Genomic DNA, 53,607 nt, shown 5'->3' on the forward strand with positions numbered 1-53,607 from the left:
CCCTGGGCGCACCCGGTGCTGAGTACGGTGAGCGGGTGCTCAGGAGCAGGAACACGTTCTCGTCATGGCGCCGCGGCTTGGCGCAGCGTGCCGTCCACGCGGGCTGGGCCTGGGTGCAGCGCGCGGGTTCCGTGACCGCGGAGCATCCCGGGCGCCTCCGCTTCGGCGCGATGGGAACGGGTACCAGGCTGGCCTTCCCGCTGGGCACGGTCTTCGGCGAGCCGTGGATCCACCTCGGCGCCCACTGCATCGTCGGCGAACAGGTCACCCTGACGGCGGGGCTGATGCCCGACCTCGATCTCGGGCCCCATCCGATCCTGCGGATCGGCGACGGTGTCGTCCTCGGCCGGGGCAGCCATGTCATCGCCGACACCTCGGTCACGATCGGCAGCGACTGCTACTTCGGGCCGTACGTCTATGTGACCTCCACCAATCATTCGTATGACGATCCGCATGAACCCATCGGCAGGCAGTGGCCGCGGATGGAACCGGTGGAGATCGGCCCCGGGTGCTGGATCGGGACCGGAGCGGTGATCCTGCCGGGCGCGCGGATCGGGCGGAATGTGGTGGTGGCGGCAGGCGCGGTGGTGCGTGGAGTCGTGCCGGACCACGCCGTGGTGGCCGGGGCGCCGGCCCGGGTCGTACGGCGCTGGACGCCCGAGGAAGGCTGGCAGCCGCCGCTCAGGACACCGGCCCCGGTGCCGATACCGGACGGGGTGACACCGGAGCAGTTGCTGGCGCTGTCCGAGCTGGACGAGGAGGACGTCGTCCGGCTCGCGGAGCTGGATGCGGAGTCCTGACGTCAGCCGGTGGCCAGCAGTACCGTGCCGAGCAGGGCGAGGCCCGCGCCCGCCGCCTGCACCGCGCGCAGCCGCTCGCTGAGCAATCCGCGTGCGGCGAGCGCGGTGACCACCGGGTAGAGCGAGGCGAGGACTGCGGCCACCGTGACCGGACCGTGCTGCGCGGCGATGGCGTAGGTGCCGTTGGCGGCGACGTCGGCGAGACCGACGAAGGCGAGCGCGGGCAGGGAACGCCAGGGAAAACCGTCCCGTGGAAGGGCCGGGGCGCCGCGTCGCACCGCTGCGTACAGAGCTGCGCCGCCCGCGGCCACGTTGGTCACGCGCTGCACGAGGAGCGCCAGGAACAGCCCGGTCACCGTGGTCGACGCCTCCGCGACCAGTGCGAACACCGTGCCGAACCCCAGCGCCGCGACAAGGGTCAGCAGGATCGCCCGCTGTTGCACCGGCGCGCCCCTCAGCTGAGGGCCGCCCGCCAGCACCACCCCGGCGACGGCGACCGCGATCCCGGCGGCCTGGAGCAGCCCGGGGCGCTCGCCGAGCGCGAGCGCCACGCCGACGGGCACCGCCACGCTCAGGGTGGCGAGCGGGGAGACGACGCCCATGGGGCCAAGGGCCAGCGCCTTGTAGAAGGAGAGCAGGGCGATCGGGCCGATCAGGCCCGCGGCGAAGGCGAACCACAGCCGGGGCCCCGCCTCGCTCCAGGCGCCGGTGGCCACCACGACGGCGCCCAGCACGGATGCCGCGGCGCTCTGCGAGACGACCACTACGGTCAGTGCGGGCAGTCGCCGGGTCAGCAGCCCACCGCCGAAGTCGGCCAGCCCCCACAGCACACTGGTGACCAGGGCGAAAAGTGCTGTCATGGGCCGCCTCGCAGTACAGTTCGGTGAACAATCAGGTGCACCACACCATAGTTCAGTGAACTGAACTCTGTCATGCAGAATATTGGACTCAACGTGTCGGACCTCGACCTGCTGACCCAGTCCCTGGCGCGCAATGTGAAGCGCTGGCGCGCGGAGCGCGGCTTCACCCTGGACGCTCTCGCCGCCCGCGCGGGAGTCAGCCGCGGCATGCTCATCCAGATCGAGCAGGCGCGCACGAACCCCAGCATCGGCACGATCGTCAAGATCGGCGACGCGCTCGGCGTCAGCGTCACCACGCTGCTCGACTACGAGCAGGGCCCCACGGTCCGCATCGTCCCGGCCGAGCAGGCCGTACGCCTCTGGCACACCGACGCCGGCAGTTACAACCGCCTGCTCGCGGGCACCGAGGCCCCCGGCCCGCTGGAGATGTGGGACTGGCGGCTGATGCCGGGGGACCGCAGCCCCTCCGACCCGCACCCTGCCGGCACGGTCGAACTCGTCCATGTCACCGCCGGCCGGCTGACACTCACCGTGGACGGCGTCGAGTACGACGTTCCGACCGGCGCCAGCGCGTCCTTCGAGGCCAACACCCCGCACGCGTACGCCAACGACGGGGACGTGCCGATGGAGATGGTGATGACGGTCTCGGTGCCGCCCGTCCGCTGAGACACCGCCCCGGCGGCCCTGGCGCGGCTGTTAGCGTGCCGTCATGCGCGCACCCATCGGAGACTTCGACCAGACCTCTCCCGCCCCCGACTGCCTCGATGAGCTGGTCCCCCCGGTGGCCGACGCCGTGCGCCACTGGAGCGGCAGCGTGCCCGCCGACCAGATCTTCTACGTCGACACGGAGCCCCAGTGGGCCGACACCGCCGTCTTCCTGGAGCACTACGGCAAGGAACTGCTCGACCGGTCCGCCAACTGCGTCGTGGTCGCGGGCAAGCGGAGCGGCGAGACGACGCTGGCCGCCTGTGTGGTCCTGTCCGCCGCCCGGGTCGACGTCAACGGCGTGGTTCGTCGCCAACTCGGCGCCCGCAAGGCATCGTTCGCGCCGATGGAGGTGGCGACGGGGGAGACCGGGATGGAGTACGGCGGCATCACGCCGATCGGACTGCCCGCCGGCTGGCCGGTGCTGGTCGACTCGATGGTCGTCGACCTGCCGTACGTCCTGGTCGGCAGCGGCAGGCGCCGGGGGAAGCTGCTGGTGCCGGGGAAGGCGTTCGCCGGGCTGGCGAACGCCGTGGTCCTGGAGGGACTGGGCGTCTGAGGTGCCGGCCCCGGTCCCGCACCTCGGGGTCAGGGTCCGGTACGGGCGTGGTGGGCCAGCGCCCGATGCGGGTCCGCCCGGCCGGGTGCCGGGGCCGGATCGGCGTGGACCAGTGCCGCGGTCAGCCGCGGAACGGCGTGCAGCAGGGCGTGTTCGGCCTCGACCGCGATGTCGTGCGCCCGGCGCACGCTCACCTCGCCGTCCACCACGACGGCGACCTCCGCACGCAACCGGTGCCCGATCCAGCGCAGCCGCAGCTCGCCGACCTCGTACACGCCCGGCACCTGGCGCAGCGCCCGCTCGGCCCGGTCCACCAGCGCCGGGTCGACGGCGTCCAGCAGCCGCCGGAACACCTCCCGGGCCGCGTCCCGCAGCACCAGCGCGATCGCCGCGGTGATCGCCAGGCCCACGATCGGGTCTGCCAGGTGCCATCCGAGCGCCGCACCGCCCGCCCCGGCCAGGACGGCGAGTGAGGTGAACCCGTCCGTGCGCGCGTGCAGCCCGTCGGCGACCAGTGCGGCCGAGCCGATCGCGCGGCCCACCCGGATACGGTGGCGGGCCACCCACTCGTTGCCCGCGAATCCGATGACGGCCGCGACGGCGACGGCGGGGACGTGCTGCACGGGGCGAGGGTCCATCAGCCGTTCGACAGCGCTCCAGGCGGCGAAGGAGGCCGACGCGGCGATCGTCAGCACGATGGCGATCCCGGCGAGATCCTCGGCGCGGCCGTACCCGTAGGTGAAACGGCGTGTGGCCGCCCGCCGGCCCAGGACGAAGGCGATGCCGAGCGGCACGGCGGTCAGGGCGTCGGCGGCGTTGTGCACGGCGTCGCCGAGCAGCGCGACCGACCCGGACATCACTACCACGACGGCCTGGGCCAGCGCGGTGCCTCCGAGCACGGCCAGCGAGACCCACAGGGCACGCATGCCCCGGACGGAGGACTCCAGGGCGGAGTCGAGCTTGTCGGCGGGCTCGTGGGAGTGAGGGGTGAGGAGGTGACGGACGCGGGAGAGCGGGCCGTGCGGGTGCGGGTGCGGGTGCGGGTGGCGGTGACCGTGCCCCCGTGCCCCGTCGTCCCCGTGCGCCTGGTGTCCGCCGTGTCCCGTGTGTCCCTCGTGCTGCTGTCCCATAGGCAGATCCCTTTCCCGCGCGACAGTGGACGCGACCGCACCCGCGAAGCCATTATGTGCGTATGAGCGCACGCATGCACCTATCACCTGCGCACCGTACGCAGCAACGCACGGACCGCGCGGCCGACGGGCACCCCCGCTCTCCCGGTGAGGAGCAGTTCGCGCTCGCCGCCGAGCTGCTCGCCCTGCTCGGGGATCGCACCCGCCTCGCCCTGCTGCACGCCCTGGCCGAAGGCGAGGCCGATGTCTCCACCCTCACTCAGGCGTGCGGCGCGGCCCGGCCCGCGGTCAGCCAGCATCTGGCGCGGCTCAGGCTCGCGGGACTGGTGGACACCCGCAAGGAGGGCCGCAGGGTGATCTACGCGCTGCGCGACGGCCATCTGCGCCGGGTCGTGGACGAGGCGCTCAGCCTCGCCGACCACCGGCTGACCAACCGCCCGGGCCACGGCTGAGGGCCGCGACGCGCCGCTGAGCCCAGCGCCCGTGGTCCGCGCGGGCCCGCCTCAGGGGGTGCCGTCGTCCTCGCCCGCCTCGAGCAGGTTCGCCGCAGCGCCCACGATGCTGGGATCGGGACTGCCGACGACGTCCGGGTCCTTGTCGGTGTAGCCGAAGCGGGCCAGGACACTGCGCATCGCCTCGACGCGCGCCCGCTTCTTGTCGTTGCTCTTCACCACGGTCCATGGCGCGTAGTCGGTGTCCGTGGCGCGGAACATGGCGACCTTGGCGGCGGTGTACTCGTCCCAGCGGTCCAGGGAGGCCAGGTCCATCGGGCTGAGCTTCCACTGCCGTACGGGGTCGACCTGACGGATGGTGAAACGGGTGCGCTGCTCGCTCTGCGAGACCGAGAACCAGAACTTCACCAGGTCCACGCCGTCGTCCACGAGCATCCGCTCGAACAGCGGCGCCTGGCGCATGAAGCGGCGGTAGTCGTCGTCCGTGCAGAAGCCCATCACTCGCTCGACCCCGGCCCGGTTGTACCAGGAACGGTCGAACATCACGATCTCGCCCTCGGTCGGCAGGTGTTCGACGTACCGCTGGAAGTACCACTGCCCACGCTCGCGCTCGGTCGGCTTCTCCAGGGCCACCACCCGGGCGCCGCGCGGATTGAGGTGCTCGGTGAAACGCTTGATGGTGCCGCCCTTGCCGGCCGCGTCACGCCCCTCGAAGACGATGACGAGCCTGCGGCCGGTCTCCTTGATCCAGCTCTGGAGCTTCAGCAGCTCTATCTGCTGGAGCCGCTTGTGCCACTCGTATTCCTTGCGCTCCATCCGGTGGTCGTACGGGTAGTTCTCCCGCCAGGTGTCCACCGGGGTGCCGTCCGGCCGGAGCAGCACGGGGTCGTCGTGGTCGGTGTAGTCGACCCGCATTCCGTCCGTCACCAGTGTCATCGGTTCTCCCTCCCCGCGTGTCTCAGCGGAACTGCGGCACGATCAGATAGATCCCGTACACCACCACGGCCACGCAGGCCAGGAAACACAGCCCGGCCTGGGCGACGGCCAGCCGATGGCTGCCGCCGTCCCTCTCGCGGGCGGCCTCGGCCTGGGCCAGGCCGAGCACACCGAGCGCGAAGACGACGACCACGGCGACGGTGACGCCGATGCTGACCACGGTGACCCGACCGAGGGCGGTCCAGTCAAGGTGCATGGCTCGCACACTCCCTGGCTCAGGCGGCGCTGTCGACGCGGGTGGGCGCGGTGCCGCGGATGGTGACCGCGTGGGTCTCGTTGACGTTGTTCGCGTGGATCGGGTTGCGGCGCGAGGCGATCACGATGAACGTGGCCACGGCGGCGGCGATCAGGGCGATCACCACGGTTCCGGCGTTGCCGCCGTGCTTCACGACGCCCGCGGAGACCCCGCCGACCAGCGCGGCCGCCGGCAGCGTGACCAGCCAGGCGATCACCATGCGGCCCGCGGTGCCCCAGCGCACCTCGGCGAGCCGCCGGCCGAGGCCGGCGCCGAGGATGCCGCCCGAGCAGACCTGTGTGGTGGAGAGCGCGAAGCCGAGATGGGCGGAGGTGAGGATGACGGTGGTGGACGCGGCCTCGGCGGCGAAACCCTGCGGTGACTGAATGTCCGTCAGGCCCTTGCCCATTGTGCGGATGATGCGCCAGCCGCCCAGATAGGTGCCGAGGCCGATGGCAAGACCGGCCGACGTGGTCACCCAGACAGGCGGGCCCGCGTTGTGGCCCAGCGCGCCGGCCGTGATCAGGGTGAGCGTGATCACGCCCATCGTCTTCTGCGCGTCGTTGGTGCCGTGGGCGAGGGAGACGAGTGAGGCGGAGGCGATCTGGCCGAGCCGGAACCCCCTGGTCTCCGACTCCTTGCGGGCCCGGGCGGTGATCCGGTACGCGAGGTAGGTGGCCAGCAGCGCCGCGAGACCGGCCACGACCGGGGAGGCGAACGCCGGGATCAGAACCTTCTCGACAACCTTGTCGAAGTGCACGCCATGGCTGCCCGCACCGACCCACACGGCGCCGACGAGACCGCCGAACAGCGCGTGCGAGGAACTCGACGGCAGCCCGAGAAGCCAGGTCAGCAGGTTCCACAGGATCGCACCCACCAGTCCGGCGAAGATCATCCCTGGGGTCACCAGGGTGTCGTTCACGATGCCCCCCGAGATGGTCCTGGCGACCTCGGTGGACAGGAAGGCGCCGACGATGTTGAGCACGCCGCTTATGAGGACTGCGGTCTTCGGCCTGAGGGCGCCCGTGGCGATGGAGGTGGCCATCGCGTTGGCGGTGTCATGGAATCCGTTCGTGAAGTCGAAGGCCAGCGCCGTGAGGATGACGACGGCCACGAGGAACGTGATGTGGTCCATCCCCCGATCCAAGCAACCGAAGGCGTATATCCGGGGAAGCGCGGACAACGGCGAGGCGTGCGTCGCGTGGGCGAACAGGCTTCGAATGTGCGTGCGCTGAGCGAATTCGCGACACCGGCGCGAGCTGTGTCGGGCGCGCCGTGTCGTGCGTGTCCCGTCCCGGCCTGGCGCGCCCGTCGTGCCTTCGCGCCCGCCGTGCCCTCGCGCCTTCGCGCCCGTCGTGCCGTCGTGCCCGTCGTGCCGTCGTGCCCGTCGTGCCGTCGTGCCTTCGCGCCCGCCGTGCCCGCGTGCCCTCGCGCCTGTCGTGCCCTCGCGCCTGTCGTGCCCTCGCGCCCGTCGTGCCGTCGTGCCGTCGCGCCCGTCGTGCCCGCGTGCCCGTCGTGCCCGCGTGCCCTAGCGCCCGGATGTGACAACGACCGTGGGCCAGGACATCTCGGTCCTGGCCCACGGCCTTGTCACGCTTCGGCCCGGCGGGGAAGCCGGGGCCCCGGAGGTCAGACGCCGGCGGGGGCGGCCTGGGAGAGCTGCTCGATGACCTTGGTCAGACCCTCGACGACCTCGGAGTCGTCCGCCGGGTGGGTCTCGGCGAAGCGGGTCACGGAGCCGGGGATGGAGAGCTTGGCGTCCTCGACGACCGCGCCGCCGGCGATGCCCACGGCCTTGCGGGTCTCGTCCTGCGCCCACACGCCGCCGTACTGGCCGAAGGCGGTGCCGACGACGGCGACCGGCTTGCCGGTCAGGGCGCCGGCGCCGTACGGACGGGACAGCCAGTCGATCGCGTTCTTCAGAACGGCCGGGATGGTGCCGTTGTACTCGGGGGAGAAGAGCAGCAGGGCGTCGGCCTGGGCGGCGGCGGTGCGCAGCGCGGTCGCGGCCTCGGGGACGCTGCCCTCGACGTCGATGTCCTCGTTGTAGAAGGGCACCTGGCCCAGACCCTCGTGCAGCACGACCTCGACGCCCGCGGGGGCGTGCTTCACGGCCGCCTCGGCCAGCTGACGGTTGTGGGAACCGGCGCGAAGGCTGCCGACCAGAGCGAGGATGCGTACGGACATGGCAAAACTCCCAAGGTGAATGCGATCGGTAACAAGCGGACCTTTCGAGTCCGTTGAATGTTGTACCACTCTAACCGGACCCTGGTCCACTTCCCGCTGTCACCGTAAACGGACCAGGGTCCGATTGTCTTCCCCGACCGCTAATCTGGAGCCATGACCGAGCCGCTCTCGCCTTTCTCCGTGCCCCAGGGCGACGTGGGAGGCCCCACGGACCTCGCCCTGCTGCCGGCGAGTGAGACGCCCCAGCTACGCGCGGACGCCGCCCGCAACCGCACCCGGCTGCTGGAGGTCGCCGCCCGTCTGGCCGCCGAGCGCGGCATCGCCAATGTGACCATGGAGGACATCGCATGCGGGGCGGGCGTCGGCAAGGGCACCGTCTTCCGCCGCTTCGGCGACCGCACAGGCCTGCTCGTGGAGCTGCTCAGCCATCACGAGCAGCAGCTCCAGGCCGCCTTCCTCTCGGGTCCGCCACCGCTCGGCCCTGGGGCGGCCCCGACGGAGCGGCTGCACGCCTTCGGCTCGGCCGTCATCCGCCACGAGCATGCCCACCGGGACTTCTACCTGGAGGCCCATATCGAGCCGGGCCGCCGCCGCACGAGCCCCGCCTACCGCTTCCGGCTGGCCCACGTCTGCATGCTGCTGCGCGAAGCGCGGCTGGACGGCGACAACGAGCTCGTGAGCCATCTGCTGCTCGGCTATCTCGAGACCGTGCTCGTCGACCACCTGCTCACCGAGCGCGGGATGTCCCTGGAGCGTGTGGACGCGGGATGGCGCGATCTGGTCGATCGCTATACAGGCCGATGGAGCCGATGCACGGGCTGACTCCCGACACGGGCGTCACCTCGCCGTTTGTGCAGGTCAGCGGCGTATTATCGGACATGGCAACGGTCACCGGTGCAGCCTTTGCCCCAAGGCACCGCAATGCGTTTGACTGCGGTGAGGCACCCGATGCGAGGGGGGAAGGCGGATCAGATGAGCGAGCACGGTCATGACCACGGCCCGGGGAGTCACGCTGGGCACTCCCACGGTGTCTCGGCGGACGCCGACCGCCGCTGGCTGGGCGTCGCACTCGCCCTGATCACCGTGTTCATGGCGGCCGAGGTGGTCGTCGGTGTCCTCGCAGGCTCGCTGGCCCTGCTGTCCGACGCGGCCCACATGCTCACCGACGCCGCCTCCATCGTGCTCGCGCTCATCGCGATGCGACTCGCCGCCCGCCCGGCCCGCGGCGGTTTCACCTATGGCCTCAAGCGCGCGGAGATTCTCTCCGCCCAGGTCAACGGCCTCACGCTGCTGCTGCTCGGCACCTGGCTGGCGTATGAGGCCGTACGACGGCTCATCGATCCGCCGCGGGTCGCGGGCGGCCCGATGCTGGCCACCGCGCTGGCCGGAATCGCCGTGAACGTGGCCGCCGCCTGGTGCATCTCCAAGGCCAACCGCACCTCCCTCAATGTGGAGGGCGCCTACCAGCACATCCTGAACGACCTGTTCGCCTTCATCGGCACCGCCGTCGCCGCGCTCGTGGTCCTCCTGACGGGCTTCGAACGCGCCGACCCCATCGCCACCCTCGTGGTCGTCGCGCTGATGGTGAAGGCCGCCTACGGACTTCTGCGCGACTCGGGCCGGATCTTTCTGGAGGCCGCGCCGGCCGATGTCGACCCGGACGCGCTCGGCGACCGGCTCGTCGCCCGGCCGGACGTCGTCGAGGTGCACGATCTGCACGTCTGGCAGATCACCTCCGGCCAGGCCGCGCTGTCCGCGCACGTCCTGGTGGAGCCGGGCGGCGACTGCCACGCGGTCCGCCGCGACCTCGAAGACGTGCTGCGCCACGACTACGGCATCACCCACACCACCCTCCAGGTCGACCACACGCCCGAACGGGTTCTCCAGGTGGCGCTGCCCGGAGACCGCAGCACCGGGAACGACCCCGCGCACTGCGACGCCCCGCACGGCCCGGTGCACCGGGACGAGCCGCACCATCACTGACGGAACGCCCGGGCGGAACCACCGTTCGAAACGACCATTCGGAACGCCCTGACGGTAGGCCCGGACGGAAGAAACGGGTGGAAGAACCGGACGTAAGACCCTGGTGGAAGGCCTTGGTGGAATGTCCGATTCCACTGTTTTTGACCCTCTCTTTCCCTACATACCTCTGAAACAGAGCTAATCTCGAAGGTGTGGCTTCCGAGAACTTCGCCGACGACCTGGCCACCGCTCTCGTGGTGGTGCAGCGGCTGATCCGGCGGCGGCTGCGCAGGGCGGCCGGGGCACCGCGCCTGCGCGGAGCGGAGGTCGAACTGCTGCGCCTGGTGGCGTCCCGGCCGGGCATCGGAGTGTCGGACGCCGCCAAGGAGCTGTACCTGGCGGGGAACTCGGTGTCCACGCTGGTCAACCAGCTGGCACGGGACGGCTATCTGATCCGCGAGACCGACCCCGCCGACCGGCGGGCCGCGCGGCTGCTGCCCACCGAGGCGGCCGAGGCACGGCTGCGCGACTGGCGCGAGCGGCGCACCGCGCTGGTACGCCGTCATGTGGCCCTTCTCGGCGACGAGGACCGCAACGCGCTCCAGGCGGCCCTTCCGGCGCTGCGCAAGCTGGCGGAGAACCTGCACGAGGAGGCCGAGGAGATATGAAGGGCAGCGCGACGGACGGCGAGGCGCCCGCGGTGGACGCCGTCAGCTGTTCCGGACTCCACTACTCCTTCGGGGAGACGACGGCGGTCGACGGGCTCGACCTCTCCGTCCGTGACGGCGAGGTGTTCGGACTACTCGGTCCCAACGGGGCGGGCAAGACCACCGCGATCCGCTGTATGACCACCCTTCTGCCGGTCCCGGCGGGCCTGGTCCACGTCTTCGGCCACGACACGGCCCGCGAGCGCATGGCCGTGCGACGGCTGCTGGGCTACGTGCCGCAGCAGCTCTCCGCCGATGCCGGGCTCACCGGCCGGGAGAACGTCGCCCTGTTCGCCCGGGTCTTCGACGTCCCCCGTCGCGAGCGGGCCCGGCGCGTCGAGCAGGCCCTCGCGGCCGTCGGCCTGACCGCCGCGGCCGACCGCCTGGCGAAGACGTACTCCGGCGGTATGGTCCGCCGGCTGGAACTCGCCCAGGCGCTGGTCAGCGCGCCCCGGCTGCTGATCCTCGACGAGCCGACCATCGGGCTCGACCCGATCGCCCGGACCAACGTGTGGGAGCACATCAACACCGTCCGCGCCGCCACCGGCATGACCGTCCTCGTCACCACCCACTACATGGACGAGGCCGACCAGTACTGCGACCGGGTCGCCCTGATGCACCGCGGACGCGTCCGTGCCCTCGGCACCCCCGCCGAGCTGAGGAGGGGCCTTCAGGGCCGGCTCGGCACCGACGGCCCGCTGCCGACGCTGGAGGACGTCTTCCGTGACGTCGCCGGCAGCGGCCTCGACGACCAGTCAGGAGACTTCCGCAATGTCCGAAGCACCCGCCGCACCGCCTCCCGCGTCGGCTGACGCCACCCCGCAGCCGGACCTCGGACTGCTGCTGGCCGCGCCCCGGGCCCGCACCGGATGGAGGGTACTGTCGGCGCGGGTCGCCGCGATGTGCGCGGTCGAGCTGCAGAAACTGCGCCACGACCGCACCGAGCTGTACACCCGCGCGGTCCAGCCCGCACTGTGGCTGCTGATCTTCGGCGAGACGTTCACCCGGATCAAGGCCATTCCCACCGGAGGCATCCCGTACCTCGACTATCTGGCGCCCGGGATCATCGCCCAGTCCGCGATGTTCATCGCCATCTTCTACGGCATCATGATCATCTGGGAGCGGGATGCCGGCATCCTCACCAAGCTGCTGGTCACGCCCACTCCGCGGGCGGCACTCATCACCGGCAAGGCGTTCGCCTCCGGCCTGAAGGCACTGATCCAGGCACTGGTGGTCGTCGTGATCGCCGCGCTGCTCGGCGTCGCCATGACCTGGAACCCCCTGCGCCTGCTGGGGGTGGCGGTGGCCGTCGTCCTGGGCTCGGCCTTCTTCTCCTGTCTCTCCATGACCATCGCGGGCATCGTCCTGACCCGCGACCGGCTGCTGGGCATCGGCCAGGCGATCACGATGCCGCTCTTCTTCGGCTCCAACGCCCTGTACCCGGTGGCCGTCATGCCGGGCTGGCTCCAGGCCGTCAGCCAGGCCAACCCCCTGAGCTACCAGGTCGACGCCCTGCGCGGCCTTCTGCTCGGCACACCGTCCCATCTGCTGCTCGACTTCGGCGTGCTGACGGCGGCCGCGGCCGTGGGCGTCACATCGGCCTCGTCGCTGCTGGGGCGGCTGGCCCGCTGAACCACGGCCGGGTGCCCGTCGCCCGCCGCAGACGGGGCCGCCGGCGGCGGCCACCTCATCTCCTCTTCCAGAACGCCATCAGATCCGCCAGGGCCCTGATGATCTCGGGACGTTCCGACGCGTCCGCCTGGCGCAGAGTGATGACGAGCGCGAGGAGGATCATGACGACGAAGAGGGCGACGGCGTAGAGGAAGAGCTGCGGAGCAGCTCCGGCCACTTGCTCGAGTACGGCCCACATACTGCCTCCCGGACGGTCCCGCCCGCCGCCTACGGGAGACTCCGCCTGGGCGCGTGGCCTCCACGAAGGCAGACGAACGCCTGCCATCACGCAGCGCCCGCCGGCTGCGAACCTCGGCCGCGGTTCCAGAAGGGAAGGCGGATCCAAACCGGGGAGCCTTCCGCTGCCTGGTCGGCATGGTGTGGCGCTCGTACGTCGCGCGGCGACGCCACTACCGTGTTGTGCTGCTCCGCGAGTTCGGCGGGGACGGCGTCATCGAGTCCGGCGAGTTCGGTGCCTGGGTACGGCACCGTCTCGTCGACGCGGGCGGTGGCGGGGCAGATTCCTCGTCGCCGCCTGACCGGTTACTTGTCGGTATCAACCGTATCCGTGAGGTCCGCTCGAACACGTATGACCCGCGCGTCCGTTCACCCGTTGGGTCTCGGCGGACTACCTCAAGGAAGGAATCTCGATGGCCGGGCAGCGGTCCATCACCATCTCCACACCCGCCGCGCGGGTGCGTGCGTACGCCCCTGCGTCGATCACGCCCAGCTGGAACCAGACGGCCTTGGCGCCGATCGCGGTGGCCCCGTCGGCCACCGGACCCGCCAGGCCGCTGTTGACGAAGACATCGACGACGTCGACCGGGAACGGGATCGCGTCCAGCGACGGGTAGCCCTGCTCGCCGTGGACCGTCTCCGCCTTGGGGTGGACCGGCACGATCCGCTTGCCGAAGCGCTGGAGGACGGCCGCGACCCCGTAGGCGGCACGGCCCTGGTTCGCGGACAGGCCCACGATCGCCCAGGTGTCGCCCAGCTCGGTGAGGATCTTGCGGATCGTTGCTGAGTCGCCGTACACGACCGGTCTCCTTCGACGTCCCGCGACGCGGCAGGCCCGCGCCGTCTGCTGTGGGGCAACAGCGGGCGGGACAAAGGGATTCCCCGCACCGGGCAGCCCGGACCCGGAAAACCGGAACGGGCCCCACCTCCCTGCGCCACGGCCCTCGTCCGCCTACGCTCGCCCCGTGCTCCGTATCATCGACGCCCGCAACGGCGAGCCCACCGACGTCCGCCCGGGCCTGGTCCGCGTCCACGCCCATGTCACCGGAGCCGACACATCGGCCCTGCGAGTGCTGCTGGTGGCCGACGTGCTGGCCCGGGCCCTGGAACTCGGCGGCACCCCCGTGGTCACGGTCGCCGCCCCCTCCGCCGCTCTCCGGGAACGCGCCGACGCCCTCGGTATCCGCCCCGCGGAGCCGGACTCACCGGGCCTCGGCCGGGCCCTGCACGTCGTCGGAGCGGAAGACACCGCACCCGACGGGGTGCGCATCGAGGTCGCACCGGCCGGCGGACCCGCCGGCATCGTCGCGCCGCCGTCGGCCGTGCGCCTCGCCCTGCTCGCCCGCCCCCGCCGCCGGCCCGCCGTCCTCGACCCGGCCGCCCTGACCGCGGCGCACGACACGCTCGGACGCTGGCGCCGGGCCGTCGCCGGCTGGGCGACCCACCGCTCGCGGCCCATCCCGGAACAGGTGCGGCACGAACTGCGCACCGCCTGGGAGGACGACCTCGACGTACCGGCCGTCCTTCAGGTGCTGGAGCGTGTGGAGGGCGACGAAAACCTGCCGGAGGGTGCGCGCTTCGAGACGTACGCCTACGCCGACCGTCTGCTCGGTCTGGACCTCGCCCGCGAGATCGGGGCCCGGGCATGACGGCCCCTGCCGGGGCGGGCCCGCTGCGCAGACTCGTCGTCCTGCGGCACGCCAAGTCCGCCTGGCCCGAGGGCGTCGCCGACCACGAACGGCCGCTCGCTCCGCGCGGCCGCAGGGACGCCCCGGCCGCCGGGCGCGCGCTCGCCGAGGCCGACTGCCTGCCCGACCTCGCGCTGTGCTCCACCGCCGTGCGCGCCCGCCAGACGTGGGAGCTGGCCTCGGCCCAGTGGGGCACCCCGCCGCCCGTACGGTTCGACCCGGGGCTGTACGCCGCCGACGTGCCCGATCTGCTGGAGGCCGTGCACGACGCGCCCGCCGAGGTGGAGACGCTGCTGTTGATCGGGCACAACCCGGGGCTCGAGGACCTGGTGCTCGCCCTCGCCCGGCACGGGCTCGGCGACACACTGGAGCGAGTCGCCACGAAGTTCCCCACCGCGGCGATCGCCGTTCTCGCCGCCCACGGCGCCACCTGGGACGCCCTCGCCCCCGGCACGGCACTCCTGACGGAGGTCACCGTGCCGAGGGGGAAGAAGAGGTAGCGCCCGCCCCGTCCGCCGTGGACCGGCGTCCCATGTGGATGCCGGGGCGGCGCTGCCCCAGGTCCATGCCGGGGTGGTGCTATCCGACGTGGACCCGGGGACGGCGCTCCGGATCGGGCTCGGCACGGCGCAGCACCTCACGGGTGACCGGGGCGACCTCGCCGTCCCCGAACACGAGGAAACGCAGCAGGTGGCTGAACGGGGCACCCTCCGTCCAGTTGAAGTAGGCGTGCGGCACCCGGCCGGTACGGTCGCGCAGCTCCATCAGGAGGGCCGCGATGGTGTTGGGCACGGTCGCACCCGCCACCCGCAGCCTGCGCACCCCGTGCTTCTCGTCGCCGTGAACCGCCAGATCGGCGGTGAAGTCGGAGGAGTCGGTGACGAAGACCTCGAGGAACAGCACCGGCCGCCCGTCCGGGATGTGGGTCTGCTCGCGCTGACTGTATTCCTTGGCGCGATACTCCCGCCTGCTGTGCTCCTGGGGCTCGTTGGCGATCAGCCGCAATGGCCCGTGTGCCGCGGCCTCCTCGATGAACCGGGTCGCCGCCTCGTCGAAGGTGACGGTGGCGGCACGCAGTTCGAAGGCACGGTGCACCCTCGAGGCGAACGACGTGACCAGGATGGCGAGGATGAAGATCAGTGCGATCTTGAGGCCGTCGGGGCGCTCGATCACATTCGTGACCAGGGTGTAGGCCAGGACGGCGGTGATCGTTCCGAAGCCGAGCGCGGCGGCCCGGTGGCCCCGCCGGTGCACGGCGACCGTCGAGGCGAACGCCGCGGAGAGCATCAGCACGAGCACACCTGTGGCGTACGCGCCGCTCTGGGCGTCGACGTCGGCGTCGAACCACACAGTGATGAGGACGGCGGCCGCCATGAAGACCAGGACCAGCGGGCGGACCGCACGGGTCCACTCCGGGGCCATGCCGTAGCGCGGCAGATAGCGCGGCACCAGATTGAGCAGCCCGGCCATCGCGGAGGCTCCCGCGAACCACAGGATCGCGATGGTCGCGACGTCGTACACCGTGCCGAAGGCCCCGCCCAGGTGCTCGTGCGCGAGATAGGCGAGCGCGCGTCCGTTGGCGGGGCCGCCGCTCTTGAAAGCGTCCTGCGGAATCAGGATCGTCGTCGCCAGGCTGGACAGCAGCAGGAGGCAACTCATGATCACGGCCGCCGTGGTGAGCAGTTTGCGGGTGTCCCGCACCCGCCCGGCCGGACGGGTATGGGTGTCCGACGGGTCTCCCTTGACCTGCGGCATCACCGCCACACCGGTCTCGAAGCCGGACATGCCGAGCGCCAGCTTCGGGAAGACGAGAAGCGCCACGCCGATCATGGCGAGCGGCGAGGAGTGCTCCGCGGTCATCGCGTCCGTCCAGTCGCCGATCTTCACCGGGTGGCTCAGCACCTCCCAGACGGCGACCGCGAGCACGATCACGTTGAGCGTGAGATACGTGGTGACCAGAGCCACCGCGATGCCGATGGCCTCCTTGAAGCCCTTCAGGAAGACTGCGCCGAGCGCGGCGAGCAGGAACAGGGTGATCCAGGTGCCGGCGCCGCCCGCCCAGTGCGGGGCGTACGGGTTCTCCACGACGTGTGCCGCGGCGTCCGCGGCCGACAGAGTCATCGTGATCATGAAGTCGGTGGCCGCGAAGCCGAGCAGCACCAGAACGAGGATCTTCCCCGCCCACCACGGCAGCAGCCGCTCCAGCATGGCGATCGAGCCCTCGCCGTGCGGGCTCTCGTGGGCCACCCGGCGGTAGACGGGCAGCGCGCCCAGGAGGGTGAGCGCGATCAGCACGAGCGTCGCGAGCGGCGACAGCAGCCCGGCCGCGAGGGCGGCGATACCGGGCTGGTAGCCGAGGGTGGAGAAGTAGTCCACACCCGTCAGGCACATGACGCGCCACCAGGAGTGCCCCTCGTGCTCGGAGTCCGGGGTGGCGTGCGGGCCAGGGTGCCGGGCCGTCCGCTCGCTCAGGCCCTCCAGGAGCCAGGCCCGCCAGTGGGCCGTGGCGGCGGAGGGCCGCGCTTGGTCGGGTTCGGCGGCGTCCGGGCTCTCCACCTGGGTGCCGGTCATGCTGCGCTCTCCTGCGGTCACTCGGGCGGCCCCGCGGGGCCGCTGCTTAGGCCCGGGCGCCGGACGCACCGGAACACGGGGACAACAACGACGAGCGAGTATCCACTACGGGGCCGTTCGCCCCGGCGCCGGGGCGAACGCGTCGGGGTGAGAAGGCACCGCATGAGACGTGCGGCACAGCCGGGCGGAAGGAGCATGCCGGAGCGCCTGTGCGACAGGGCTGCCCGGCCGGGCTCGCGGATCCCCCGGGAGGCCCTCCACCACGGATTAGGCTGGCGTGATGCAGGACGAGTACCGCACAGTCGCCCGCGCGGGCGTGCACGAGACCGAGGTCAACCGCTCCCGCTTCCTGTGCGCCCTCGCCCCGGCTGCCACCGAGCAGGAAGCGCGGGACTTCATCGCCCGCGTCCGCAAGGAACACGCCGACGCCACCCACAACTGCTACGCGTACGTCATCGGCGCCGACGCCGCGATCCAGAAGGCGAGCGATGACGGCGAGCCGGGCGGGACCGCGGGCGTACCCATGCTCCAGATGCTGCTGCGCCGCGACATGCGGTACGTCGTCGCCGTCGTCACCCGCTACTACGGCGGAGTGAAGCTGGGAGCGGGCGGGCTCATCAGGGCGTACGGCGGTGCCGTCGGAGAGGCCCTGGACGCGCTCGGCACCCTCACCCGCCGCCGGTTCCGGCTGGCCACGGTGACCGTGGACCACCAGCGCGCGGGCAAGGTGCACAACGACCTGAGGGCGACCGGCCGCGAGGTACGCGATGTCCGCTACGGCGAGGCCGTCACCATCGAGGTCGGACTGCCCGACGCCGACGTCCCGGCCTTCCGGGCATGGCTCGCGGACGTCACCGCGGGCACGGCCGGATTCGAACCGGGCGGTGAGGCGTACGGGGACGCGGACCCCGGACGGTGAGGCGGGGAGGCGAGGCCGCGCGAGGTGAAGGCCAGGACGGCCAGGACTCCAGGGTGAGGTCCTCCTCTTCCGGCCGTCTGCCGGAACCAACCGGTTTGGCCGGAGGGGGAGGGGCGGCCGAAACGGGAGTATCCGCCCGTGATGTCAGACCCGGCCGATAGTCTCGAGGATCATGAGGCTGCTGCACACTTCCGACTGGCATCTGGGCCGGGCGTTCCACCGCGTGAACATGCTCGACGCCCAGGCCGCCTTCATCGACCATCTCGTCACGACCGTGCGCGAGCGCGGCGTGGACGCCGTGGTCGTGTCGGGAGACGTGTACGACCGGGCGGTTCCCCCGCTGAACGCGGTCGAGCTGTTCGACGACGCCCTGCACCGCCTCGCCGGCCTGGGCGTGCCCACGGTGATGATCTCCGGGAACCACGACTCGGCGCGCCGCCTGGGCGTCGGGGCGGGGCTCATCGGCCGCGCGGGCATCCATCTGCGCACCGATCCCGCCGCCTGCGGCACTCCCGTCGTGCTGCCGGACGCCCACGGGGACGTCGCCTTCTACGGCCTGCCGTATCTCGAACCGGCCCTGGTCAAGGATGAGTTCGGCGTCCACCAGGCGGGCCACGAGGCCGTGCTCGCGGCCGCCATGGACCGGGTCCGCGCCGACCTCGCCACACGCCCGCCTGGCACCCGGTCCGTCGTCCTCGCCCACGCCTTCGTCACCGGGGGCGAACCCAGCGACAGCGAGCGGGACATCACGGCCGGCGGGGTCGCCGCGGTGCCCGCGGGCGTCTTCTCCGGGGTGGACTACGCGGCCCTCGGGCATCTGCACGGCAGCCAGACCATCACCGAGCGCGTGCGCTACTCCGGCTCCCCGCTGCCGTACTCCTTCTCCGAGGCCGATCACCGCAAGAGCATGTGGCTGGTCGACCTCGGGGCCGACGGCTCCGTGGCGGCGGACCGCGTCGACTGCCCGGTGCCGCGCGCCCTCGCCCGGATCCGGGGGAGACTCGAGGACCTGCTCGCGGATCCGGAGCTGGAGCGCCACGAGCAGGCGTGGGTGGAGGCCACGCTCACCGACCCGGTGCGTCCCGCGGAACCGATGGCCCGGCTGTCCGGCCGTTACCCCCACACGCTCAGCCTCGTCTTCGACCCCGAGCGCGCCCCCGAGGACCCGGCCGCGTCGTATGCGCGGCGGCTGGCGGGCCGCTCCGACCGGCAGATCGCGGAGGACTTCGTGGCCCATGTGCGCGGAGCGGGACCCGACGAGCGTGAACGGCTCGTGCTCCAAGACGCCTTCGACGCGGTGCGCGCCGACGAGGCCGTGCGGGAGGTCGCCCGGTGACCTCGCAGGTTGCGGACACCAAGGGGGCCCTGTGAGGCTGCACCGGCTGGACATCACCGCCTTCGGCCCCTTCGGCACCACACAGAGCGTCGACTTCGACGCGCTGTCCGCCGCCGGGCTGTTCCTGCTGCACGGGCCCACGGGCGCGGGCAAGACCTCGGTCCTGGACGCCGTGTGCTACGCGTTGTACGGGGCCGTTCCCGGTGCCCGGCAGAGCGGCCAGGGCCTCACACTGCGCAGCGACCACGCGGCGCCGGGGACCCGCACCGAGATCCGGCTCGACCTCACCGTCGCCGGACGCCGGCTGGAGATCACCCGGCAGCCGCCGTGGGAGCGCCCGAAGAAGCGCGGAACCGGTACGACGACCGACAAGGCACAGACCTGGCTGCGTGAGTACGACGCCACCGCCGGCGTCTGGAAGGACCTCAGCCGCTCCCATCAGGAGAGCGGCGAGGAGATCACCCAGCTGCTCGGCATGAGCCGCGAGCAGTTCTGCCAGGTGGTGCTGTTGCCCCAGGGCGACTTCGCCCGCTTCCTGCGTGCCGACGCCGAGGCCCGCGGCAAGCTGCTGGGCCGCCTCTTCGACACCCGCCGCTTCGCCGAGGTCGAAAGGCGCCTCGCCGAACGGCGCCGCGCCACCGAGGCCGAAGTGCGCGACGGTGACGCCGCGTTGCTCGCCGATGCGCACCGGATGCAGCAGGCCGCGGGCGACCTGCTGCCGCCCCTGCCGGACCTGGCGCCGGGTGACCCGGGCCTCGCCGACGCCGTCCTCGGCTGGGCCGCCGTCGCCCGCAGCACGGCCCGCGAGCGGCTCACGATCGCGCACTGCGCACGGACGGCCGCCGAGTCGGCGCGGGCCGCCGCCGAGCGCGCTCTCGACGACATACGCGAACGGGCCCGGCTCCAGCGCCGTTTCGCCGAGGCCCGGGAGCGCGCGGCACAGCTGGAAGAGCGGGCGGACGCCCACCGGGAGGACCAGGCGCGCATGGAGCGCTCCCGGAAGGCCGAGGCCGTGGCGCCCGCCCTCGACCTGCGGGAGTCCGCCGAGACCGAGCACCGGCGGGCCGCCGCCGAAGAGGCACGCACCCGTGCCCTGCTCCCGGAGACCTTCGCGGACGCCGGCGCGGCCGGGCTCGCCGCCGCCGCGCGCCGGGCCGCCGAGGAACTCGGCGGCCTGGAGTCGGCCCGCCGCGCCGAGCGGCGGCTGGACGGCATCACCGCGGAACGGGCGGACCTGGACCGCGAGGAGCGCGCCGACGAGGCGGTCCTGCGGGATGCCGAGGACTGGCTCGCCGAGTGGGAGGAGACCCGCGCGGGCCTTCAGGCCCGTATCGACGCCGCCCAGGAGGACGCCACCCGGGCCGAGCAACTGGCGGTGCAGCGCGAGCCCGCGGCCAAACGGCTCGAGGCGGCCCGCGAGCGGGACCGGCTGGCCCGGGACGCCGACGCCGCCCAGGGCCGGGCCCTCGCCTCACGGGAACGCGCGCTCGAGGCCCATGAGCACTGGCTCGACCTCAAGGAACAGCGTCTCACGGGCATCGCCGCCGAACTCGCCGCCGCACTCGTCGACGGCGAACCCTGCGCCGTCTGCGGAGCCACCGATCACCCCGCACCCGCGCGGAAGGTCGCCGGACACGTCGACAGGGAAGCGGAGGAGCGCGCCCTCGCCGCCCATCGGCACGCCGAGGAGGAGCACGCCGAGGACGAGCGGCGGCTCGGCGTCGTACGCGAGGCGCTGGCCGCCGCCACCGCGGAGGCCGGTGACGTGCCGACCGGCCTGCTCGCCGCGCAGGCGGAGGAGTTGGAGCGGCGCTATGCCGCCGCCCGGGACGGCGCCTCCCGGCTGCACGCCGCGCAGGAGGAGCTGAGACGGGCCGGACACGAGCGGGAGCAACGCGCCGCGGCAGGGCAGGAGGCAGCCCTGCGCGGGGCGGCCCGGACCTCCCGCAGGGACACACTGGAGAGGGAACGGGCCGCGCTGGAAGAGGAGTTGGCCCGGGCCCGGGGCGACGCCGTCAGTGTGGCCGCGCGCTCGGCGCAGCTGGAGCGCCGGGCCGCCCTGCTCACCGAGGCCGCCGACGCCGTCCGCGCAGCCGAGGACGCCGCGCAGCGGCTGAAGGAAGCCGACGCGCGCCTCGCCGACGCGGCCTACCGCGCCCGGTTCGACACCCCGCAGGCCGCGGCCGCCGCGCTTCTGGACGACGTGGCCCACCGCGAGCTTCAGCGACGGCTGGACGCCTGGCAGCAGGAACAGGCCGCCGTACGCGCGATGCTCGCCGAGGCCGACACGGCGGCCGCCGCACAGCAGCCGCCCGCCGACCCGGCGGCCGCCGAACGGACCGCCGAGGCCACGGCCCGGCGGCTCCAGGAGGCGGTCTCCTCACTGGACGCGGCGGACCGCCGCCGTGCCGAACTCGACCGGCTGTCCGCGCGCGCCACCGCGTCCGTACGGCGTCTCGCGCCGCTGCGAGAGGAGTACGACCGCGTGGCCCGACTGGCGTCCCTGACGGCCGGCACCTCCGCCGACAACGAACGCAGGATGCGCCTGGAGTCGTATGTGCTGGCCGCCCGCCTCGAACAGGTGGCGGCCGCCGCGAGCGTGCGGCTTCAGCGCATGTCCTCCGGCCGCTACACCCTCGTCCACTCCGACGACCGCTCCGGACGCGGCCGCAGCGGCCTCGGCCTGCACGTCGTGGACGCGTGGACGGGGCGCGAGCGGGACACCGCGACGCTCTCCGGAGGGGAGACGTTCTTCGCCTCGCTCGCGCTCGCCCTGGGCCTCGCGGACGTCGTCACCGACGAGGCCGGCGGGGTCCGTCTCGACACCCTCTTCATCGACGAGGGATTCGGCAGCCTCGACGACGAGACTCTCGACGAGGTCCTGGACGTACTGGACTCCCTGCGGGAGCGGGACCGCAGCGTGGGCATCGTCAGCCATGTCGCGGACCTGCGGCGGCGCATCCACGCCCAGCTGGAGATAGTCAAGGGCAGAACGGGATCGGCGGTACGGCAGCGGGGAGCCGGCTGAGGCGGCCCGGGCGGGGGCTCGCGTGGCGGGGGAGGGTTTTCCGTGGCGGTCAGTGGCCGAGGGGGCGGTGGGGGAGGGGCGACGAGTAGACGACGCTCGTGGTCACCGAGCCCAGTGCGCCGATCCTGCCCGACACCTCCTCCAGGTGGCGCATCGAGCGCGCCGCGACCTTGATGACGAAACAGTCGTCGCCGGTGACGTGGTGCGCCTCCAGGATCTCCGGTGTCACGGCCACGAGGTCGTGGAACGGCCGGTAGTTGCCGTTCGGGTAGCGCAACCGGACGAAGGCGAGGATCGGCAGGCCGAGGCGCTCGGGGTCGACGACCGCCGCATAGCCCTTGATGACGCCCGCCTCCTCGAGCCGGCGCACCCGTTCGGTGACCGCGCTCGCGGACATGGAGACGGCACGGGCCAGCTCGGCGTAGCTGGCGCGGCCCTCGCGCTGGAGGACGTCGAGGATGCGCCAGTCGGTGGCGTCCGGGGAATACGCGGCCATCACCGAGAAATAGCAGGACGATCCCCGGCCGATCAAGAGGTGTGCCGTGGATCGCACCTTCAGACATCCGGTCAACGGCCATACCTTCGAGGGTGTCCGGATCAGCGAGAAAGAGGCCCGACCATGACCACCGGCCAGACCGCCGTCAACCCCGTCCTGCACGTCGCCCCGGCCGAACCGGCCACCGCCGCCGCCCACTTCCGGGCGAACCTCGCCTTCCACGCCGACGTGTCCGATGTCGCCGCCGCGCTCGCGGCGGGCGGCGACCCCGGTTTCGTCGTCGTCGACTCGCGCTCGGCGCAGGCGTGGGGCCAGGGGCATGTCCCCGGCGCCGTCCATCTGCCCACCGCGCTCGTCCCCGAGCAGGCCGAGCACCTCCTGGACAGATCCGTGCCGGTGGTCACGTACTGCTGGGGACCCGGCTGCAACGGCGCGACCCGGGCGGCCCTCGCCCTCGCCGAACGGGGGTTCCGGGTCAAGGAGATGCTCGGCGGCTTCGAGTACTGGGTGCGCGAGGGCTTCCCCTACGAGACCTGGCAGGGCCCCGAGCGCCGCGCCGCCGATCCGCTGACGGCACCCGAGGGCGCCGCGGACTGCGGCTGCTGACCGGGTGCGGTTCCTCCCGCCGCGGTTCCCGGGCCGTTCTGCGGTGCATGATGGCGCCCATGACGCGACTCCCGCACCCCGCTTCCGAAGACCTGCGCCGTGACCCCCTGCCGCTGCGCGGCCGGACCGCCCTCGTCACCGGGGCGAGCCGGCGGGCGGGCATCGGATACGCGGTGGCCCGGCGACTGGCCGCGTACGGCGCGGGCGTCTATCTGCACCACCATGTGCCGCACGACGCGGAGATGCCCTGGGGCGCCGACCGCCCGGAGGACGTCGTCGCCGGAGTGCGTGCGGCACTCGGGGATCCCGGTGCGCCCGTGGCGGACGGACCCGGGGACCTCTCGGACCCGGCGGCGCCCGCCGCACTGGTCGCGACGGCCGCGGCGGCGCTCGGCGGCCGGATCGACATCCTCGTCGCCAACCACGCGCTCGGGGGCAGCGACGGCACGCTCGACACCGTGGACGCCGCCATGCTCGACGCCCACTGGGCGGTGGACACGCGGTCGGTACTGCTGCTGGTGCAGGCGTACACCCGGCTGCGGGCGGCGTTGCCGCCGGGCGGTCCCGACGGGCGGGTCGTGATGATGACCTCCGGGCAGGACCTCGCGGGCGGGATGCCGGGCGAGATCGCGTACGCGCTCCAGAAGGGCGCCCTCGCCTCCGTCACGCGCTCGCTGGCCACGACGCTCGCGGAGCACGCCGTCACCGTCAACACGGTCAACCCCGGTCCCGTGGACACCGGCTACCTGAGCGGCGCCGGGTACGACGAGGTCGCCGCCGGGTTCCCGGCCGGACGCTGGGGCGTGCCCGACGACCCCGCCCGCCTCATCGCCTGGCTCGCCACGGACGAGGCGGGCTGGATCACCGGCCAGGTCATCGACTCCGAGGGAGGCTTCCGGCGTTGACGGCCGGGCCCACGCCGACGGGGCGGGCCCGGCCGCGCGGGCGCGATCAGAGCCGGGACAGCTCGTCCACCAGATCGTCCAGGCCCAGGGAGCCCTGCGAGAGCGCCGCCATGTGCCAGGCCTTCGCGTCGAACGCCGCACCGTGGCGGCGCCGGGCGTTCTCGCGGCCCAGCAGCCAGGCGCGCTCGCCGAGCTTGTAGCCGATCGCCTGCCCGGGCATCGACAGATACCGGACCAGCTCGCTCTCCACGTAGTCCGCGGGACGGCTGCTGTGCGCGCCGAAGAACTCCTGCGCCAGCTCCGGCGTCCAGCGCTCGCCCGGATGGAACGGCGAGTCGGCCGGGATCTCCAGCTCCAGGTGCATGCCGATGTCGATGATCACACGCACCGCCCGCATCATCTGCGCGTCCAGGTAGCCGAGCCGCTGCTCCGGATCGGTGAGGAAGCCCAGCTCGTCCATGAGACGTTCGGCGTACAGCGCCCAGCCTTCGACATTGGCGCTGACACCGCCCACCGTCGCCTGGTAGCGCGAGAGGTCCTCCGCCACGTGCGCCCACTGGGCGAGCTGGAGGTGGTGGCCGGGGACGCCCTCGTGGTACCAGGTCGAGACCAGGTCGTACACCGGGAACCGGGTCTGCCCCATCGTCGGCAGCCAGGTCCGGCCCGGGCGGGAGAAGTCGGCGGACGGCGAGGTGTAGTACGGTGCCGCGGCACTCCCGGGCGGCGCGATGCGCGACTCCACCTTCCGTACCCGCTCGGCGAGTTCGAAGTGGGTGCCGTCGAGCGCCTCGATCGCCTCGTCCATCAGGCCCTGGAGCCAGGCGCGGGTCTCCTCCACCCCCTCGATGTGGGCACCGTGCTCGTCGAGGTGTGCGAGCGCGGTCCACGGGGTCTCGGCGCCCGGCAGAACCTTCTCGGCCTCATTCTTCATCTCGGCGAGGATGCGGTGGTACTCGGACCAGCCGTACGCGTACGCCTCGTCGAGGTCCAGGTCCGTGCCGTTGAAGTAACGTGCCCAGCGGCCGTAGCGCTCGCGGCCGACCGTGTTCGGTGCGCCCTCGATCGTCGGCGCGTACACATCACGCACCCAGTCCCGCAGTTCGACGACGGCCGCGGTCGCCGTACGGGCGGCCCCGTCCAGCTCCGTACGCAGCGACTCGGGCCCCTGGGAGGCGAAGTCCTCGAACCAGCCGCGGCCCTCGCCGTCCAGGTCCGACCACTCGGTGAGCTGCTCGATGAAGGTCGCGGTCGGGCGCGGGCCCGCGTACAGCTTGCGCTCCAGGCCCAGGGTGAGGGACTCGCGGTAGCCGCGCAGGGCGGCCGGCACGGCCCGCAGCCGCTCGGCCACCGCGGTCCAGTCCTCGTCGGTCGCGGTGGGGGTGATCGTGAAGACGTCACGCACGGAGTGCACCAGGGTGTGCATGTTGCCCACCGCCCTGAGGCGCTCGTCCGCCTCGTGCACGGCGAGTTCGGCGGTCAGCCGCTCACGCAGCAGGCGTGCACACCGTCGCTCGATGTCACTGTCCGCGCCCGGCCGGCGCTCCGCCTCGTCCAGCCGTGCGAGGGTCGCCCGCGCCAGCTCGGCGAGTGCCTCCTGGCCCGCGGGCGAGGTGTCGGGCAGCTTGCCCGCGCTCTCCTTCACTCCGAGGTACGTGCCGGTGACCGGGTCGAGGGCGACGAGGTCGTCGACATAGGCGTCGGCGACCTCGCGGGGCAGGGGTCTCCTGGTGGTGTCTGACATGCGGACCATCCTCATACGGTGACGTGGTCCGCGTCACGGTGATTCCGCGCTCGGCTTAGGCCTGCTCAGCGGGTTTGGACGCGGCATGTCCGGGTGGCAGCAGCGGGCCGCAGTCCCACTGCTGGAAGATCAACCGGGTCTCCACCCGCGCCACTTCGCGCCGGGCCGTGAACTCGTCGAGCACCAGCCGTTGCAGGTCCGCCATGTCCGCCACCGCGACGTGCACGAGATAGTCGTCGGGGCCGGTGAGATGGAAGACCGTACGGGACTCCGGCAACGCCCGGATCCGCTCCACGAAGGGCCCCACCAGTTCCCGGCGGTGCGGCCTGACCTGCACCGACAGCAGCGCCTCGAGGCCGCGTCCCAGCTTTGCCGGGTCCAGGCGCAGCTGGTGGCCGAGAATCACCCCCGAGCGGCGGAGCCGGGTCACCCGGTCCAGGCACGTCGAGGGCGCCACCCCGACCAGGGCCGCCAGGTCGCGGTACGTCGTCCGGGCGTCGTTCTGCAACAGGCGCAGAAGGTGGAGATCCACCGGGTCCAGTACGACAGATTCGGCCATGCGCCGAACGTAACACGGGTTCCGCCGCCGGGGCCCCGCCCGCTGTTCAGGCTGCGGCCCATGAATCTCCCCACTCAGGACACGCAGGACGGATTCCCCGTCGACGGCCTGCCCGCCCGCCGGGGGCTGGCTACGGAGGCCGTGCACGCCGGACGTGAGGATCTGGTCGCCCTGGGGCTGCACGCCCCGCCCCTCGACCTCTCCACCACCTACCCCTCCCACGACAGCCGTGGCGAGGCCGCCCGGCTCGACGCCTTCGCGGCCGACGGCGCGGAACTGGCCGGCCCGCCCGTCTACGCACGGCTCGGCAACCCGACCGTCGCCCGCTTCGAGACGGCGCTCGCCCGGCTGGAGGGCACCGAGAGCGCGGTCGCGTTCGCCAGCGGGATGGCCGCGCTGAGTGCCGTCCTGCTGGCGCGGAATGCGCTCGGGCTGCGGCACGTCGTCGCCGTACGACCGCTGTACGGATGCAGCGACCATCTGCTCAACGCCGGACTGCTGGGCTCGGAGGTGACCTGGACCGACCCGGCGGGCATCGCGGACGCGCTGCGCCCCGACACCGGTCTCGTCATGGTCGAGTCCCCGGCCAACCCGACGCTCGCGGAGGTCGACCTGCGCGCGGTCGCCCACGCCTGCGGTTCGGTTCCGCTGCTCGTGGACAACACCTTCGCGACGCCCGTGCTCCAGCGCCCCGCCGGGCACGGCGCCCGGTTGGTGCTGCACAGCGCCACCAAGTACCTGGGCGGGCACGGCGATGTGATGGGCGGGGTGGTGGCGTGCGACGAGGAGCTGGCACGCCGGCTGCGCCAGGTGCGCTTCGCCACGGGTGCGGTGCTGCATCCGCTCGCCGGCTATCTGCTGCTGCGCGGTCTGTCGACGCTGCCGATACGGGTCCGGGCCGGGTCCGCAACCGCCGCCGAACTCGCCGCCAGACTCGCCGCCGACCCGCGTGTCGCCCGTGTGCACTACCCGCGTACAGGCGGCGCGATGATCGCCTTCGAGGTGCACGGCGATCCGCACGCGGTGATCGCCGGGGTCCGGCTGATCACCCCCGCGGTGAGTCTGGGCAGCGTGGACACGCTCATCCAGCACCCGGCGTCCATCAGCCACCGCATCGTCGACGAGACCGACCGCCACGGTGCCGGGGTGAGCGACCGGCTGCTGCGGATGTCGGTGGGCCTGGAGGACGTCGAGGACCTGTGGACCGACCTCGACGGGGCGCTCGGGAGCGAGCGGACCGAGGGCGCACGGCGGAAGGAAACGGTCGGGGGGCGGTAGCGGCACGGGCTGCGCCTGGGCCCCGAGTACCGCACGTCCGTGGGACCGGGAGGTCCGCCCCCGTACGCCGAACGGCCCGGCGCAGTGCGCCGGGCCGTTCCGTAGATCCCGTACGACGTGCGCGTCCGCCGTGTGCGAGGCGCGCGTGCTCAGTCCCGGTCGCCCTGGACCCCCTGCTGCTCATAGGCGCGGTCGTAGGGCGGCCGTGAGGCCACCGCAGTGGCGTCCAGGCGGGCGGTGATGACGAGCGTGCCCTCCTCGATCTGGTAGTCGAGAGGCAGCCCGAGGCCGCGCATCGCGGCGACCATGCCGGTGTTGGACGCCTGCGTGACCGCGTAGACGCTCTCGCAGCCCGCCTCGACCGCCATCGCCACCAGGCGGCCGAGGAGTTCGCTGCCGATGCCGCGCCGCTGCCACTCGTCCTCGACGAGCAGCGCGACCTCCGTCTCGTCGCCGTCCCACAGCAGATGGCCGAGGGCGACGATGCGCCCCGACGCCGTCCCCACCGCGAGGGTCCGGCCGAAGCGCGGGCTGAGCAGATGGTTGAGGTAGCGGTCCGCGTCGCCGACCGGTCCGTGGTAGCGCATGCTCAGGGTGCGCCGCGAGCACCGGGCTTGCATCTCCTTCGCCGCCTCGACGTCCGAGGCGTCGGCCCGCCGCACGGTGATCGCATTCCCCTTCGGCAGGGTCAGTACGTCCTGGCCGCGCGGGATGCGCGGGCCGAGCCGCGCGTCCAGCTCGACCAGCGCGCGTGCGCGCGCGAACTCCGTCGGCGTGAACGGCAGGTACGGGCGCTCCACCGTGATCACTCCGCCCTCCGGCGCCCGCAGCCGCATCACCGTGTCCTCCAGGGCCCCCTCGACGGGAGTGTCCTGATGCCGGTGGCCGGAGCGGGGGGAGACGGCGGGCAGGGAGCGGATGGTGCACCGGCCGAGCAACTGCCTCAGTGCGAGCGGCAGTTCCGCCGCGTCCAGCGCGGTGCGCGTGGCCAGGCCCAGCATCCGGGTCGGGGCGTCCACCAGGTCGTGCGCGTCGGCCCGTTCGACCCAGGTCTCGGTTCCGCCGGCCAGCCTGACGGCTCGCGTGATCGCGTTCGCGTCCAGCCCGTCCGGGGCCCGCACCAGGAACTCGTCGACCGTGCCCTGGGCCAGCGGATGCGTCTGCAGGCTCAGGATGTCGATCCGCAGCCCGGCCAGCGCCGTGCACAGCGCGGCCAGCGTGCCCGGCTCGTCCTGCACCGTGGTCCGCAACCGCCACAGCGCGGTCCCCCCGGCGGCCGCGTCGCGCTCGGACGGCCCGGCTCGCCGCCCCTCGGCGGGTGGCCGGGCGCCGGTATCACTCGCGGGCGGTGCGTGACCATGGCGGCGTGTCCACCAGGTGTGGAAGCCGGCCGTCATGACGAGCGCCGCGGCCGACAGTCCCAGCAGGGCGGGACCGTCGGGGCCGTGCCCGACCAGATTGGCGGTCACGTCCGCCACCGCGACCGCCGTGAACAGGGCGGCGAGCTCTATCAGGTCCCGTCGCCAGTGGTGAACCGGACGGCCGTGCTTGGCACGCCTCACATCAGACATGTCTGGAGTCATGCAACCACTGTGGAGGAAGGGTGTTGCGTGATCACAAACGCTTTGTGTCTGATGAGTAAAGTATGCTTCTGTCCTTTTTATTGTTCTTTTGACGAAGCGCTTCCGTGCGGGTAGGCGGCGCGCCGCGCACCGGGGGACGACTCCGGTGCGCGGCGTGAAAAAACCTACTGCCCGACCCGCCCCGGCTGCAGCACCTGGGTGAACAGAGCGGTCCCGTCCCGCTCCCGCAGCCGGACCGTCAGCTCCCCGCTGTCGCCGTCGATGTCGACCTCGCCGAAGAACTGGTAGCCCCCCGCGGGGGAGACGTTCGAGGCGGTCGGCGCCTTCACGAACACCCGGTCCGGGCCGAAGGTGCCGTCCAGCGCGCTCGCCGGGAAGGCACCCGCGTTGAGCGGGCCCGAGACGAACTCCCAGAACGGCTCGAAGTCGGTGAACGCGGCGCGCGAGGGGTGGTAGTGCTGCGCCGAGGTGTGGTGCACGTCGGCCGTCAGCCACAGCGTGCCCGTGATCCTGCGGTGCTTGATGAACCGGAGCAGTTCCGCGATCTGCAGTTCCCGGCCCAGCGGCGCGCCCGGGTCGCCCTGCGCGACAGCCTCGAAGTTCGGCCGGTTCTCCATGGGATCCGGCACGACCAGGCCGAGCGGCATGTCCGCGGCGATCACCTTCCAGACCGCTCGGGACCGCTGCAACTCCCGCTTGAGCCAGTCCAGTTGCTCGGCGCCGAGGATGCCCTGCGGATCCGTGGTCTGGTCGTCGGGCGAGTTGGCGTTGCGGTAGGTGCGCATGTCCAGGACGAAGACGTCCAGCAGCGGGCCGTGCCGCATCACCCGGTACACCCGGCCGTCGCGGTCACCCGGCCGCAGCATGGAGAGGGGGAAGTACTCGCTGAACGCCCGCCTGGCCCGCGCGGCCAGCACATCGATGCTCTTCTCGGTGTAGCGGGTGTCGGAGGAGGCGATCACCTCGCCCGGGTACCAGTTGTTGCGGACCTCGTGGTCGTCCCACTGGATGATCGACGGCACCTGGGCGTTGAACCGCCTGAGGTTCTCGTCCAACAGGTTGTAGCGGAAGTTGCCGCGGTACTCGGCCAGGGTCTCGGCCACCTTGGACTTCTCCTCGGTGGTGATGTTGCGCCAGGTGCCGCCGCCGGGCAGGGCCTGGGTCGCCGGGATCGGCCCGTCGGCGTAGACGTTGTCACCGCTGCACAGGAAGAAGTCCGGGTCCAGCTTCGCCATCGCGTCGTAGATCCGGTAGCCACCGAGATCCGGGTTGATGCCCCAGCCCTGGCCCGCCAGATCACCCGACCACAGGAAGCGCACTCCGCGGTGCCGGCCGAGCGGCGTCGTGCGGAAGGTGCCCGTCACGGGCTCGCCGGAGCGCCGCGGGTCGTCCGGGTCGGCCAGCAGCACCCGGTAGTGGATCTGCTCGCCCGCCGGCAGCCCGTGCAGCCGAGTGGTACCCGTGAAGTCCGTACCGGCGTCCAGCAGCGGGCCGTGCCATCTGCGGGGGTTGCGGAACGACTCCGTCGCGGCGGTCTCGACGATCATCCGGGCGGGGCGGTCGGACCGTACCCAGACGAGACCGGAGTGGACGCTCACGTCTCCGGCCTGGACGCCCCATGCCGCCTTCGGACGTCCCGACAGGGCGAACGCCGGTGCCGCGCCGAGCGCGGGGGGCAGGGTCAGAGCGGCCGACGCGGCGAGGGAGCCGCGCAGCACACTGCGGCGGCCCGGCAAGGGACGGTGTGACATGAAGGTGCCTCCTGGGACGGTTCCGGCCGATGGGCACTGTCACAACTACTGGGACGCCGCAGCGCATACGCAAACCGCAAGTGAACAACTGCCCGCGGCGCTACGGGAACCGTGGACAGCGCAGCGGCGGCGGTCCGCGGGTGCTCAGCGGCTGCCGTCCAGGATCACCCGGGCGACCAGTGCCGGATCGTCGTTCATCGGGACGTGGCCGCAGCCGGGCAGCCGTACCAGACGGGCGCCGGGGATGATCTGCTTGGCGCGGACCCCCTGGCGGCGCACCAGGATTCTGTCCCTGGTGCCCCACGCCACGGTGACCGGCAGCCCGGGCACGTCCTGTGCGAACCGTACGGTCGTGCCCTGACGGAGGGTCGCGGTGAATCCCTCGGCCCCGGCCAGCGCGAGCGTCTCGGCGACGACGGCCTCGGGGGATCGGTGGCCGGGCCGCGCGTAGATGGTGCTCGTCAGCACCGTGCGCCCGGCCGCCGTGCGCGACAGCCGTTCCACCAGCGGCAGCGGCATCGCGCGCGCCGCCTGACGCATCGCGAGGAGCACAGTGAATGCGTAGCGCCGCTCGGCCGGGGTCCAGAAACCGGCCGGCGCAAGGGCGGTGACGGACCGTACGAGCTTCTCGCGGCCCAGTTCGAGAGCCAGCAGACCGCCCAGCGAGTTGCCCGCCACATGCGGACGGTCGACGTCCAGCGCCTCGCACAGCGCACCCAGAGCGGGCACCACGCTCGTCAGGTCGTAGCCGAGTCCGTCCGGCAGGGCGGGGGAGGCGCCGAAGCCGGGGAGGTCGACCGCGATCACGTCGCGCTCGGTCGCCAGGATGTCCACGACCGGGTCCCAGGCCTGCCGGTGATGGCCGATGCCGTGCAGCAGGAGGAGCGGCTCGCCGCTGCCCACGCGCGCGTACGAGACGGTCACGGTCCGCGGGCCGTGCGGAGAGGGAACGCCGAAGGAGACCGTGGCGGCCATGCTGCTGCTCCTCGTCTGGGACAGGGTGACGACTGTGCGTTAGACACTTTGTCAGCAACTGCTACCGGCGGGTAGCCCCCGGTCGGAAAGCGTTCGCCCGTGTGTCATCGGTGCCGCGCCCCGCGAACGCCGTGTGAACGCCCTGCGGACCGCGCCCGTGCGCTCCGTGAGGGACCGAGGATTGGTCTTGACCAAGGGTGGGGGCCGCCCTATGGTCGCAGAGAAGTGCAACAACCTTTAATAAACAAGGGCGCTTAAAACGCCGCCGCACCACGGCGATCGCGGAGGACAGGGTGGGGACCACGCAGGCGGAACCGGTGCCGGAGCCCAAGTACTGGCATCTCAAGACCGTGCTCACCGAAGCACTCGACTCGGAGTTCTCGGTGGGCGAGATCCTGCCCAACGAACGCGACCTCGCGGCTCGCTTCGGAGTCGCCCGCGCCACCCTCCGCCAGGCGCTGGAACAGCTCGAACTGGAGGGCCGTCTACAGCGCCGGCGCGGAGTCGGGACGACCGTCGCCCCGCCGCGCGTGGGGGTCGCCGTAGGTTCCGAGCGGCATCTGTGGCCGGGCGCCGCCGGGGACGCCTGGCAGCCCGTCGACTGCACGGTCGCGGTCCCGCCCGCCGCCGTGGCCGATCTCCTCGGGGCCGCCCGGGACGAGCGGGTGCACACGGTGCGCCGCTCCCGGGTGACGCACGGCCAGCCCGTCGCCGCCGAACTGCTCTACATCCCGGCCTCCTCGGTGCCCGATCTCTCCGCGATCGACGCGCCCTCCGGTACGGCACGCGCGCGTGCCGTCCTGCGGGAACTCCAGCGAGCCGACCTGGAGGACCAGGACCAGGCCGTCGAGCTGGGCTCGGCCAGTGCCGAGGACGCCAGGGAGCTCGACCGGCTGCCCGGCGCGCCCGTCCTCGTCGTCACCACCCGCTATCACGCCGGGGGCCGGGCGGCGGCCGTCTCCGTCGCCACGTACCGCGCCGACACCTGCCGCCTCACCTTCGGCGCCTCGGGCCGGGTGGAGATCCACCACGATCCGGAGCGCCGCGCCTCCTGACCGCCCGCGGGACACCGGGGCGACCGTGCCCCGGGTCACGCGCCCGTGTGCGCCCCCGCCCGCGTGCACGCCCGGTCACGGCCCCGCACCCTTGCGGATCAGCGCCGCGCAGTGACCGTGCCCTCCACCGCGAACAGCTGCTCCTCCACATGGTCCAGCGCCAGCCGCAGCGCCCCCGTCGCCACCGCGGCCTCGCCGAGCCGTGACAGGGTCACCTTCGGCGGGCGCAGGCAGTAGCGGGCCAGTTCGCGCCGCAGCGGATCCAGTACGCCGTCCAGGCCCGCCGCCCAGCCGCCGATGACGACCAGTTCGGGATCCAGGGCGAGGACGAGGGCGGCCACGTCGTGCACCAGCCGCTGGATGAAGCGGTCCACGGCCGCACCGGCCCGCTGGTCGCCCTCGCGGGCGAGCGCGAAGACGTCGGCGACCTGCTGCTCGTCCAGCGGTTGCAGCGGTTCGTCCGTGGTCGACAGCAGCTTCTCGGGAGCCGCCTCGCGGCCCAGCAGATGCAGGGCGCCGATCTCCCCGGCCGCCCCGCCGTAGCCGCGGTGCAGCCGCCCGCCGATCAGGGAGCCGGCGCCGGGACTCAGCCCCGCCAGCACGAAGACGACGTCGTCGGACTCGGTGGCGGCGCCCTTCCAGTGCTCGGCCACGGCCGCCGCGTTGGCGTCGTTCTCGACGAGGACCGGGCACTTGAAGGAGCGGCCGAGCCGTTCGCCGAGGTTCAGTCCGGTCCACTCCGGCAGGGCGGTGCCCAGGCGCACGGTGCCGTCCGCCTCCACGATCCCGGGGCTGCCCACGCCCACCGCGCGCAGCGAACCGCGTGCCACGCCCACACGGCGCAGCAGCTCGGCGACCGTGCCCCGCAGCCGCTCCAGACGCTCGTCCGCCGATGCCGCCTCGGAGATCTCCTTGGACAGTGAGCCCAGCTCCCGGCCGTCGAGGTCGGCGAGGAGGGCGGTGACCCGGTGGGCGCCCACGTCCAGGCCGAGCAGATGGCCCGCCTCCGCCCGGAACCGGAACCTCCGCGCCGGCCGCCCCTGCCGGCGGGCCGCACCCTCCTCGGCGGCCTGCTCCACCACGAGTCCGGCCTCGATCAGTCCCTCGACCACGCCCTCGACGGTCGGCCGGGACAGCCCGGTCAGCCGGGTGACCTCGGTGAGGGTCGCGCAGTCCGTGCCACGCAGCGCGTGCAGCACCACCGCGGAGTTGATCCTTCGGAGCAGAGAGGGATCCCCGCCGGTCAGCCGCCCCAACGTCCGTCCTCCCAGCTCGTGCGCGTGTTGGCCGGATCGTACTCGGCGCCGCGCCCACCCGCGAGGGCCGGCCGGCATCCGAGCGGATCGGCCCGTCGTGACGAACGCCGACTCCTACGCCGCGCTCACCCCGCCTGACGCCGTGCCAGTTGTCAGTGGTGCCCGCTTTACTGGATCGCATGGACATCGCGAGGTACCTCTCCGTCATAGAGCTGCTGTGCGCCCGGGAGTTCCCCGCGGCGCACGGCAGGACGGAGCACGGTGAGAGCGGGCCCGGGTATCACGTGGCCGCCTTACAGACGAGCGATGAGTTCTGGGAGGACGACGGGACCGGGCGGGAGGAGGCGCGGACGCAGTACGAGGTCGACCGGGACGGGCTCGGCGAGCGGCTGACCGAACGGTGGGGGCCGTCTGTGGACTTCAGTCTCTACAGCGTTCTCGACCGGACCATGGGCGGCGAGGACGTCGAGGAGCCCTGGGCCGGTCTCAGCGGGCATGTGCCGGACGTCCGGCTGTGGAAGTCGGCCGAGACGGGCCGGTGGGTCGCCCTCGGGGTGTCCCAGTGGGACACGGAGCTGCCGTTCCGGCTCCTCGCGGTCGTCACGGAGACGGATCCCCCGTGACCGTCCCCGTCCACCGGCCCGCGGCCTTCCGCAGCCGCGCGAACTCCTCCGCCATCGTCGCCGCCGTCCAATGGGCGTTCAGACCGCTCGGGTTGGGCAGCACCCACACCCGGGTCGAGCCGATCGTCCGCTCCTGCGGGCCCACGGCGGCCCCGCGGTCGCCGAAGGCCGTCCGGTACGCGGTCACCCCGACCACCGCCAGCCACGCCGGCCGCAGCCGCTCCACCTTGGCGCCGAGGATCCGCCCGCCCTCCCGGTACTCCTGGGCGCTCAGTTCGTCGGCCCGCGCGGTCGCCCGCGCCACCACATTGGTGATGCCGAGCCCGTATGCGAGCAACTCCCGCTGCTCCGACGGTTTCATCAGCCTCGGCGTGAAGCCGGACAGATGCAGCACCGGCCAGAAGCGGTTGCCGGGGCGGGCGAAGTGGTGGCCCGTCGCCGCCGTCATGAGACCCGGGTTGATGCCGCAGAAAAGGACCTTGAGGCCGTCCGCGACCACGTCCGGAACCAGACGGTCGCGGGCGGCCTGAAGCTCCGCCGGGGTGAACCGGGTCAGAGGATCGCCCCCGGCGTGTAGCCGGCGGCCTCGGGGTGCTGCTTCACGATCTCCTCGATGCGGCCGACCACGGCGGCGACCTGGTCGGCCGCGGCGCCGGTGAAGGACAGCTTGTCCGCCATCAGCGCATCGAGCTGCGCGCGGTCCAGCGGGATGCGCTCGTCGGCGGCCAGCCGGTCCAGCAGTTCATTGCGCTCGGCGCCCTGCTCGCGCATCGCGAGCGCGCAGGCCACGGCGTTCTCCTTGATGGCCTCGTGGGCCACCTCCCGGCCGACCCCCGCGCGCACCGACGCCATCAGTACCTTGGTCGTGGCGAGGAACGGCAGATAGCGGTCCAGCTCGCGCGCCATGACGGCGGGGAAGGCGCCGAACTCGTCGAGCACCGTCAGGAACGTCTCCAGCAGGCCGTCCAGCGCGAAGAACGCGTCCGGCAGCGCGACCCGGCGCACCACCGAGCAGGACACGTCGCCCTCGTTCCACTGGTCGCCCGCCAGCTCACCGGTCATCGAGGCGTAGCCGCGCAGGATGACCATCAGGCCGTTGACGCGCTCGCAGGAGCGGGTGTTCATCTTGTGCGGCATCGCGGACGAGCCGACCTGGCCGGGCTTGAAACCCTCGGTCACCAGCTCGTGCCCGGCCATCAGCCGGATCGTCTTGGCCAGCGACGACGGCGCCGCGGCCAGCTGCACCAGCGCGGTGACGACCTCGTAGTCGAGAGAGCGCGGGTAGACCTGGCCGACCGAGGTGAGGGCCTGCGAGAAGCCCAGGTGACCGGCGATCCGCTGCTCCAGATCCGCGAGCTTGGCCGCATCCCCGCCGAGCAGGTCGAGCATGTCCTGTGCCGTGCCGACGGGGCCCTTGATACCGCGCAGCGGGTAGCGGCCGAGCAGCTCCTCGGTCCGGTTGTAGGCGACGAGCAGTTCGTCGGCGGCGGTCGCGAAGCGCTTGCCGAGGGTGGTTGCCTGCGCGGCCACGTTGTGGGAGCGGCCGGCCATCACCAGCTCGCCGTACTCGGCCGCGAGCTTGCCGAGACGCGCCAGAACGGCCACCGCGCGGCCGCGCATCAGCTCGAGGGAGAGCCGGATCTGAAGCTGCTCGACGTTCTCCGTCAGATCGCGGGAGGTCATCCCCTTGTGCACGTGCTCATGCCCGGCGAGGGCGTTGAACTCCTCGATCCGCGCCTTCACATCGTGCCGGGTGACCTTCTCGCGCTCGGCGATCGAGGCGAGGTCGACCTGGTCGAGCACGCGCTCGTAGTCGGCGATCGCCGCGTCCGGCACCTCGACTCCCAGGTCCTTCTGGGCCCGCAGCACGGCGAGCCAGAGCTGACGCTCCAGCCTCACCTTCTGCTCGGGGGACCAGAGCACGGCGAGCTCGGCGGAGGCGTAGCGTCCGGCGAGGACGTTCGGGATACGGGGCTTTGCGGGCGCAGCAGTCACGTGTACGGATTCTACTGGCGATTCGTGCAGGCCAGCGCCACCGGGCGAATCGGCGGAACCTACGAGACCGGCGTCACGCGAGCCCGGACCCGGGCTTGTGACGGCTGCGTGACCGCCCTGCGCCGTACCCGCCGCTACGACCGGCGGCCCGGGTGCTCCGTCCGTTCCGCGACCTCGGCCAGGATGTCCCCGTGACACAGCTCGGGCGCGCACCAGCAGGCGAGCGTCCTGCCGCGCAGCTCGGGCACCAGGGCCAGCAGGTCCGGGCGCGCCATCAGATACTCCCGGTATTTGGCCATCACCTCGGACCGGGTCCCGTCGTGCTTCTTCTTCGGGGTGTCGATCTGGAACGGGTTGTACAGCGGGTGCTGGGGCAGGTCCCAGCCGCCCCTGGTCAGCCGGCGGCCGATGTAGACGACATCACGGGGGGCGTCCTCCAGCCGGGGACCGAAGTCCTGAAGGTGGCCCTTGAGATTGATCACCCTGGTGCTCACGCGACTCCCTCCGGAACATTCGGCACGTGCGGCGGCCCTAGACGGCCGACTCCTCGTACGGCAACAGTTCCGGACGCTTGGCCGGGCGGCCGTCGCCCGACGAGCGGCCCGTCAGCCGCCGCCCTATCCATGGCAGCAGATGCTGCCGGGTGAAGCGGACGTCCGCGGTCCGACGGGCGAGCCAGCCGGGCCGGCCGTTCGGCGCCGGCGGCGTACGCCACTCCGTATCCTCCGCCTCGTACCCCAGCGTCTGCCACACGGCTTCCGCCACCCGGCGGTGTCCCTCGGCCGTCAGGTGCAGCCGGTCCACGTCCCACAGCCGCGGATCGGCGAGCGAGGGTGCGCCGTAGAGGTCGACCACGAGTGCGCCGTGCCGCTCGGCGAGTTCGTCGACGCAGGCGAACAGCTCCTCCATGCGGGGCCGGAACCGTTCGAGGACCGGCCCCTGACGACCGGGGCTGCGCATCAGGACGAGCTGGTTGCACGCGGGGGCCAGCCGCTCCACGGCCTGGGTGAGCAGATCCCGTACGCGGCCCATGTCGCACTTGGGCCGCAGCGTGTCGTTCAGGCCGCCGACCAGCGTGATCACGTCCGGCCGCATCGCGGCGGCGAGATCGACCTGCTCCTCGACGATCTGCTGGATGAGCTTGCCGCGCACGGCCAGATTGGCATACCGGAAACCGGGTGTCCGGGCGGCCATCCGGCCCGCGAGGACATCGGCCCAGCCGCGGTACGAGCCGTCGGGAAGCAGGTCCGACATGCCCTCGGTGAAGGAGTCGCCGACCGCGACCAGGCTGGTGTGGGTGGGGTTCGTCTGCATGGCGCGGACGATGTTATCCCGCGGCCATACCTGCCGGTCGGTCGGCCCGTTCCGGCCGGTGCCCGGGGGGAGCGGGCGGGGGGTGTCAGGTCCGGTGGCCGAACAGTTCCCGCAGGACGTCCTCCATCGTGACCAGGCCCGCCAGGCGGCCGTCCGTGCCCACGACCGCCGCCAGGTGCGTACGGCTGCCGCGCATCGCGGTGAGCACGTCGTCCAGCGGTGTGTTTCCCCGTACCCGCGCGACCGGCCGCATGTCCGCCAGCCGGAACGGCGCGTTCCGCGGTGACGCGTCCAGCGCGTCCTTCACATGCAGATAGCCGGCGATCCGCCGCCCCTCGTCCACCACCGGGAATCGCGAGAACCCGGACTCGGCCGACAGCCGCTCCAGCTCCTCCGGAGTGACACCGACCCGCGCGTACACCACGCGTTCCAACGGCACCACCACGTCGCGCACGGGCCGGCGGCCCAGTTCCAGGGCGTCGTGCAGCCGCTCCTGGGCGCGGTCGTCGATGAGCCCGGCCTCGCCGGAGTCCGTGACGAGCCGCGCCAGTTCGTCGTCCGAGAAGGTGGCGGTGACCTCGCTCTTCGTCTCCACGTGCAGCAGCGTGAGCAGCGCGTTCGCGAACGTGTTCACCGCGAGGATCGCCGGGCGTAGCGCCCGGGACAGACCGACCAGCGGCGGGCCGAGCAGCAGGGCCAGCCGCACCGGCTCGGCGAGCGCCACGTTCTTCGGCACCATCTCGCCGAACAGCATGTGCAGATACGTCGCCAAGGCCAGCGCGATCACGAACGACACCACCCGGCCCGCGCCCGGCGGGATGCCGACCGCGTGGAACACCGGCTCCAGCAGATGCTCGATCGCGGGCTCGGCGACGACACCGAGGACCAGGGTGCACAGGGTGATGCCGAACTGTGCGGCCGCGAGCAGCGCCGACACGTGCTCCAGGCCCCACAGCACACTGCGGGCCCGCCGGTCGCCCGCCTCGGCGTGCGGCTCGATCTGGCTGCGGCGGACGGAGATCAGCGCGAACTCGGCGCCCACGAAGAAGGCGTTCGCGACGAGCGACAGAAGGCCGATCAGCAGCTGGACGAAGGTCATCGCTCCGCCTCCCGCTCGGCGGGCGGCGCGTGCAGGAGCACCCGGGCGGCCCGGTGCCCCGTCGCGTCCACCACGTCGAGGCGCCATCCGGCCACCTCCACGCAGTCGCCCTTCACCGGTATGCGCCCGAGTTCCGTGGCGACGAGTCCGGCGAGTGTCTCGTACGGGCCTTCGGGCACCCGCAGCCCGACGCGTGCGAGCCGGTCGATGCGGGCCGAGCCGTCGGCCGAGTACAGCGCGCGGCCGTCGGCGTCCCGGCCGGCCGGGGCCAGGTCGGGTGCCTCGTGCGGGTCGTGCTCGTCCCGCACCTCGCCGACGACCTCCTCGACGATGTCCTCCACGGTGGCGATCCCGGCGGTGCCGCCGTACTCGTCGATGACGATGGCCATGGTGTTCTTTCCGGAGAGCCGGTCCAGCAGCCGGTCGACGGTGAGGGTCTCGGGGACGAAGAGCGGCTCGTGCATGGCCTGCGTGACGGGACGGTAGGGCCGTGCCTCGGCCGGTACGGCCACGACGTCCCTGATGTGCGCGATGCCGACGACCTCGTCCAGGTTGCCGCGGTAGACGGGGAACCGGGACAGGCCCGTCGCCCGCGTCGCGTTCGCCACGTCCTCGCAGGTCGCCTGGGTGTCCAGGGCGATCACCTGGACGCGCGGGGTCATCACGTTCTCCGCGGTCAGGTCGGCGAGGTTGAGCGTGCGCACGAACAACTCGGCGGTGTCCGCCTCCAGGGCGCCCTCCTTGGCGGAGTGCCGGGCGAGCGCCACCAGTTCCTGGGGGCCGCGCGCGGAGGCCAGCTCCTCGGCCGGTTCGAGGCCGAGGCGGCGGACCACGTGGTTGGCCGTGTTGTTCAGATGCGTGATGAACGGGCCGAACGTGGCGCTGAACCAGCGCAGCGGCGTGCCCACGCGCTTGGCCACCGCGAGCGGCGAGGAGATCGCCCAGTTCTTGGGCACCAGTTCGCCGACCACCATCAGGAACACGGTCGACAGGGCCGTGCCGATGACCAGGCCCACGGACGTGGACGTGGAGCGCGACAGGCCCAGCGACCCGAGCGGGCCCGCGATCAGCTTGGCGATCGACGGTTCGGCGAGCATGCCGACCACCAGGTTGGTGACCGTGATGCCGAGCTGGGCGCCCGAGAGCTGGAACGTCAGACTCCGTACGGCCTTCAAGGCGCCGGACGCACCGCGCTCACCGCGCCGGACGGCGTGCTCCAGCTCGCTGCGCTCGACGGTGGTGAGGGAGAACTCCGCCGCGACGAATCCCCCGCAGGCGAGCGAGAGCAGGATCGCCACCAGCAGGAGGAGCACTTCGGTCATCGGGTCACCTCCGTCCCAGGATCGGCCAGGGACGCGGCTACCGCGCGAGGTCGGGTACGGGCGGGCTCGCCCATCGGCGGACGCTCACACCTCTCCATGGTGGGACGGGTTGACCCCTTGAGGGGACCGTGTGTCCTCTCAAGGGTAAAGTATCGGCAAAACACTCAGCTCGTGAGAGGTTTCACCCAGCGGCGCCAGTGCTCCTCGGGCGCGTACCCGGCGGCCCGCCACGCATGCTGGGCCGTCTCGTTGCGCAGCAGCACCATCGCGTCCCCGCGGCGCCCCCCGAGCCGTACGAACCGCTCCTCCGCGGCGGCCAGCAGGGCCGAGCCGACACCGTGCCGTCGCCGGTCCGGGTGGACCGCGAGCCGGTACAGATGGCAGCGCCAGCCGTCGAAGCCGGCGATCACCGTCCCGGCGAGTTCGCCGGACTCCTCGGCCAGCAGCAGCGCGTCCGGGTCGCGGGCGAGGAGCCGCTCCACACCGTCCCGGTCGTCGCTGATGCTCGTGCCTTCGGCGGCCACCTTCCAGAAGGCCAGCACGGCGTCGAGGTCCCCGGGTCCGGCGGCCCGTATCCGTAGATCACTCATGCCGGTATCACACCATGCCGGACTCGGCGCCTTCGAACATTCCGGCATCCGGACGGCGGTGCGCGGCGCGGCGGGCGGCGCAAGGGCGCTCCTGGGCGCGTCCGTCGAAAGGCGGCTTCGGCGCACCGCATGATCACTCGTGCGCGATCGCGGCCAGCACGTTCATGCGCGACGCGCGCAACGCGGGCAGCAGCGCGGCCACCACGCCCACGACCGCCGAGCCCACCACGACGGCCACGATGGTGCCCCAGGGGATCGCCAGTGCCTTCATGCCCTCCAGCGCCAGCACCCGCTGGATGCACAGGCCCCACACCAGTCCCAGTGCCAGCCCGAGGACGGCCCCGAACACGGCGATCACCACGGACTCCAGCCGGATCATCCGGCGCAACTGCCGCCGGGCGAGCCCGATCGCACGCAGCAGGCCGATCTCCCGGGTGCGCTCGACGACCGACAGGGCCAGGGTGTTGACCACCCCGAGTACGGCGATGACGATCGCCAGGGCGAGCAGTGCGTAGACGAGGTAGAGCAGCACCCCGATCTGGTCGTGCACCAGCTTCTTGTAGTCGGCCTGGTCGCGGACCTGTACCTGGGGGTACGGGTCGAGCGTCTTCTCCAGACGGGACCGGAGCCGCTCCTTGGACGTGCCGGGCGCGGCGTTCACATACAGCGCGGAGTCCTGACCGCCCGGTACGTACTTTTGGTACGTGGCCATCCCGAAGAACAGTCCGCCCTCTGTGCTGACGCCGTCCGAAGCGCCCTGGTCGGTGAGCGCGCCGACGCTGAGGCCGGCGCTGCGCCCGGCCGGGAACCGGACGGTCAGCGTGCTGCCGACGTGGATGCCGTGCTCCTTGGCGAACGTCGCGTCCATGGCGATGGCGCCGGCCGCGAGCGCGGCGGCCGTGTCCCCTCGCACGTAGTTGATGTGGGCCACCTCGTCGAGCCGCGGGTCGTAGCCCCCGGCGGTGGTCTCGACGCTCCCGCCGTCCGGCAGCCGCACCGCGACGGGTGTGAACCGCTGGCGTACGACGAGCCCCGCGCCCTCCGTCGCCCGGACCCGGTCGGTGATCTCCTTCGGGAACGGCTGGAAGTTGGTGTTCTGCACCACGAAGTCGGCGCCCAGCGTCTTGTCGATCTGCCGGTCGAACGACTTGGACATGGACGTGCTCGCCACCGACATCCCGGTGACCAGCGCGATCCCCACCATGAGCGCGGAGGCGGTGGCACCCGTGCGGCGGGGGTTGCGCAGGGCGTTGCGCTGGCTCATCCGCCCGATGGAGCCGAAGAGGGCGGGGAAGGCGGCGCCCAGCACCCGGATCACGGGACGCACCAGCAGCGGCCCCGCGATCACGGTGGCGACGAGCGTGAGGATCACGCCGAGCCCGAGCAGGGAGGCGGCCGGCCCGGTCTGTGTCGCTCGTACGCAGCCCGCCAGCGCGGCCAGGCCGAGCACGCCGACGATCGCGCCTGCCACCGCGCGGATCGTCAGAGGCCGACCCACACCGGCGACCTCGGCGTCCGTGAGGGCGGCCATGGGGGAGACGGCGGCCGCGCGGCGGGCCGGGAGGTACGCGGCGACGAAGGTGACGCCGACCCCGACGACGTACGCGGCGACAGGGGTCACCCACCCGATCGCCATCTCGGTGGACTTCAGGTTCATGCCGAACGCGCTCATCAGCCGGATCAGCCCGGCCGCGAGCCCGATGCCCGCGGCGAGTCCGAGTGTCGAGGCCACCAGGCCGAGCAGCAGGGCCTCGGTCAGCACCGACCGGCGCACCTGCCGACGGTCGGCACCCAGAGCGCGCAGCAGCCCCAGTTCCCGGGTGCGCTGGGCGATGAGCATCGAGAACGTGTTGACGATGAGGAACACGCCGACGAGTACGGCGATGCCGGCGAACCCCAGCATCACGTACTTGATCACGTCGAGAAACGCGCCGAGCTGGTCCGTGGCCGACTTGGCCTGCTCGCCCGCCGTCTTCAAGTCGTACGGCGAGGAGCCGTAGGGCGGGGAGTGCAGCGCCGCGGAGACCCGCTGCTTGAGCCGCTTGTCGGTCACGCCCGGTGCAGCGTCGACCGAGATGGCGGTGGCCACGTCGGGCCGGCCGAGCAGCCGGGTCTGGGCGGTCGGGGTGTCCAGGAAGACCAGGGCGGCGCCCGGGTTGGTGGTCGTGAAGGTGGCGATTCCGACCACCCGCACCGTGAACGAGCCGGGCTGCGCGATCACCCGCAGCGTGTCGCCGATCCGCACGTGCTTGTGCCGGGCCGTGTCCGCGTCGAGCAGCACCTCACCGGGGCCCTGCGGAGCGTGCCCCGACGTGAGCTTCACCGGGCTGCGGTCGGAGACATACCAGTTCCTCGCGATGGTGGGCGCGCCGGTCGTCGGACCCACGGGTTCGTTCCGGTGGTCGACGACCGTGATGTTCTGGACGGCGACGTCCACATGGGCCCTCGCCACCCCGTCGACCCGGGCGACCCGCTCGGCCAGCGAGGCGGGGACGGTCGGGGTGAAGCCGGTCGGGACCGGCGAGCCCAGGTCCTGCTCGGGGCTGACGGTCACATCGGCCGCCGTGGAGGCGAACAGGCGGTCGAAGGTGCGGGTGACCGTGTCCGAGAAGATCAGGCTGCCCGCGACGAACGCCACGGACAGCAGGACGGCCAGTGCCGAGAGCGCGAGTCGTCCCTTGTGCGCCAGGAAGCTGCGCAGCGTCGCCTTCAGCACGGTCGCCTCAGCCCTCCCTGGTCCTCGCCGCGCGCCGTGTCGTCCACGCCCGCCCGGACCGCCCCGGGCGCGGGTTCCTGGGGGCTTCCCCCGGCGAAGAGGCGCATACGTTCCAGCACCGCCTCCGCCGTGGGCCGCTCCATCGTGTCCACGATCCGTCCGTCGGCCAGGAACAGCACCAGGTCGGAGTGGGCCGCCGCGCCCGGATCGTGCGTGACCATGACGACGGTCTGCCCCAGCTCGTCGACCGCCCTGCGCAGAAAGCCCAGGACCTCGAGCCCCGACCGGGAGTCGAGGTTGCCCGTCGGCTCGTCCGCGAAGATCAGTTCGGGGCGGGAGGCGAGCGCGCGGGCGCACGCCACACGCTGCTGCTGCCCGCCGGAGAGCTGCGACGGCCGGTGGGTCAGCCGGTCGCGCAGCCCGAGGGTGTCGATGACCTGGTCCAGCCACTTCCGGTCGGGCTGACGGCCCGCGATGTCCATGGGCAGCGTGATGTTCTCGGCCGCGTTGAGCGTCGGGATGAGATTGAACGACTGGAACATGAAGCCGATCCGGTCCCGGCGCAGCCGCGTCAGCTCGCGGTCCTTCAGACCCGTGATCTCGGTGTCGCCCAGCCACACCTGTCCGGCCGATACGGTGTCGAGCCCCGCCAGGCAGTGCATGAGAGTCGACTTCCCGGACCCCGAAGGACCCATGACCGCGGTGAAACGGCCGCGGGCGATGTCCACGTCGACCGAGTCGAGGGCGAGCACCGTCGTCTCGCCCGAGCCGTACGCCTTTGTCAGCCCCCGGGCGCGGGCGGCGATGCCGTCCGCCTCCCCCGGGTCCGGGGGGCGCTCCGCAGCAGCAGTGGACAAGGCCGCCTCCTCGGTCGTGGACGTCCCGGCTCCTTCGCCCGGCCTGTCCCGCACGAGCGTAATGTGACGCCCTGCACACCCGGTATCCCCCCGGGGTCGACGCGCGCCTCCCGCACAGGTCGTGGCCTTGGCGGGCGGTGCGAGGGCGCTCTTTCCGTACCGCGGTGCATCGTGCGCCCCCTTGCCGCTGCTAGCGCCATGGCGCTAGCGTCGAGGGATGGCGAAGACCCAGCTGAATGTGAGGGTGGACGAGGACACCGCCCGAGCCGCCCGTGAACGTGCCCTGGAGCGCGGTATGAGCGTCAACCGCTACATCGAAGAGCTGGTCCGGCAGGACACCGGCGAGGCCGGCCACACGTTCGTCGAGGCCGCCGCCGACTTCATGAAGCAGTACGAGTCCGTCTTCGCCGAGGAGTTCGGCACCGCCCGCGAGGGCCGGACCAAGGGCCCGCGGGAGCGCCGGGGCGAGGGTAAGTCGCTGAGCCGTTGAGCCACCTCAGAGTCGACCTCGCCTGGCTGCTGATGGTCGCCGAACAGAAGACTCCCGGGGACCCCCAGGTCACCGACTGGGGGGCGCTCGTCGCCGCGGTCAGCCGGCACGAGGCGGAGATATTCGGCGTCCCCGTCTACGACACCCCGCACGCCCGTGCGGCCGCCCTGCTCCAACTCCTGCTGCACGTCCCGGCGCTGGAGCGCTCCAACGCGCTGTTCGCCTCCGCGGTCGCCTACGCCTACCTCGTCGCCAGCGGCGTCAAGGTCGTCACCTCACCCGAACAGGTGCGCGAACTGGCCCGGCTGGTCAAGAGCGGTACGGCCTCGGTGGAAGACATCGCGCGGGAGCTGCGGCAGTGGAGCCTGTGACTACTCCTCGCGCCCGTGCCGCCAGGCGGTGCCCAGCACGCAGTAGGACGTCGGCAGCCGCGGCCCCTTCTCCGGCATCAGCATCCGCCGGTAGGGGCCCAGTTCGAAGTCCGCGGCGCGCAGGGCCGCGACCGGGTCCCGGGCGAGATGGCAGCCGCCGTTGAGCGCCGGCCACACCGTTCGGTCCAGGGCGCGCTGCGCGGACCGCATCGCGGGCCCCCCGCCCACTCCGTGCTCGAAGAACCTCAGGGTCCCGCCGGGCCGCAGCACCCGCCGCACCTCCCCGAGCGCCCGCGATACATCCCGCACGCTGCACAGCACCAGAGAGAGCACCGCCGCGTCGAAGGCCTCGCTCTTGACCGGCAGCGCCTCCGCCGCGCCCGGGGCCACGTCCACGGGCACGTCGGCACGCAGGGCCGCCTCGACCGCGCGCTGCCGCAACAGCCGCTCCGGTTCGATGGCGACGACCTCCGCGACCGTACTCGGATAGTGGGCGAAGTTCAGACCGTTGCCCGCGCCGATCTCGATCACCCTGCCGGACAGTCCGGCCAGCAGGCGCTCCCGTACCGCACCCATACCGAGGCGGGTCTCGGCAGCGACGCTGATCCGGGTGTAGTAGCGGGCGAACAGCGGATGACGCACGGTCTCGCGCGACATCCTGCGGGGGCGGACGGACCGAAGCGCCATGAGCACCTCCGGGGGAGGACGGGCCTTACCGGGATTGTCCCCCACGCCCGCCGTCCCCACCCCCGTCATGCTCGTCGTCAGGGCGCGTGCGACGAGGCGAACGCCTCCGGGTCCCACGTCCCGCCGAGCGCAGCCGCCAGCCAACCGGGTGCCGCCGCACGGAACCCGGCGGGCGCGTACCCCCCGGCTCCCGCCGGCAGCGCCCCGAGCAGGGGCGCCTGCGAAACCACCGGAAGGTCCGCGAGATTGCACCGCGACGCGAGATCCGCCGTCCCGGGCCAGCTGCCGATGACCACACCGGTCAACTCCAGCCCCCGGCGCCGCACCTCCCGCGCCGTCAGCTCGGTGGTGTTGAGCGTGCCGAGGCCGGCCGTCGCGACCACCAGCACCGGTGCCGCCAGCAGCCGGGCCGCGTCCGCCAGGGTGCCGCCCTCGTCGTCGAACCGTACGAGCAGCCCGCCCGCCCCCTCGACGAGCACGAGGTCGTGCTCCGCCGCCAGCTTGGCGGCCGCCTCCGCCACCTCCGCCGGGCCCACGGGCGGCAGTCCGGCCCGCCGGGCCGCCGTCGCGGGCGCCAACGGATCGGGGTAGCGGGCGAGTTCCCGCACCGTCCAGGCGCCCGAGAGCCGGGCCACCTCGTCGGCGTCCCCGCGCTCGTCGGGTCCCACACCCGTCTGCGCGGGCTTGAGCACGGCCACGGAGCGGCCCGCCGCGACCGCCACCGCCGCGACGGCCGCGGTCGTGACCGTCTTCCCGACCTCCGTGCCGGTCCCCGTGACCACCAGTACCGACATCTCAGCCCTCCTGTGCCGCCGCGCACACCGCGCGTGCGATCCGTGCCACGTCCGCGTCTCCCGTCACATACGGCGGCATCGTGTAGACGAGGTCGCGGAACGGCCGCAGCCACACGCCCTCGCGCACCGCGGCCCGGGTCGCCGCCGCCATGTCCACCTCGTGGTCGAGCTGGACGACGCCGATGGCGCCGAGCACCCGCACCTCGCGCACGCCGGGCAGGTCACGCGCGGGAGCGAGGCCCTCCTTCAGACCCGTCTCGATCCGCTTGACCTCCGTCTGCCAGTCCTGCCCGAGCAGCAGGCCGAGCGAGGCGCAGGCGACGGCCGCCGCCAGCGGGTTGCCCATGAAGGTGGGTCCGTGCGCGAGCAGCGGCACCTCGCCACGGGAGATCCCCTCGGCCACGCGCGGGGTGCACAGCGTCGCCGCCATCGTCAGGTAGCCGCCGGTCAGCGCCTTGCCGACGCACATCACATCGGGGGTCACCGCCGCGTGGTCGGCGGCGAACAGCGCGCCCGTACGGCCGAACCCGGTGGCGATCTCGTCGAAGACCAGCAGGACGTCGTGCGCGTCGCACGCCTCGCGCAGCACCCGCAGATACGCGGGGGAGTGGAACCGCATCCCGCCCGCGCCCTGCACCACCGGCTCGACGATCACCGCCGCCAGCTCGTCCGCGTGCCGGGCGATCGCCGCGCGCAACCCGTCGGCGTACGACTCCTCGTAGGCGGCCGGCGGCGCCCCGGTGAACACCTGCCGCGGCAGGACGCCCCGCCACAGCTCGTGCATGCCGCCCTCGGGGTCGCAGACGGACATCGGCTGCCAGGTGTCGCCGTGATAGCCGCCGCGCCAGGTCAGCAGCCGCTGCTTGGCGGGACGGCCGAGCGAACGCCAGTACTGGAGGCACATCTTGACAGCGACCTCGACCGAGACCGAGCCCGAGTCGGCGAGGAACACATGCTCGAGACCATCCGGCGACATATCGACAAGGAGCTTTGCCAACCGGACGGCGGGCTCGTGGGTGAGCCCGCCGAACATCACATGGCTCATGCGCGCCAGCTGCTCGCGCGCGGCCTCGTTGAGCACCGGGTGGTTGTAGCCGTGGATCGCCGACCACCAGGACGACATGCCGTCGACGAGTTCTCCGGAGCCGTCGGCCAGACGCAGCCGCACCCCGCTCGCCGACTCCACGACGAGCGGCTCCTGCCGGCCCGGCATGGGACCGTACGGATGCCAGACGTGCTGCCGGTCGAGCGCCAGCAGCTCGTCCACGGAGAACTCAGGCATTGGGCGCGAGATCCGTTCCGGCGCCCCGGCGGCGCACCGCGACCAGGTCCGTACGGGGCTCTTCGACGCGCGGCAGGGAAGCGGAGCCGCACACACCGCCACTCTCGTGGGACCCGCATCCGCCCCCGCCGTGGGACCCGCATGCGCCGCCCTCGTCGGATCCGCATGCGCCGCCCTCGTGGGATCCGCATCCGGCGGCCTCATGGGATCCGCAGCCGCCCGCCACCCGGTGCTCGGGCAGCGTCACCCGGTCCGTGCCCTCCACCTCGAACCCGGCGTCCGCGATCATCTCCAGGTCGGCTTTGCCCGCCTGGCCCTCGCTGGTCAGGTAGTCCCCGAGGAAGATGGAGTTGGCGAGGTGCAGGGCCAGCGGCTGCATCGAGCGGAGGTGGACCTCACGGCCGCCCGCGATGCGCACCTCGACGTCCGGGCACACGAACCGGACCATGGCGAGGATCCGCAGACACCGCTGCGGCGTCAGGTTCCACTCCTTGGCCAGCGGCGTTCCCTCGAACGGGATCAGGAAGTTGACGGGCACCGAGTCGGGGTCCAGCTCACGCAGCGAGAAGACGACGTCCACCAGGTCCTCGTCGCTCTCGCCCATGCCTGCGATCAGCCCGGAGCAGGCCGAGAGCCCGGCGGCGTGCGCCTTGTGCACCGTGTCCACCCGGTCGGCGTAGGTGTGGGTGGTGGTGATGTCCCCGTAGGTCGCCTCCGAGGTGTTGAGGTTGTGGTTGTAGGCGTCGGCGCCCGCCGCGCGCAGCCGTTCGGCCTGGCCGTCGGAGAGCAGCCCGAGACAGGCGCACACCTCGACGCCGTCGTTCTGCTCCTTGATGGTCCTGATGGTGTCGGAGACCCGGTCCACGTCCCGGTCGGTGGGCCCGCGGCCGCTCGCCACCAGGCAGACCCGCTTGGCGCCGCCCGCGACGCCGGCCGCCGCGGCCTGCGACGCCTGATCCGGCTTGAGCCAGGTGTACTTGAGGATCTCGGCCTTCGAGCCGAGCCGCTGGGAGCAGTAGGAACAGTCCTCCGGGCACAGGCCGGACTTCAGGTTGACGAGATAGTTGAGTTTCACCCGTCGGCCGAACCAGTGGCGGCGCACCTTGCCGGCCGCGGCCACCACATCGAGCACGTCGTCGTCGGAAGTGGCGAGGACGGCCAGAGCTTCCTCGCGGGTCGGCATCTCGCGCCGCAGCCCCTTGTCCACCAGCGTGTTCAGCAGGTCCATGAGAGCCGATCCTGTCCTACGGGACCGCCCCGGGCCAAGGAGAGAATGCACAACAGACGACCTTCGTCGTGTGGGTATTGCCACATCCTGGGCGGCTGGTCGTCCCGCTAGTGTCTGTGCACTGCCTACAAATGCCCCGGAGGACCCATGGCGTTCGGCTGGATCGACGAACAGGCGCGGGCGCGCCGCCGAGCCGGACTCGTCCGCACACTGCGCCCCCGCCCCGCCGACTCGCCGCTCCTCGACCTCGCGGGCAACGACTACCTGGGCCTGTCGCGCCATCCGGAGGTCACCGAGGGCGCGGCAGGGGCGGCCCGGCTGTGGGGCGGTGGTGCGACCGGTTCCCGCCTCGTCTCCGGGACGACGGAACTCCACGGCGAGCTGGAGCGCGAGCTGGCCGACTTCTGCGGCTTCGAGGCGGCGCTCGTCCTCTCCTCCGGGTACGCGGCCAATCTCGCGGCGGTCACCGCGCTCGCCCCGCACGGCTCACTGATCGTCTCCGACGCGGGCAACCACGCCTCGCTCATCGACGGCTGCCGGCTCGCCCGCGGCACCACCCAGGTCGTGGCGCACGCCGATCCCGAGGCGGTCCGCAAGGCGCTCGACACCCACGGCGGCCCCGGCGTCGTGGTCTCCGACACGGTGTTCTCGGTGGACGGCGACGCGGCCCCGCTGGCCGGCCTGGCGGACGCCGCGAGGCAGTTCGGGGCCGGACTGATCGTCGACGACGCACACGGGCTCGGCGTGCTCGGGTCCGGCGGCCGGGGCGCCCCGCACGCGGCCGGTCTCGCGGGCGCCCCGGACCTGGTGGCGACGGTGACGCTGTCGAAGTCGCTCGGCAGTCAGGGCGGGGCCGTCCTCGGCCCGGCGCGGGTGATCGACCATCTGGTCAACGCGGCACGGACGTTCATCTTCGACACCGGGCTCGCCCCGGCGGCGGCGGGCGCGGCACTCGCGGCGCTGCGTCTGCTGCGCCGCGAGCCGGAACGTGCCCTGCGGGTCCGCGCCGTGGCGACGGCCTTGCACGCCCGCCTCACGGCCGAGGGCCATGAGGCGGTGCGCCCGGACGCCGCCGTGGTCTCCGTGCGGGCACCGTCTCCCGAACTGGCCGTGCGGTGGGCGGCGGACTGCCGGGCGGCGGGAGTCGCCGTCGGCTGCTTCCGTCCGCCGTCGGTGCCCGACGGCATCTCACGGCTGCGGCTGACCGCCCGTGCGGACCTCACCGACGAGCAGATCGAGCACGCCGTGCGTGTGATCGGCGCGACGCGACCGTAAGTCGGCGAAACGGCCGTGCCTCGCTCGTCGGACGCACGTGACGCGCCCGCAACCGTGAGAAGAAGTGCTCCGTCAGAGTGATGCGGAAATCGACTCGAAATTGACTCAAAGAAGTCCGAGTCGAGAGGAAATGATCAGCTCAGTCCTGCCAGAAACTCCTTCCAGACCTCGGGGGTGAAGAGCAGGGCCGGACCGGTGACGTTCTTGGAGTCGCGCACGGCCACCAGTCCCTGCCAGGGGCCGCCGCCCGGACGGGCGGTCTCGACGCAGTTGTTCATTCCCGTACTGCGGCTGCTGCGCAGCCAACGCACGCCGTCCAGGGACGTGCTGGCGGGGATGTGCCGAGGCGGTGCTGACATGGTGCCTCCTTACGCATCGCCGGCCAACGCGGCGATGTAATCCAACGAGTCCTCGGGCGAAAGGGCGTGGATCCGAAGGGAGTCGAAGGCCTCGCAGTAGGCCTGGAGGTCTTCTTTCCGTTCGAGGTAGAGGCTACTCGTCAAGTGGTCGAGAACGACCACATCCAGATCAGATCTGCTCGGGAATGAGAAGATAACGAAAGGGCCGGTGATGCCGATGTGTGCCCCGGCCGCGAAGGGCAGCACCTGGAGCCGCACATGGGGCATCCTGGCCGCTTCCAGGAGCCGGTCGAGCTGCCGCGCCATGGCCCCCGGGCCGCCGATCTCCCGGCGCAGCACGGCCTCGTCCAGGACGGCGCTCAGCCGCAGCGGCGGATCCGCGCGCAGCACCTCCTGACGGGCCAGCCGAACCTCCACCAGGGCGTCCAGCTTGTCGTCCTCCAGGGTGCCCACGGCGGCCCGGGTCACCGCCCGGGCGTACTCGGGTGTCTGGAGCAGCCCCGGCACCACCGAGGTCTCCAGTGTGCGCATCCCGCTCGCCTGCGACTCCAGGCTGATGAAATCGCGGTAGGCAGGCGGCAGCACACCCCGATAGGCGTGCCACCAGTTCTGCCGGCCGCCGCCGTCCTCGGAACCGGCCAGTACCAGCAGCAGTTCCCGCAGTTCCGGGTCGTCGACACCGTACGCGTCCAGCAGTAGGCGTACGTCCCCCGGCTTGACCCCGCTGGAGCCCGTCTCGATCCGGCTCACCTTCGACTGGTGCCAGCCGACGAGGGCGGCCGCCTCACCGCTGGTGAGCCCTGCCCCGGCGCGCAGGCCGCGCAATTCGGCGCCGAGTTTGCGGCGGCGCACCGCTGGTCCGTACTGCATGGCCGACTCCCTACGCACGGCGCGCGGCTTTCACGGCGACGGTAGAGGATGACCCAGAACGCGGCCCGAATACGGTCGGTCGTCGGAGAGTTCACCGCTTCGGGCGACAGATATATGCATATCTCGAGGGATCGCACCCGGGAGAGCCCTGGTGATGGCAGTCTGGCGCGCAGCACCAAGTCCGGGACCGTTCTCGAACCAATCCTCTCCGTGTCGGACTTCGGTCCCGTGGGAAAGGGACGACGTCGCCATGGCAGACCATCAGGAAGCATCCGTCACTCTGCCGAGCGATCCCGCCTCGGTCTTCGCAGCCCGAAAATACGTCTCGGACGTCCTGGTCGAATGGGGCCTGCCGAGCGACGCCGAAGTCGCCGACACGGTTCGCCTGATCGTGTCCGAACTGGCGACCAATGCCGTACAGCACACCTTCGGGCAGTCACCGACGTTCACGGTCGACATCGCGCTCGCCCGGGAGGAGTTACTGTGCATCGGCGTCACGGACAGCCATCCGCGCTTCCCCAAGCGGCTGCCCGCCGCCGTGCAGCAGGACAACGGGCGCGGCATGGTGATCGTCCGCTGGCTGACCGCCGAGTACGGCGGGAGCCTCAGCGTGCGGCCCACCCGGGAGGGTGGCAAGACGGTCGCGATCGAACTGCCGTGGACCGCACCGGCGCGGTCGGCCACGGCGGCGGGCCGGCAGGAGCCTTGAAGCGTCAGGAGCCTTGAACCGGCGGGCGGCGTCCGCCGGGGCCGGTGGGCTGGGCGGGTGTGTCCGGGCCGGGGGGCACGGCGTCAGCCCGGGTCGGCCGGCCGGGCGGTGTCTGTTCGGGTCGATCAGCAGAACCCCGCATACCTGGGATGGTGTCTGCCGGTGCCCATCCGGCGAAGCGGCGTCTTTCCGGGCCAGGCGGCCGGAGGAGGTGTTCGGGGTGTTGGGCGGGTCGGGGCCGGCGCGGCGACGCGGCGCAGACCCGAGTCGGTCGCACGGAGCGGGGTGTGGCCGGGTCGATCGGCAGGACGGTGCGTACACGGGCTGCGGCTGCCGGACATGGGACGCTACGGCTCGGTGCCGCGCCGGGCTGCCGGGCGGGGTGTGCCCCGGGCGTGGTGACGGTGGGTGTCAGACGTGCCGTGCCGCTCGTCCGAAGGCGCCGCGCAGCAGGGCACGGAAGGCGTCGGCCGCCGGTGCCGACTCGTCGGGGCGGTACGCGACCGAGATCGTACGGCGCAACGTGCCCGGCTCCAGCGGCCGTACGCCGAGCGGGCTCGCCGTGGTCCTCGCCACCCTCTCCGGCACCACGGCCACCCCGAGACCGGCGCTGACCGCCGGGCACGAGGAACACCCCGGGGCGCGGGACGCGGGGCGGCCGCTGCGGCAGGGTTTCGTGACCAACGCGCTGAACCCGAAGGCGTCCTTGACCTTCCTGAGCCTGCTGCCGCAGTTCGTGCCCGCGGGCAGCCCCGCGATGCCGCGGACGCTGGTGCTC

Annotated in this window: 54 protein-coding genes and 2 pseudogenes (1 of these 56 cut by a window edge); 24 read left to right on the forward strand and 32 right to left on the reverse strand. The window is 72.4% G+C overall.

Going from position 1 to position 53,607, the window contains the following annotated elements:
* Positions 1 to 35: 35 nt before the first annotated feature.
* Positions 36 to 800, forward strand: coding sequence for an acyltransferase (locus ABZ876_RS24495; RefSeq protein WP_361784992.1), 765 nt, complete (start codon positions 36 to 38; stop codon positions 798 to 800).
* Positions 801 to 802: 2 nt separating this feature from the next.
* Here the strand turns inward: ABZ876_RS24495 and ABZ876_RS24500 are convergent, their stop codons facing one another.
* Positions 803 to 1,660 carry an EamA family transporter gene (locus ABZ876_RS24500; protein WP_361784995.1) on the reverse strand — a complete coding sequence of 286 codons (858 nt, stop codon included), beginning with the start codon at positions 1,658 to 1,660 and terminating at the stop codon, positions 803 to 805.
* 93 nt (positions 1,661 to 1,753) lie between these two features.
* Between ABZ876_RS24500 and ABZ876_RS24505 the strand changes: the two genes are divergently transcribed.
* Both ABZ876_RS24505 and ABZ876_RS24510 read left to right on the forward strand, forming a co-directional pair.
* Positions 1,754 to 2,326: an XRE family transcriptional regulator gene (locus ABZ876_RS24505; protein ID WP_361785419.1), complete on the forward strand. Its 573-nt coding sequence runs from the start codon at positions 1,754 to 1,756 to the stop codon at positions 2,324 to 2,326.
* Between the two features lie 43 nt (positions 2,327 to 2,369).
* Entirely contained in the window at positions 2,370 to 2,924 is a 555-nt protein-coding gene (locus ABZ876_RS24510; protein WP_361784998.1) for a YbaK/EbsC family protein, read from the forward strand.
* 29 nt (positions 2,925 to 2,953) lie between these two features.
* Here the strand turns inward: ABZ876_RS24510 and ABZ876_RS24515 are convergent, their stop codons facing one another.
* Positions 2,954 to 4,054 (reverse strand): cation diffusion facilitator family transporter, encoded by a 1,101-nt coding sequence (locus ABZ876_RS24515; protein WP_361785000.1) that lies wholly within the window; start codon positions 4,052 to 4,054, stop codon positions 2,954 to 2,956.
* Positions 4,055 to 4,116: 62 nt separating this feature from the next.
* On the opposite strand from ABZ876_RS24515, the gene ABZ876_RS24520 reads away from it, so the two are divergent.
* Positions 4,117 to 4,506: a metalloregulator ArsR/SmtB family transcription factor gene (locus ABZ876_RS24520; RefSeq protein WP_361785003.1), complete on the forward strand. Its 390-nt coding sequence runs from the start codon at positions 4,117 to 4,119 to the stop codon at positions 4,504 to 4,506.
* 51 nt (positions 4,507 to 4,557) lie between these two features.
* On the opposite strand, the gene ppk2 is transcribed toward ABZ876_RS24520, so the two are convergent.
* The 4 genes from ppk2 to ABZ876_RS24540 all read right to left on the reverse strand — a co-directional run bounded on the left by ppk2 (position 4,558) and on the right by ABZ876_RS24540 (position 7,924).
* On the reverse strand, positions 4,558 to 5,442 hold the full coding sequence (ppk2, locus tag ABZ876_RS24525) for a polyphosphate kinase 2 (RefSeq protein ID WP_361785006.1): 885 nt from the start codon (positions 5,440 to 5,442) through the stop codon (positions 4,558 to 4,560).
* Positions 5,443 to 5,464: 22 nt separating this feature from the next.
* Entirely contained in the window at positions 5,465 to 5,698 is a 234-nt protein-coding gene (locus ABZ876_RS24530) for a hypothetical protein (protein ID WP_361785009.1), read from the reverse strand.
* Between the two features lie 19 nt (positions 5,699 to 5,717).
* On the reverse strand, positions 5,718 to 6,872 hold the full coding sequence (locus ABZ876_RS24535; protein WP_361785012.1) for an inorganic phosphate transporter: 1,155 nt from the start codon (positions 6,870 to 6,872) through the stop codon (positions 5,718 to 5,720).
* Between the two features lie 494 nt (positions 6,873 to 7,366).
* On the reverse strand, positions 7,367 to 7,924 hold the full coding sequence (locus tag ABZ876_RS24540) for an NADPH-dependent FMN reductase (RefSeq protein WP_361785015.1): 558 nt from the start codon (positions 7,922 to 7,924) through the stop codon (positions 7,367 to 7,369).
* 153 nt (positions 7,925 to 8,077) lie between these two features.
* On the opposite strand from ABZ876_RS24540, the gene ABZ876_RS24545 reads away from it, so the two are divergent.
* From ABZ876_RS24545 to ABZ876_RS24565, 5 genes are all read left to right on the forward strand, one after another.
* Positions 8,078 to 8,746, forward strand: coding sequence for a TetR/AcrR family transcriptional regulator (locus tag ABZ876_RS24545; protein WP_361785018.1), 669 nt, complete (start codon positions 8,078 to 8,080; stop codon positions 8,744 to 8,746).
* A 150-nt stretch (positions 8,747 to 8,896) separates the two neighbouring features.
* Positions 8,897 to 9,907: a cation diffusion facilitator family transporter gene (locus tag ABZ876_RS24550; RefSeq protein ID WP_361785021.1), complete on the forward strand. Its 1,011-nt coding sequence runs from the start codon at positions 8,897 to 8,899 to the stop codon at positions 9,905 to 9,907.
* 191 nt (positions 9,908 to 10,098) lie between these two features.
* A complete protein-coding gene (locus ABZ876_RS24555; RefSeq protein WP_361785024.1) occupies positions 10,099 to 10,554 on the forward strand; it encodes a MarR family transcriptional regulator in 456 nt (151 codons plus the stop codon).
* Positions 10,551 to 11,405, forward strand: a complete 855-nt coding sequence (locus ABZ876_RS24560) for an ATP-binding cassette domain-containing protein (RefSeq protein ID WP_361785027.1) — start codon at positions 10,551 to 10,553, stop codon at positions 11,403 to 11,405. The genes ABZ876_RS24555 and ABZ876_RS24560 overlap by 4 nt, the downstream gene beginning before the upstream one ends.
* Entirely contained in the window at positions 11,365 to 12,225 is an 861-nt protein-coding gene (locus tag ABZ876_RS24565) for an ABC transporter permease (protein ID WP_361785030.1), read from the forward strand. The genes ABZ876_RS24560 and ABZ876_RS24565 overlap by 41 nt, the downstream gene beginning before the upstream one ends.
* 55 nt (positions 12,226 to 12,280) lie before the next feature.
* Here ABZ876_RS24565 and ABZ876_RS24570 read toward each other — a convergent pair whose 3' ends face one another.
* Together ABZ876_RS24570 and ABZ876_RS24575 are read right to left on the reverse strand one after the other, a co-directional pair.
* Positions 12,281 to 12,463: a hypothetical protein gene (locus ABZ876_RS24570; RefSeq protein ID WP_361785033.1), complete on the reverse strand. Its 183-nt coding sequence runs from the start codon at positions 12,461 to 12,463 to the stop codon at positions 12,281 to 12,283.
* Positions 12,464 to 12,892: 429 nt separating this feature from the next.
* Positions 12,893 to 13,300, reverse strand: coding sequence for a CoA-binding protein (locus ABZ876_RS24575; protein ID WP_361785036.1), 408 nt, complete (start codon positions 13,298 to 13,300; stop codon positions 12,893 to 12,895).
* A 166-nt stretch (positions 13,301 to 13,466) separates the two neighbouring features.
* Here ABZ876_RS24575 and ABZ876_RS24580 point away from each other — a divergent pair, with 166 nt between their 5' ends.
* Both ABZ876_RS24580 and ABZ876_RS24585 read left to right on the forward strand, forming a co-directional pair.
* Positions 13,467 to 14,150 (forward strand): hypothetical protein, encoded by a 684-nt coding sequence (locus ABZ876_RS24580; RefSeq protein ID WP_361785039.1) that lies wholly within the window; start codon positions 13,467 to 13,469, stop codon positions 14,148 to 14,150.
* Positions 14,147 to 14,689 (forward strand): histidine phosphatase family protein, encoded by a 543-nt coding sequence (locus tag ABZ876_RS24585; protein WP_361785042.1) that lies wholly within the window; start codon positions 14,147 to 14,149, stop codon positions 14,687 to 14,689. The genes ABZ876_RS24580 and ABZ876_RS24585 overlap by 4 nt, the downstream gene beginning before the upstream one ends.
* 79 nt (positions 14,690 to 14,768) lie before the next feature.
* On the opposite strand, the gene ABZ876_RS24590 is transcribed toward ABZ876_RS24585, so the two are convergent.
* The gene (locus tag ABZ876_RS24590) at positions 14,769 to 16,760 is read right to left on the reverse strand and encodes an amino acid transporter (RefSeq protein WP_361785045.1); all 1,992 of its coding nucleotides are present in this window, start codon (positions 16,758 to 16,760) and stop codon (positions 14,769 to 14,771) included.
* Between the two features lie 280 nt (positions 16,761 to 17,040).
* Between ABZ876_RS24590 and ABZ876_RS24595 the strand changes: the two genes are divergently transcribed.
* The 3 genes from ABZ876_RS24595 (at position 17,041) to ABZ876_RS24605 (ending at position 22,043) form a co-directional block, all read left to right on the forward strand.
* Positions 17,041 to 17,679: a YigZ family protein gene (locus tag ABZ876_RS24595; RefSeq protein WP_361785047.1), complete on the forward strand. Its 639-nt coding sequence runs from the start codon at positions 17,041 to 17,043 to the stop codon at positions 17,677 to 17,679.
* 172 nt (positions 17,680 to 17,851) lie between these two features.
* Entirely contained in the window at positions 17,852 to 19,015 is a 1,164-nt protein-coding gene (locus ABZ876_RS24600) for an exonuclease SbcCD subunit D (RefSeq protein ID WP_361785050.1), read from the forward strand.
* Between the two features lie 31 nt (positions 19,016 to 19,046).
* Complete coding sequence (locus ABZ876_RS24605) at positions 19,047 to 22,043, forward strand: SMC family ATPase (RefSeq protein ID WP_361785053.1); 2,997 nt, start codon at positions 19,047 to 19,049, stop codon at positions 22,041 to 22,043.
* A gap of 49 nt (positions 22,044 to 22,092) precedes the next feature.
* Here the strand turns inward: ABZ876_RS24605 and ABZ876_RS24610 are convergent, their stop codons facing one another.
* Positions 22,093 to 22,539, reverse strand: coding sequence for an Lrp/AsnC family transcriptional regulator (locus ABZ876_RS24610; RefSeq protein WP_361785056.1), 447 nt, complete (start codon positions 22,537 to 22,539; stop codon positions 22,093 to 22,095).
* A gap of 123 nt (positions 22,540 to 22,662) precedes the next feature.
* Here ABZ876_RS24610 and ABZ876_RS24615 point away from each other — a divergent pair, with 123 nt between their 5' ends.
* Both ABZ876_RS24615 and ABZ876_RS24620 read left to right on the forward strand, forming a co-directional pair.
* Positions 22,663 to 23,145, forward strand: coding sequence for a rhodanese-like domain-containing protein (locus ABZ876_RS24615; protein ID WP_361785059.1), 483 nt, complete (start codon positions 22,663 to 22,665; stop codon positions 23,143 to 23,145).
* Positions 23,146 to 23,204: 59 nt separating this feature from the next.
* Positions 23,205 to 24,050, forward strand: a complete 846-nt coding sequence (locus ABZ876_RS24620) for an SDR family oxidoreductase (RefSeq protein ID WP_361785062.1) — start codon at positions 23,205 to 23,207, stop codon at positions 24,048 to 24,050.
* Between the two features lie 46 nt (positions 24,051 to 24,096).
* On the opposite strand, the gene ABZ876_RS24625 is transcribed toward ABZ876_RS24620, so the two are convergent.
* Complete coding sequence (locus tag ABZ876_RS24625) at positions 24,097 to 25,791, reverse strand: DUF885 domain-containing protein (protein WP_361785065.1); 1,695 nt, start codon at positions 25,789 to 25,791, stop codon at positions 24,097 to 24,099.
* A gap of 55 nt (positions 25,792 to 25,846) precedes the next feature.
* Positions 25,847 to 26,350 (reverse strand): Lrp/AsnC family transcriptional regulator, encoded by a 504-nt coding sequence (locus tag ABZ876_RS24630; RefSeq protein WP_361785068.1) that lies wholly within the window; start codon positions 26,348 to 26,350, stop codon positions 25,847 to 25,849.
* A 60-nt stretch (positions 26,351 to 26,410) separates the two neighbouring features.
* Between ABZ876_RS24630 and ABZ876_RS24635 the strand changes: the two genes are divergently transcribed.
* The gene (locus ABZ876_RS24635) at positions 26,411 to 27,628 is read left to right on the forward strand and encodes a PLP-dependent transferase (protein ID WP_361785071.1); all 1,218 of its coding nucleotides are present in this window, start codon (positions 26,411 to 26,413) and stop codon (positions 27,626 to 27,628) included.
* A gap of 149 nt (positions 27,629 to 27,777) precedes the next feature.
* Here ABZ876_RS24635 and ABZ876_RS24640 read toward each other — a convergent pair whose 3' ends face one another.
* The 3 genes from ABZ876_RS24640 to ABZ876_RS24650 form a co-directional block, all read right to left on the reverse strand.
* On the reverse strand, positions 27,778 to 29,199 hold the full coding sequence (locus tag ABZ876_RS24640; protein WP_361785074.1) for a GNAT family N-acetyltransferase: 1,422 nt from the start codon (positions 29,197 to 29,199) through the stop codon (positions 27,778 to 27,780).
* Between the two features lie 176 nt (positions 29,200 to 29,375).
* A complete protein-coding gene (locus ABZ876_RS24645) occupies positions 29,376 to 30,962 on the reverse strand; it encodes an alkaline phosphatase D family protein (RefSeq protein ID WP_361785077.1) in 1,587 nt (528 codons plus the stop codon).
* A gap of 144 nt (positions 30,963 to 31,106) precedes the next feature.
* The gene (locus ABZ876_RS24650) at positions 31,107 to 31,937 is read right to left on the reverse strand and encodes an alpha/beta fold hydrolase (RefSeq protein WP_361785079.1); all 831 of its coding nucleotides are present in this window, start codon (positions 31,935 to 31,937) and stop codon (positions 31,107 to 31,109) included.
* A gap of 293 nt (positions 31,938 to 32,230) precedes the next feature.
* On the opposite strand from ABZ876_RS24650, the gene ABZ876_RS24655 reads away from it, so the two are divergent.
* Complete coding sequence (locus ABZ876_RS24655; RefSeq protein WP_361785082.1) at positions 32,231 to 32,992, forward strand: GntR family transcriptional regulator; 762 nt, start codon at positions 32,231 to 32,233, stop codon at positions 32,990 to 32,992.
* A 98-nt stretch (positions 32,993 to 33,090) separates the two neighbouring features.
* Here the strand turns inward: ABZ876_RS24655 and ABZ876_RS24660 are convergent, their stop codons facing one another.
* Positions 33,091 to 34,248 (reverse strand): ROK family transcriptional regulator, encoded by a 1,158-nt coding sequence (locus ABZ876_RS24660; protein ID WP_361785085.1) that lies wholly within the window; start codon positions 34,246 to 34,248, stop codon positions 33,091 to 33,093.
* Positions 34,249 to 34,427: 179 nt separating this feature from the next.
* On the opposite strand from ABZ876_RS24660, the gene ABZ876_RS24665 reads away from it, so the two are divergent.
* On the forward strand, positions 34,428 to 34,871 hold the full coding sequence (locus ABZ876_RS24665) for a hypothetical protein (protein ID WP_361785088.1): 444 nt from the start codon (positions 34,428 to 34,430) through the stop codon (positions 34,869 to 34,871).
* On the opposite strand, the gene mug is transcribed toward ABZ876_RS24665, so the two are convergent.
* From mug to ABZ876_RS24710, 9 genes are all read right to left on the reverse strand, one after another.
* Positions 34,849 to 35,427 (reverse strand): G/U mismatch-specific DNA glycosylase, encoded by a 579-nt coding sequence (gene mug / locus ABZ876_RS24670; RefSeq protein ID WP_361785422.1) that lies wholly within the window; start codon positions 35,425 to 35,427, stop codon positions 34,849 to 34,851. The two genes, ABZ876_RS24665 and mug, sit on opposite strands and share 23 nt — an antisense overlap.
* On the reverse strand, positions 35,424 to 36,866 hold the full coding sequence (gene purB / locus ABZ876_RS24675) for an adenylosuccinate lyase (RefSeq protein ID WP_361785091.1): 1,443 nt from the start codon (positions 36,864 to 36,866) through the stop codon (positions 35,424 to 35,426). The genes mug and purB overlap by 4 nt, the downstream gene beginning before the upstream one ends.
* 134 nt (positions 36,867 to 37,000) lie before the next feature.
* On the reverse strand, positions 37,001 to 37,360 hold the full coding sequence (locus ABZ876_RS24680) for a DUF4326 domain-containing protein (RefSeq protein WP_361785094.1): 360 nt from the start codon (positions 37,358 to 37,360) through the stop codon (positions 37,001 to 37,003).
* Positions 37,361 to 37,397: 37 nt separating this feature from the next.
* Complete coding sequence (locus ABZ876_RS24685; RefSeq protein ID WP_361785097.1) at positions 37,398 to 38,180, reverse strand: SGNH/GDSL hydrolase family protein; 783 nt, start codon at positions 38,178 to 38,180, stop codon at positions 37,398 to 37,400.
* Between the two features lie 85 nt (positions 38,181 to 38,265).
* The gene (locus tag ABZ876_RS24690; protein ID WP_361785100.1) at positions 38,266 to 39,279 is read right to left on the reverse strand and encodes a hemolysin family protein; all 1,014 of its coding nucleotides are present in this window, start codon (positions 39,277 to 39,279) and stop codon (positions 38,266 to 38,268) included.
* A complete protein-coding gene (locus ABZ876_RS24695) occupies positions 39,276 to 40,601 on the reverse strand; it encodes a hemolysin family protein (protein WP_361785103.1) in 1,326 nt (441 codons plus the stop codon). Before ABZ876_RS24695 ends, ABZ876_RS24690 begins: the two co-directional genes overlap by 4 nt.
* Positions 40,602 to 40,765: 164 nt before the next feature.
* Positions 40,766 to 41,191, reverse strand: coding sequence for a GNAT family N-acetyltransferase (locus ABZ876_RS24700; protein ID WP_361785106.1), 426 nt, complete (start codon positions 41,189 to 41,191; stop codon positions 40,766 to 40,768).
* A 133-nt stretch (positions 41,192 to 41,324) separates the two neighbouring features.
* Positions 41,325 to 43,907 carry an FtsX-like permease family protein gene (locus ABZ876_RS24705; protein WP_361785108.1) on the reverse strand — a complete coding sequence of 861 codons (2,583 nt, stop codon included), beginning with the start codon at positions 43,905 to 43,907 and terminating at the stop codon, positions 41,325 to 41,327.
* Positions 43,901 to 44,764 (reverse strand): ABC transporter ATP-binding protein, encoded by an 864-nt coding sequence (locus ABZ876_RS24710; RefSeq protein WP_361785111.1) that lies wholly within the window; start codon positions 44,762 to 44,764, stop codon positions 43,901 to 43,903. Before ABZ876_RS24710 ends, ABZ876_RS24705 begins: the two co-directional genes overlap by 7 nt.
* Before the next feature lie 217 nt (positions 44,765 to 44,981).
* Between ABZ876_RS24710 and ABZ876_RS24715 the strand changes: the two genes are divergently transcribed.
* Positions 44,982 to 45,254 (forward strand): antitoxin, encoded by a 273-nt coding sequence (locus tag ABZ876_RS24715; RefSeq protein ID WP_361785114.1) that lies wholly within the window; start codon positions 44,982 to 44,984, stop codon positions 45,252 to 45,254.
* Positions 45,251 to 45,625 (forward strand): fic family toxin-antitoxin system, toxin component, encoded by a 375-nt coding sequence (locus tag ABZ876_RS24720; protein WP_361785117.1) that lies wholly within the window; start codon positions 45,251 to 45,253, stop codon positions 45,623 to 45,625. The genes ABZ876_RS24715 and ABZ876_RS24720 overlap by 4 nt, the downstream gene beginning before the upstream one ends.
* Here the strand turns inward: ABZ876_RS24720 and ABZ876_RS24725 are convergent, their stop codons facing one another.
* From ABZ876_RS24725 to bioB, 4 genes are all read right to left on the reverse strand, one after another.
* Complete coding sequence (locus tag ABZ876_RS24725; RefSeq protein ID WP_361785120.1) at positions 45,626 to 46,312, reverse strand: class I SAM-dependent methyltransferase; 687 nt, start codon at positions 46,310 to 46,312, stop codon at positions 45,626 to 45,628.
* Positions 46,313 to 46,389: 77 nt separating this feature from the next.
* The gene (bioD, locus tag ABZ876_RS24730) at positions 46,390 to 47,106 is read right to left on the reverse strand and encodes a dethiobiotin synthase (protein WP_361785123.1); all 717 of its coding nucleotides are present in this window, start codon (positions 47,104 to 47,106) and stop codon (positions 46,390 to 46,392) included.
* A gap of 1 nt (position 47,107) precedes the next feature.
* Entirely contained in the window at positions 47,108 to 48,388 is a 1,281-nt protein-coding gene (locus ABZ876_RS24735) for an adenosylmethionine--8-amino-7-oxononanoate transaminase (RefSeq protein ID WP_361785126.1), read from the reverse strand.
* A complete protein-coding gene (gene bioB / locus ABZ876_RS24740) occupies positions 48,381 to 49,616 on the reverse strand; it encodes a biotin synthase BioB (RefSeq protein ID WP_361785129.1) in 1,236 nt (411 codons plus the stop codon). Before bioB ends, ABZ876_RS24735 begins: the two co-directional genes overlap by 8 nt.
* A 147-nt stretch (positions 49,617 to 49,763) precedes the next feature.
* Between bioB and ABZ876_RS24745 the strand changes: the two genes are divergently transcribed.
* Positions 49,764 to 50,891, forward strand: a complete 1,128-nt coding sequence (locus ABZ876_RS24745) for an 8-amino-7-oxononanoate synthase (protein WP_361785132.1) — start codon at positions 49,764 to 49,766, stop codon at positions 50,889 to 50,891.
* 134 nt (positions 50,892 to 51,025) lie between these two features.
* Here ABZ876_RS24745 and ABZ876_RS24750 read toward each other — a convergent pair whose 3' ends face one another.
* The gene (locus tag ABZ876_RS24750; RefSeq protein WP_361785134.1) at positions 51,026 to 51,250 is read right to left on the reverse strand and encodes a DUF397 domain-containing protein; all 225 of its coding nucleotides are present in this window, start codon (positions 51,248 to 51,250) and stop codon (positions 51,026 to 51,028) included.
* A 9-nt stretch (positions 51,251 to 51,259) separates the two neighbouring features.
* A complete protein-coding gene (locus ABZ876_RS24755; RefSeq protein ID WP_361785137.1) occupies positions 51,260 to 52,120 on the reverse strand; it encodes a helix-turn-helix transcriptional regulator in 861 nt (286 codons plus the stop codon).
* Between the two features lie 250 nt (positions 52,121 to 52,370).
* On the opposite strand from ABZ876_RS24755, the gene ABZ876_RS24760 reads away from it, so the two are divergent.
* On the forward strand, positions 52,371 to 52,829 hold the full coding sequence (locus tag ABZ876_RS24760) for an ATP-binding protein (RefSeq protein WP_361785140.1): 459 nt from the start codon (positions 52,371 to 52,373) through the stop codon (positions 52,827 to 52,829).
* Between the two features lie 411 nt (positions 52,830 to 53,240).
* Here ABZ876_RS24760 and ABZ876_RS24765 read toward each other — a convergent pair.
* Positions 53,241 to 53,444 (reverse strand): annotated as a pseudogene (locus ABZ876_RS24765) (LysR substrate-binding domain-containing protein); the annotation flags it as partial.
* 37 nt (positions 53,445 to 53,481) lie between these two features.
* On the opposite strand from ABZ876_RS24765, the pseudogene ABZ876_RS24770 reads away from it, so the two are divergent.
* Positions 53,482 to 53,607, forward strand: a pseudogene (locus tag ABZ876_RS24770) (LysE family transporter); its annotated part runs 174 nt beyond the window's last position; the annotation flags it as partial.

The organism is Streptomyces sp. NPDC046931 (assembly GCF_040644655.1).
In the GTDB taxonomy this organism is placed as follows: domain Bacteria; phylum Actinomycetota; class Actinomycetes; order Streptomycetales; family Streptomycetaceae; genus Streptomyces.

Excerpts from the sequence above, each read along its gene's own strand:
- ABZ876_RS24500 (WP_361784995.1), bottom strand. The coding sequence starts at position 1,660 with ATGACAGCACTTTTCGCCCTGGTCACCAGTGTGCTGTGGGGGCTGGCC.
- ABZ876_RS24510 (WP_361784998.1), top strand. The coding sequence starts at position 2,370 with ATGCGCGCACCCATCGGAGACTTCGACCAGACCTCTCCCGCCCCCGAC.
- ABZ876_RS24515 (WP_361785000.1), bottom strand. The coding sequence starts at position 4,054 with ATGGGACAGCAGCACGAGGGACACACGGGACACGGCGGACACCAGGCG.
- ABZ876_RS24520 (WP_361785003.1), top strand. The coding sequence starts at position 4,117 with ATGAGCGCACGCATGCACCTATCACCTGCGCACCGTACGCAGCAACGC.
- ppk2 (WP_361785006.1), bottom strand. The coding sequence starts at position 5,442 with ATGACACTGGTGACGGACGGAATGCGGGTCGACTACACCGACCACGAC.
- ABZ876_RS24530 (WP_361785009.1), bottom strand. The coding sequence starts at position 5,698 with ATGCACCTTGACTGGACCGCCCTCGGTCGGGTCACCGTGGTCAGCATC.
- ABZ876_RS24535 (WP_361785012.1), bottom strand. The coding sequence starts at position 6,872 with ATGGACCACATCACGTTCCTCGTGGCCGTCGTCATCCTCACGGCGCTG.
- ABZ876_RS24540 (WP_361785015.1), bottom strand. The coding sequence starts at position 7,924 with ATGTCCGTACGCATCCTCGCTCTGGTCGGCAGCCTTCGCGCCGGTTCC.
- ABZ876_RS24545 (WP_361785018.1), top strand. The coding sequence starts at position 8,078 with ATGACCGAGCCGCTCTCGCCTTTCTCCGTGCCCCAGGGCGACGTGGGA.
- ABZ876_RS24550 (WP_361785021.1), top strand. The coding sequence starts at position 8,897 with ATGAGCGAGCACGGTCATGACCACGGCCCGGGGAGTCACGCTGGGCAC.
- ABZ876_RS24560 (WP_361785027.1), top strand. The coding sequence starts at position 10,551 with ATGAAGGGCAGCGCGACGGACGGCGAGGCGCCCGCGGTGGACGCCGTC.
- ABZ876_RS24565 (WP_361785030.1), top strand. The coding sequence starts at position 11,365 with ATGTCCGAAGCACCCGCCGCACCGCCTCCCGCGTCGGCTGACGCCACC.
- ABZ876_RS24570 (WP_361785033.1), bottom strand. The coding sequence starts at position 12,463 with ATGTGGGCCGTACTCGAGCAAGTGGCCGGAGCTGCTCCGCAGCTCTTC.
- ABZ876_RS24585 (WP_361785042.1), top strand. The coding sequence starts at position 14,147 with ATGACGGCCCCTGCCGGGGCGGGCCCGCTGCGCAGACTCGTCGTCCTG.
- ABZ876_RS24590 (WP_361785045.1), bottom strand. The coding sequence starts at position 16,760 with ATGACCGGCACCCAGGTGGAGAGCCCGGACGCCGCCGAACCCGACCAA.
- ABZ876_RS24595 (WP_361785047.1), top strand. The coding sequence starts at position 17,041 with ATGCAGGACGAGTACCGCACAGTCGCCCGCGCGGGCGTGCACGAGACC.
- ABZ876_RS24600 (WP_361785050.1), top strand. The coding sequence starts at position 17,852 with ATGAGGCTGCTGCACACTTCCGACTGGCATCTGGGCCGGGCGTTCCAC.
- ABZ876_RS24610 (WP_361785056.1), bottom strand. The coding sequence starts at position 22,539 with ATGGCCGCGTATTCCCCGGACGCCACCGACTGGCGCATCCTCGACGTC.
- ABZ876_RS24615 (WP_361785059.1), top strand. The coding sequence starts at position 22,663 with ATGACCACCGGCCAGACCGCCGTCAACCCCGTCCTGCACGTCGCCCCG.
- ABZ876_RS24620 (WP_361785062.1), top strand. The coding sequence starts at position 23,205 with ATGACGCGACTCCCGCACCCCGCTTCCGAAGACCTGCGCCGTGACCCC.
- ABZ876_RS24625 (WP_361785065.1), bottom strand. The coding sequence starts at position 25,791 with ATGTCAGACACCACCAGGAGACCCCTGCCCCGCGAGGTCGCCGACGCC.
- ABZ876_RS24630 (WP_361785068.1), bottom strand. The coding sequence starts at position 26,350 with ATGGCCGAATCTGTCGTACTGGACCCGGTGGATCTCCACCTTCTGCGC.
- ABZ876_RS24635 (WP_361785071.1), top strand. The coding sequence starts at position 26,411 with ATGAATCTCCCCACTCAGGACACGCAGGACGGATTCCCCGTCGACGGC.
- ABZ876_RS24640 (WP_361785074.1), bottom strand. The coding sequence starts at position 29,199 with ATGTCTGATGTGAGGCGTGCCAAGCACGGCCGTCCGGTTCACCACTGG.
- ABZ876_RS24645 (WP_361785077.1), bottom strand. The coding sequence starts at position 30,962 with ATGTCACACCGTCCCTTGCCGGGCCGCCGCAGTGTGCTGCGCGGCTCC.
- ABZ876_RS24650 (WP_361785079.1), bottom strand. The coding sequence starts at position 31,937 with ATGGCCGCCACGGTCTCCTTCGGCGTTCCCTCTCCGCACGGCCCGCGG.
- ABZ876_RS24665 (WP_361785088.1), top strand. The coding sequence starts at position 34,428 with ATGGACATCGCGAGGTACCTCTCCGTCATAGAGCTGCTGTGCGCCCGG.
- ABZ876_RS24685 (WP_361785097.1), bottom strand. The coding sequence starts at position 38,180 with ATGCAGACGAACCCCACCCACACCAGCCTGGTCGCGGTCGGCGACTCC.
- ABZ876_RS24690 (WP_361785100.1), bottom strand. The coding sequence starts at position 39,279 with ATGACCTTCGTCCAGCTGCTGATCGGCCTTCTGTCGCTCGTCGCGAAC.
- ABZ876_RS24695 (WP_361785103.1), bottom strand. The coding sequence starts at position 40,601 with ATGACCGAAGTGCTCCTCCTGCTGGTGGCGATCCTGCTCTCGCTCGCC.
- ABZ876_RS24700 (WP_361785106.1), bottom strand. The coding sequence starts at position 41,191 with ATGAGTGATCTACGGATACGGGCCGCCGGACCCGGGGACCTCGACGCC.
- ABZ876_RS24715 (WP_361785114.1), top strand. The coding sequence starts at position 44,982 with ATGGCGAAGACCCAGCTGAATGTGAGGGTGGACGAGGACACCGCCCGA.
- ABZ876_RS24725 (WP_361785120.1), bottom strand. The coding sequence starts at position 46,312 with ATGGCGCTTCGGTCCGTCCGCCCCCGCAGGATGTCGCGCGAGACCGTG.
- bioD (WP_361785123.1), bottom strand. The coding sequence starts at position 47,106 with ATGTCGGTACTGGTGGTCACGGGGACCGGCACGGAGGTCGGGAAGACG.
- ABZ876_RS24735 (WP_361785126.1), bottom strand. The coding sequence starts at position 48,388 with ATGCCTGAGTTCTCCGTGGACGAGCTGCTGGCGCTCGACCGGCAGCAC.
- bioB (WP_361785129.1), bottom strand. The coding sequence starts at position 49,616 with ATGGACCTGCTGAACACGCTGGTGGACAAGGGGCTGCGGCGCGAGATG.
- ABZ876_RS24745 (WP_361785132.1), top strand. The coding sequence starts at position 49,764 with ATGGCGTTCGGCTGGATCGACGAACAGGCGCGGGCGCGCCGCCGAGCC.
- ABZ876_RS24750 (WP_361785134.1), bottom strand. The coding sequence starts at position 51,250 with ATGTCAGCACCGCCTCGGCACATCCCCGCCAGCACGTCCCTGGACGGC.
- ABZ876_RS24755 (WP_361785137.1), bottom strand. The coding sequence starts at position 52,120 with ATGCAGTACGGACCAGCGGTGCGCCGCCGCAAACTCGGCGCCGAATTG.
- ABZ876_RS24760 (WP_361785140.1), top strand. The coding sequence starts at position 52,371 with ATGGCAGACCATCAGGAAGCATCCGTCACTCTGCCGAGCGATCCCGCC.